We start from the raw sequence: 57,671 nt of genomic DNA, 5'->3' as shown, positions 1-57,671 counted from the left end.
CCAGCCTATGGTGCCGTCCCATTCGCCGGTTTGAGCGAGATTCATCGACTGATGCCATGGGAAATAACCTAGTGATACCGCGATGTCTGCCTCTTGCGCCGCCTGCATCACGATTTCAGTGATCGGGCCTCCATCAGGCACAGTCTGAGTAATAAAGGGCGCATATTCACCCGATGTCAGACGCAGTGTTTGAGCCTGTACGCTCATCGAAATGAAAAGAAGAGTGGTTAATAGACAGTACCATGCCCATCTCATATTGACGCTACACCGTTTTGCTTCCATGGCTTTGAGTGTAGTTCAATCATATAAAAAAAGGTGCACCTCAGCGTTTACCACCGAGTGTGCACCATTATTCTCAATGTTGAGACGCAGGCTGTGATGTCTGATCAGGCCTGTTCTTCTTCAGGGGTTGGTGTTGCCTGAGCTTGCTGAGCCTCCGCTTCAATCGGCAGAACGTGGCGAACATACTCGCCGGGCGCCGTATCAAGCACAGGATAGGTCTCAGATCCTATTGAGTATGGATCCACTTGTTCTTCTGGACTGTAGCTACGTAACCATTTTTCCCAGTGGGTCCACCAAGAGCCTGTGTGATGTGACGCATTATCGAGCCACTCATCGGCACTATCAGGCAAGCTATCGTTGGTCCAAAAACCGTATTTTTTCTTCACGGGGTGGTTCACGATACCGGCAATATGCCCTGACTCGCCCAGTACAAAGGTTTTATTCCCGCCAACATTCAGTGCACCACGATAGGTGCCTTGCCAAAGTGCGATGTGATCTTCTTTGGTTGAAATGAAATAGCTGGGCACTTTGATCTTATTGAGATCAATCCAGACGCCACCGACTTTGACCCCTTTGTCTTGCACCAATTTGTTTTCAAGATACAAATCGCGCAGGATAAAGTTATGTGTCTTCGCGGCGACATTGGTGCTGTCACTGTTCCAATACAGCAAATCAAAGTCGACAGGACTGTTACCTTTGAGGTAATTCTCAATATAGTAGTTCCAGTACAAGCTGTTTTCACGAAGTAGGCTGAAGGTGACGCTGAGTGAACGGCCATCCATATAACCACGCGCCGTGTTTTGCGCTTCAATGGCTCGAATCAAGCTGTCATTGATATAGGCACCAATTTCCCCCGGCTGCGAGAAGTCGAGTAAGGTGGTGAAGAAACTCGCCGATTTAATCCGTGCTTTCATGCGCTTCGCGGCATAGTAGGCGATAGTACAAGCCAGAACGGTACCACCGATACAGTAACCCACCCCGTTAATCTGCGATTGGCCGGTAATGTCTTCGATGGCACTGACCGCCTTGACGGTGCCTTGGGTCACGTAGTCTTCGAAACCAATTTCGGCTTGTTCGGCGGAGGGGTTACGCCAGGACATCAAGAATACCGTATGCCCTTGTTCAACCAACCAACGAACCAGTGAGTTTTTCTCTCGTAAGTCAAGAATATAGTATTTGTTGATGAACGGAGGCACGACCAAGATGGGGGTGGTATGCACTTTTTCCGTCATCGGACGATACTGAATGAGTTCGAATAACTCATTTTTATACACCACGTCGCCAGGTGTGTTGGCGACATCATCACCCACGCGAAACGCGTTATTATTGGTCATGCGCACTTTAAGAATATCCGCACTAGACTCCATATCCTGCTTAAGCTGTTCCATGCCGCGCAGTAGATTTTCGCCCTGAGACTCCAATGTCATTTTGAGCAGTTCAGGGTTAGTCGCAATATAATTACTCGGGGCCATGGCGTTAATCGCTTGGCGTGAGAAAAATGAGAGACGTTCACGGGTTTTATCATCAAGGCCTTCAATGGCATCGATGGTTTCCATATAGGTACGCCCAAACAGCAGATAGGACTGTTTGATAAAGTTGTAAAGGACATCTTCCTGCCAAGCCTTATCCTTAAAACGTTTATCGTCGCTGCCTTCGCTCACTACCTCTCCCGTGTTATCACGCGCGAGCATGGCGTTCTGCCAGATTTGCATCTGTTGTTCCCACCACTGCATTTGCACTTGTAGAAGTGCAGCGGGTTGTTGAGCCGCGCCTTCCAGCAACTGAGCAGTGTCTTGCAGGCTGACTTCCTGCATGGCTTGATTGAACGGTGTATTTACGGCTGCCTTGCCCTGCTCAAGATCCTGCCACCATTGCTGGTTTTGTTCTTGCAGCCTGGCAAGGTAGTCCGAAAAGAAGTGATGAAACATAGTCTTGCCCTCTTGATCGGATAAGCACTACAAAGGCCTGCCGTCAATGACAGCAGGCACTAGTGCAAAAACCCTGCCTTTATGCTGGGGTGCCGGCTTTCATATTCTCAGCCGTGAGTTTGTCGATATCTTCTTTAAACTCTTTGGCGATGTTTTGCAGCTTGGCGCTGTCATCCATCATTTGCTGAGACAGTTTGGTCAAAGCGGCCAGCTGTTGGCTGCTGAATGACGTCATACTTGAGACATCTTTCACTTCGCTGGCTGCTTTCATTTGCTCTAGACCGAGCTCGCTATAGGTGCGCATAGCATTCATTTGTAGCTCAGTCAGCGTCTCAACATTTTTGGCTACCAACTTGTTGAAATTAACATAGGGAGCCAGGGCTTTTTCAGATTGCTCAGAAAACGCTTTAAACATATCTGTGTACATGGTGTATCTCCTGATAGTGTTGTGTATGGGTTTCTAACCCAAGGTCGCAAGTGTCCGTTTATGCTTGTGTACGCTTAACAATTAAAGCTGTACCCATGCCGCCGCCAATACACAAAGAAGCCACCCCGTGGGTTTCGCCTCTTCGCGCGAGCTCGTGTAGCAAGGTCACCACAATGCGGTTACCTGATGCCCCGAGCGGATGACCGAGTGCAATGGCACCGCCGTTGACATTGGCACGCGCCAATATCGCATCAGGTGTTGTTTTGTGGTGCTCCGCCAATTGGTGTATGACCCCCAGTGCTTGTGCTGCAAATGCTTCATTAAGCTCAAATAAATCAATGGTGTCGAGAGTCAGGTTGGCTTTCTCCAATGCCGTATTGACAGCCCCCACTGGGCCTAAGCCCATGATGCTCGGATCGACACCGTGCTGAGCGTAGGCGGCAACTTCTGCGAGTGGTGTCAGCCCGTGTTCTTTGACTGCGGACTCAGACGCGAGGATCACCGCACTCGCGCCATCATTGATACCCGAGGCGTTACCGGCCGTTACTGAGCCTTCTTTATCAAATGCTGGGCGCAGCTTGCTGAGGCCCTCTAGCGTGGCGTCTGCTTTTGGGTACTCATCGGTATCAAAAGTTATGGTTTGCTTGCGCTGCTTAATCTCAATCGGGATGATTTCATCTTTAAACCGACCCGCTTCAATGGCTGAAACGGCTTTTTGTTGGCTGCTAAGCGCAAAGCTATCTTGTTGCTCACGGGTAATCCCGACTTCTTTGGCAACGTTTTCGGCGGTGACTCCCATGTGATATTGGTTGTACACATCGGTGAGCCCGTCATTAATGAGCAAATCTTTCATGGCGAAGTTGCCCATTTTTTGCCCAGTGCGGAGGTTACCCGCTGCCGCAAATGGGATTTGTGACATGTTTTCAACCCCAGCCGCGACGACAACCTGTGCATCGCCGGCTCGGATATGGGTGACAGCATCCATGATACTTTTCATGCCGCTACCACAGACCATATTGATTGAATACGCAGGGACATGGGTCGGGATATCCGCGTAAATCGCAGCTTGACGACCGATCCCCATCCCTTGTCCTGCGCTGACCACGTTACCCACGATGACTTCATCAATCGCGGTTGGGGCAAGTGATGTTTCACTTAGCGCGCCTTTAATGGCATAAGCGGCGAGTTGCCCCGTTGGGACGTCTTTGAGCGTGCCTGAGAAGGCACCGATGGCGGTGCGTTTTGCCGCCACAATAAAAATACGTTCCATCAATCTATCCTTGATTTATTGCATGTAGAGGCCGCCGTTTACCGACAGCGTCTCACCCGTAATGTAAGCGCCTGCGTCGCTGGCAAGGTAAGCCACCGATGCCGCAATTTCTTCTGGCTTGGCCAAGCGCTTCATCGGGATCTGGTTGGTGATTGACTCCAACACATCGTCGCGCATGGCGGTAACCATTGGTGTCGCGGTATAGCCTGGCGCCACGACGTTGACAGTGACACCGGCCCGCGCCCCTTCTGCCGCGAGTGACTTACTGAAGCCCATCATGCCGGCCTTGGCGGCGGCATAGTTGGCTTGGCCAAATTGGCCTTTTTGGCCATTGACGGATGAGATGTTGATGATGCGTCCTCCTCCTTTTTCGCACATGGCGGCGAACAAGGGCTGAGTGACGTTAAAGAGGCTGTTGAGGTTGGTATTAATGACATCATGCCATTGTGAAGCATTCATTTTCTTGAACACACTGTCGCGGGTAATACCAGCATTGTTTACCAGTACATCCACCGTGCCTTCTTCCTCGAGTAGCTTAGCAATCCGTGAGGCGCATTGTTCGGTATCGGTGACATCAAGCTCAAACAAACGAACTTGGTCGTGGTTAAATTTCTTTTCGTCAAACCACTCTTGGGCGCACTCCGCTCCCCCTGTAAAGTGGGTCGCGATGACGCGGTATCCATCTTCCACCAATTTCTCGGTAATTGCTGATCCTATCCCGCCTTTCGCGCCGGTTACTAATGCCAGTTTTTTCATTTATGACTCCATTCACTACAACAAGCAAACTAAACGAGATGCCTGAAGCCGCATCTGGAACCACTTCAAACCAGAATTACAGTCATCTTTTTCTCACAGCAGCAATAGTTGTGCCAAAAATCAACTTATCATTCTGCCGATATTGTTAGGCAGCCTAACGGATGGGTGTGACCCTTTTATGACTGCCTGCTTCTAAGCTAACGAATCTAGACAAATACGCAAAGTATAAAAACCCCATGTTCTGCATTCGAGATCTTGGTCATATTAATGAGGAAACACTGCAATCAATTGTTAAAATAATGTTTGTTTTGTGTTTGTTTTTGTTGATTTTAAATCGAATTGCCCACTGCTTGACTAAGTCCATGAAATGGATTGCATTAGTGGTGAGGTTGGTGGCTTTATGTTGAAGATTGCCTTTTTAAGTGGACAAGGTGGTCAGAAAATAATCACTATTTGTGCGTTGAGTGGAGAGCGGTGGCGACACGCCACCACGTGGATAAAGAACTAACGAGTGACCTGATGAATGTATTCAATGATAGCGTGCAAGCCATTGGTGCGTGACTCACTTAAATGGTGCGCCAGTCCCGCTTGCTGGAAAATGCGGTCTATATCGAGGGTATGAATGGCATTACCGTGTTGACCGTGAACACAGGCAAGCACGATCGCTAATAAGCCTTTAACAATTCTGGCGTTGGAGTCGGCGGCAAAGTAATGGGTGTCCCCCTCTGCCTGATGGAGAAACCAAACCGCGCTCTCACAGCCGTGTACTTGGCTTGCTGTTTGTTTTTGTGCATCAGTAAAGGTTGGTAGCCGTTTTCCCCACAAAATCAATTGTCGGTATTTATCTTCCCAGCTGGTGTGTTGCGCGAGCATCTCGGTGACCGTCGCTTGGTTAAGCTCGGTGCCAAAAGGGTGATGGGGTAACGCCATTGTCTATCCTGCCTTATGATTAAATGTCGAGTAGATCCAGGGTTTTATCTAATGCTGCAATAAACTGTGCGATATCCTGGTGTGTATTGTAGGCCGCTAGAGAGACTCTGATGGTGCCATCGACCCCAAGCGCCTTAATAAAAGGATGGGCACAATGATGGCCAGAGCGAACAGCAATACCTTGTTGGGCCAACAATTCAGCTACATCGGCATGATGCTCGTCACGCACGACAAAAGAGACCATAGAACTGGTCGCCTGTGGCGCGATCAAATGAATGCGCGGCCTCGTGCGTAAAGCTTCTATAAGTTGTTGGTAACAGCTTGCTATGTGTGCCTCCACTGCTTGGCTGTCTTGTTGTTGGAGCCAATGAATGGCAGCGGCAAGGCCAATTGCGCCGGCGGTGTTAGGCGTGCCTGCTTCAAAACGAGCGGGAACGGGGGCGAGAGTATGATGGTCAAACGAGACGTCTGTGATCATCTTCCCCCCCCCGTGGAAAGGCGAGAGCGCGCTCAGCGCTTCTGATTTTCCATACAAGACGCCAATTCCTGTGGGACCATAAAGTTTATGGCCAGAAAAAACATAATAGTCAGTGTCCAGTGTTTGCATACTGACAGGCTCATGGACGATGCCTTGTGCGCCATCAATGATCACGGTTGCACCAACTTTGTGCGCCAGTTGGGTCATTTCCTCGATAGGATGGCGGGTGCCGGTGACATTGCTGACATGACTGATCGCAACAATGCGTGTCCGTACGGTTAAGCGTTGCTGATATGCCTTCATATCTAAGTGCCCCGTGCGAGGGCAGCAGGGGATTTTTACCAATTGAGCGCCCGTGCGTTGTGCCATCAATTGCCAAGGGATCAGGTTGGCATGGTGCTCCATTTCGCTGACCAGGATCTCGTCTTGTGGGGTAAGCGAGTGACTTAGGCCATAGGCGATCAGATTAATGGCTTCTGTCGCGCCACGGGTCCAGACGATATTGTGTGGGTTGGCACCGATAAAATGTGCTACATCTCGTCGCGCTTGCTCAAACTGTTCGGTTGCGGAGAGGGACGCTTGGTGCTGGCCTCGATGGACGTTTGCAACCGGCATCATATAGCTGCGACTTATCGCATCAATCACTGACTGCGGCTTTTGGGCAGTAGCAGCACTGTCTAGATATACCCAGCCTGGCGCATTAAAAGCGGGAAACTGGGCGCGTAGGAAATGGGGATCAAAACCGTCGGTCATAGTTATCGTCCGAAATAAAATCCCGTCTATGATCGCTATCTCGTGGATGTAACTCAAGTCTGTTGTTGGTTCGCGCCTTATTACAGACAAAAAAAAGCACTGAGCGACGCTCAGTGCCAACAAATATGTAATGACAGACAATGTCAAAATACAGGAAGTTAAAAGTGGTAGATACGACTACCTGTCTAACCAGTGTTAGACAAATGCAAACACAACATCGCAACCACGGAAACAGTCTAAATAGAGAGACGTCACAAGTGGATGCGGGGAGCACTATAGGAGTTTGCTGGTATATCAGCAATCGACAATTTATAATGCCAACGATTAGAAAAATTAATGCATAGAGGTGTCAGCATATGGCGAGGCGTCTTCCCCCACTCAACGCGCTGCGTGTGTTTGAAGCAGCCGCACGACATTTGAGCTTTACGCGAGCGGCAGAAGAGCTGTTTGTGACTCAAGCGGCAGTCAGTCATCAAATCAAGGCATTAGAGGAGTTTCTTGGTTTGAAGCTTTTCCGCCGGCGTAACCGTTCGTTACTATTGACCGAAGAAGGACAAGGGTACTTTCTTGATATAAAAGATATTTTCTCTGAGCTTTCCTATGCGACGGATAAAGTGCTGGAACGCAGTGCTAAAGGGGCGCTGACGATTAGTTTGCCGCCCAGTTTTGCGATTCAATGGCTAGTACCTCGATTAGCTGATTTTAATACAGCGCATCCTGATATTGATGTTCGGATAAAGGCGGTTGATTTGGAAGAAGGGTCTCTGACCGATGATGTCGATGTTGCCATTTACTATGGCCGGGGACACTGGACGGGATTGCGCTGCGATCTTTTGTATCAAGAATGCTTGCTGCCTGTGTGTTCGCCACTGCTACTGGAGTCAGGGCAGCCTCTACAAACCCCAGATGATTTGGTTCATCATGTTTTATTGCATGACCGCTCGCGTAAAGAATGGAAAGCATTTGCGAAAGCCCATCAACTTAGTGAAGTGAATGTTGAGCATGGGCCGATTTTTAGTCACTCATCCATGGTGTTGCAGGCGGCGGCACATGGGCAAGGTGTCGCGCTAGGAAACAATGTGCTTTCTCAACCAGAGTTAGCATCTGGGCGCTTGGTTCAGCCTTTCGAGCAAGTACTAAAGAGCGATAATGGCTTCTACTTGGTCAGCCAGCAACGCGATGCTGATACCGGACGTATTACCGCATTCCGAGAATGGATGTTGGCGACGGCAGCGAAAGAACAAGAGAAAATGAATTTATGACAGGTTTAGAGGTTGACGGGCCGGAAACGGCAACAGACTGGGTGATTTTTGCCCATGGTGCGGGCGCTGGAAAGGATCACGAGTTCATGGCTGATATGGCCGCGCGGATAGGGAAACACTGCAAAGTGGTGCGATTTAACTTTCCCTATATGGAAAAGCGCGAGCAAGAGGGAAAAAAGCGCCCGCCCGATCGCGCTCCAAAATTACTTGCCCATTTTGAGTCTGTGATTGAGCACGTGGATGGTTTGCGCCCTGCTGGGAGCCGATTATGGTTAGCTGGTAAGTCGATGGGTGGGCGTATGGCGAGTCATTTGACTGATCATGCCTCTGTCAGTGGGGGGATTTGTTTGGGCTTTCCATTCCATCCTCCAGGGAAGCCGGAAAAGTATAAAGGAGCGCATCTGGCGACCGTTGAGCGTCCACTGCTGATTATACAAGGTGCACGCGATACGTTCGGCCGTGAAGACGAAGTGATGCATTATCCGCTGTCTCCCTCGGTTCAAGTGATTGTTGTCCCGGATGGCGATCATAGCTTTAAGCCTCGTAAAGCCTCAGGGTATACAGAGTCAGGCAATCGCCAGTGGGCGGTGGATAGCCTACACCGGTTTATTGAACAACAAGGTGAGCAAGGATGAAATTACATCATTGGGTGTGTGTAGCGACGATCGGCGCAGGGTTAGCCGTGGGGCTAGGCGCTTTTGCCGCGCATGGATTAAAAGCGGTGCTGTCAGATTATCAGTTAGCCATTTTTAAAACGGGCGTAGACTACCAAATGTGGCACAGTCTCGCCTTATTGGGGATTTGCGGTGTCGCCTCCCAGGTTTCTTCTCGCTGTTTTGCCATTGTGGCTTGGGCTTGGCTTATCGGTGTTGTGGCGTTTAGTGGTAGCTTATACCTCCTGGCGCTGACATCTTGGTATTGGCTTGGGCCCATTACCCCAATGGGAGGTGTGAGCTTTCTGATCGGCTGGGTGGGGCTAGCCATAGGAGCCTGGCGTTCTTATCAGCGCTGAGTCCGCTGACATGAATAAAAGCCTCGCGGGCATTTCTTTCTGGTCTGGATGGCAGATATAATGCGCAGCTTATTTTTACCGCCACACAGCGTGGTGATATGTTCGAGCCAGAGGGTGTTATGAATCAGGTTCTGCTTTATTGTCGTGCGGGGTTTGAGAAAGACTGTGCCGCAGAGATCCAACAAAAAACCACCGACATGGGGGTATATGGGTTCCCGCGCGTGGTCAATAACAGTGCGTATGTCCTGTTTGAGTGTTACCAAGAGGGCGATGCCGAGCGTGTTGTTCGTGATCTCCCGCTAGACTCACTGATTTTTGCCCGGCAAATGATCGCTATCACCGCGTCTCTTTCTGAGCTTGACCCTGACGATCGTATCTCACCGATTTTGGCAGTGGGCGAGCGCTTACCCAAAGGCGGCGACTTACGGGTGGAAACCCCAGATAATGATGAAGCGAAAGCCCTGTTGAAATTCTGTCGTAAGTTCACCGTGCCATTGCGTCAGGCGCTACGTAAGCAAGGCGTGATGCTGGCAAAGGATAACCCAAAAAAACCGGTGATCCACGTGTGCTTTACCGCCCCAGGCACCTGTTTGATCGGCTATTCACTGACAACCAATAACTCCCCGCATTATATGGGGTTACCACGCATGAAGTTTCCGGCTGATGCGCCGAGTCGCTCCACCTTAAAATTGGAAGAGGCATTTCATCACTTTATTCCCAAGCAAGAATGGGAGACGCGTTTAGCGCCCGGCATGTGGGCGGTCGATTTAGGTGCGTGTCCGGGAGGTTGGACCTATCAATTGGTCAAGCGCTCGATGTTTGTCCACGCGGTGGATAACGGGGCGATGGATGAACAGCTCATGGATACAGGGCAAGTGTTTCATCACGCCGAAGATGGATTTAAATTTGAGCCTACGCGAAAAAATGTCACTTGGCTGGTGTGCGATATGATTGAAAAGCCCTCTCGTGTGGCCCAATTGATGGGTGAGTGGCTGATTGAAGGGTGGGCAAAAGAGGCAATATTTAATTTGAAATTGCCCATGAGCCGCCGCTATGAGCAGGTGACGGAGAACCTCGACACTTTAGGTGCATTTCTTGATGACTACAAGGTGGCCTATGAAATGCGCGCGAAGCATCTGTACCATGATCGCGAGGAAATCACGGTGCACTTACGGCGGGTAAAACGTCAGCGCTAGGTGCAGCAGTGTGGGCCTATCTTAGCACTACATACCGGCTTTATACTTATTCATCACCACTGAACTTCATCACCACTGAATACGGTTACGAGGGTTGGCCCTCAGCGGCAGGTTCAAAACGGATATCTTGTAGGTTAAAGCCTAGTGGGATATCCGTTTTTAGTTGCGCGACCTTTTTGCAACGTTGAGCTAGCTCATAATGACCGTTGAGTTTTTTTTGCCACTTAGGTGCCAGATCCTCAGCAGCGAACACTGCATCGATAGTGGCATAGTCGCTCAGCAAGCTGGCGGCCGTTTTGGGACCGATCCCTGGCACGCCACTGATCTCACTACTGCTGATCCCTGCGAGCCCCCAAAAATCGCAAAGCTGCTCTGGGCGAACGCCGAATTGTGCTTGGACGAAGGCGAGATCTAACCAGCGCTGCTGAAAGTAATCGCGGATCCTGACTGTCGGTTGCAATAGCTGACAGTAGCCTTTGTCAGTCGATACGATTGTGACATCTTGCCGGCGCTCGGCCACTTTTAAAGCCAGGGTGGCAATCATGTCGTCAGCTTCATCGCCTTGAGAAAGCAACGAGTCGACGCCGTGCTGCCAAAATGCATCTTGAATCGCATCTAATCCTTGCTCGAGTACTGCAGGCATTGGTTTACGGTGTTGTTTGTATGCCGGCAAGATCTCTGCGCGCCAGCCACGATCATTACCCAGGTGATCAAAGACAGCAATAATATGGCTCGGCTGGCTATGATTGATGATTTTATTGAGGGTTTTGAGGCAGGCATTCACCGTGGTGTCGATGGCATCGCCTTCAGGCTGAGCCGCGTGGACACGGCGAATGAGGTTCATTGCATCGATAATGACAACATGGAGGTTAGACATAATAAAAAACCAGTAATAACGCGCAGCATGAGCCGCGCATTATACCTGTGTTAGTGGCATAACGCAGTGTGCGAGATGCAGGTTATCGACAGCTCGCCGGCTCAGTGCGCGTTCAGGCTAGGAAACAATCTCATAGCACGGCACATAGGCGGTGCCTGGCAGCTTCATCCGTTGTTGGTCGACGAAGCTTTGTAACAGTTTGTCCATTTTTGCCATCAAATACTTGTCCCCATCAATTTTAAATGGGCCGTGTTGCTCGATATTGCGCATCCCCTCGTCTTTAACATTCCCTGCCACAATGCCCGAGAATGCCTGACGTAACGCTGAAGCGAGTAACTCTGGGCGCTGATTCATGTGCAAGTTGAGGTTAGCCATGTTTTCGTGTGTTGGCGCAAAGGGATGTTGGAAGTCCGGCTCGATTTTCAATGACCAATTGTACGAGTAGGCATCGCCGGTGGCTTTGCGATGCTCTTTGACGGCAGGCATGGCATTTTTCATTAATCGTGCGGCTTTGGCTGGATCGTCAATCACGATTTCATAATATTGGGTGGCTTCCTCGCCCAATACATCACGAATAAAGGCATCGATATCGCGAAAGTAATCTTCACTTTCTTTCGGGCCGGTTAACACGATAGGCAAAGGCTGTGAGCGGTTATCAGGGTGCATCATGATGCCAAGAATATAAAGCAGCTCTTCCGCTGTCCCTGCGCCACCTGGGAAAATGACAATCCCATGCGCGATACGGACAAATGCCTCTAGGCGCTTTTCAATATCTGGCATGATCACCAGCTCGTTAACCATGGGGTTCGGCGGCTCAGCAGCGATAATAGAGGGCTCGGTTAAGCCAATAAATCGGCTGTCATACGTGCGCTGCTTGGCATGGCCGATGGCTGCGCCTTTCATTGGCCCCTCCATCGCACCAGGGCCACACCCCGTACAAATATCCAGTTCACGCAGACCAAGCTCATGACCCACTTCACGCGTGTATTGATATTCGATGTCGTTGATTGAATGCCCCCCCCAGCAAACCACTAAATTAGGATCGACTCGCGGACGGAGCGTTTTCGCATTACGCAAGATACCGAATATTAAGTTAGTGATATGCGGTGAGCTATCGAGGTTGAGGGCAGGACTATGCTCGAGCTGCACATTGACGTGAATAATGTCGCGTAGTACCGAGAACATATGCTCTTGAATGCCGCGAATGATCTTACCGTCGACAAAGGCATGATCCGGTGGATTAACCAGCTCGAGTTTGATGCCCCGCTCTCGGCGCAACACGCGAATTTCAAAGTTGGCGTGTTTTTCAAGAAGTGCTTTGGAGCTGTCTGTATGGCTGCCTGAATTTAAAACGGCCAATGAGCAGTTGCGGTATAAGCGGTACAGATCACTGCTGGCGCTGGCTTTTAAACGATCGACCTCGATTTGAGAAAGCAGATCCATCGTTCCAATCGGACTAATGTGTGTGATCATAGCGACAACCTCTTACACGCCGACATCCTGTTTAACGCAAGCCAGGCTGTCGAGCGGTGCTATAAAAATCAGTGTGTTAATTAAAAATACACACGCTAGCCACAATTGACCAGTAAAAATTAACACCAGATGATTTGGTTGCGACCACTGTTTTTCGCTTGATAGAGCGCTTGGTCAGCACGCTCTAGCACCGGCGTGGGGGTATCCTCACCTTGGAAGAGGGTGGCACCAATTGAGACGCTAATTGAAACGCGCTCGTTTTTAAACTTCAGCGGGAGTTTGCGAATGGTGTGGCTAATATTGGCCAAAATATCGGTCCGCGTTTCATCATCCGCATCAGGCAGTAAAATGACAAACTCTTCGCCACCAAAGCGGGCAATAAAGTCGGTGTCGCGCAGACATTGGTAGATGCTGCGCGCGATAATTTTCAACGCTTTATCACCGACTTCGTAGCCAAATTGTTGATTCACTTGTTTAAAGTGGTCAAGATCAATGACGGCAAGGCAAAACTCGCGCTGGTACTTTTTCCATAACCGGTACTCATGCTCCAAACGATCGTTAAGGGCGGCACGGTTGTAGACGCGGGTCAGCGGGTCTAACAGGCGTTTACGTTCTTGGTCGCCGACGCGACGATGTTGATCGAGGGTTTGCTCTGCTAAGGCGCTAAGTTGGTTCTGATTGTGTGCCAACTGCTCTTCCAAGGCTTGTTCGCGATTTTTGAGCGCTTTGTTTTCTTGCGCGATCACTTTCAGCTCTGCAAGCGCTTGGGTTAATGCGGCTTCTGGGTTGGCTTTTGCCGCGCCTTTCCGTTTGAGTTCGTGTTCAATATCGTTAATGGTGCGATCGAGGCGCTGATCGACACCTTGATGTGCCAGCCGTAGTTGTGTCGCATGATCATGCGCACGGGTATTTTGTTGGCTTATTGAGACGAGGTCATCATTGACTTGACTGAGAAATTGCTGCGAAGCCCGCCGCTCTGATTGGGTGGCTTCCAGAATCAGTTTGAGTGCCGCCAACGTCAAAGACACCACGGTAGCCGGTGATATATCGGTCAGCAGTTCACGGCGGATTTCAAGCAACTTATCGCCTGCTTGACCGTTGATATCGAGCTCTGTAATCAGGTTTTGTAGTTCATCAGCGACGCGACGTATCTGATCGTTGTCGATGTCTGGTGTTTGTTGGGTGCGGGGCCTAGCAACTTGCAAGGTCACGGCGCGTTCGTAAAGCTGAAGTAACTTAATGAGGTGTTGTGTGCGTTCGGTATCACCGTTCGCCGGTTGCGCTAATAGATCTCGCAAGTCACGTTTCAATTGAGCGGGGAGACCTGTCACTCGCTGTAGTGTTTCACCACTGGTGTGAAATTGCTCATCGAGGTGTGACTGTGCTTTTGCTTGTGTCATGTTTTGATGACCCACCATGCGTTCAATAACGGCTAAACGCGGAAGCAACGCGCTAACATCCTGCGTTGAATACAATACGTCACGGAACTCGGCCAGTTTTTGGTCGACCAAGTTATTTTTACCCGAGCACGTGGCGATAAAGCGCGAAACCAGCCGTTTAAGGCTATGGATTTCTCGACGCGACTTAAGCGCCAGCTCCCGATACGTTGAGGGCGACGCATTATTACCCGCCTGAGCGGGCTGGGCCGACAACGGTGATGGGGTGGACTTAGTCATTTTATCGAGGAAATACCTGATTATATTCGCGTTTTGGCGCCATTGGTAGCGAAAACAGTTTCACTAACTACCTGTAGCTATACCGACTTATTGCTCTGATCATCAATAACTGACGATGGCTTTTTATCAGATTCGTGATCCTTCTGCCAGTTCAATAAGTCGTTCGCTGAAGATTTAACCTTTACCAATCCAGAGTCAATCCCTTTCAAGCAAGCATGACGTAAGTTGGTGTTCACGAAGCTCGCGGCGGGCGCTGTGTTAATCGCGCTAAAGTGTACCCAATGACTTTCTCCGGTCTGTTGCGCGAGATCACTGGCTTGATGAGTAGCCGTTAATAAAATCTCGATTAACTCTTGGTCATTAATCGATGTGTACGCGCGCGGTAAAAAAGGGTATTCCGCGAGACCAATGGCGACTTGCGGCGTGAGCGCTGGAGGTTGGTGACCTGCATTCACCGTTTGTGCCTGACAGCTTTGGTAGTGGCTGACAAAGTCTGCGATCAAAGACTGCACAAAATGAGCAAGCGCATCAGGCTGGGTATCTTGATCCCAATTGGTCTCGATATAAATAAACAAGGTATCGGCGAAATGATATAAGCGGCCAGATTGAGTGACACGCTCGGACAAATAGTCGCCAAGCTGACGCTCGATATCTTGCGCCCTTTGATAGCCGAGACGCAAAAATAGCGCTTTTAGAAAGGCTACATCGAACATGGCAAAGCGTAGCCGATCACTGAGTGGCTGGTGGATCATGTCGTTCAGATACCATTGCTCAAAGTTGGCGTTACTTTTTTCCAACGAACGCGGTAACTTGGCATTCAGCATGCGTAAGTTCCTCAGCCCGGTGCGCGGGTGCGTATAAAAGTCATCACGCAGCTCTTCGAGTTCTCCCTGACGCATCAGCGCGGCACGATGACGAAGGTAAACAATGGCCACTAACACCCCAAGGCTGCCTAGTAGGAAATAGTTGACCTTTTGTAGGTGGAGCTGCTCTTGGTGTGCGCTATCTAGCTGGCGCTGCAATTCATCCATCTGTAGCTGTCGCTCGACCACACGCTGTTGTTGTTTAAAGGTATCGGCTTGTTGCTGTTGCTCTGATTGTGTTTGCTGTGCGCGCAGCTTTTCATAATCACGTTGCATCATCAGAGCCGCTTGATACTTGCCTTGCGATTCCAAGGCTTTGGAGAGGGCGTGATGCGCCATCGTCATGGTTTTGCGGTCTTTTTCTACCTCTGCTCGCTCCAGTGCGGTGCGAATTTCTTTCTCTGCTTGCTTTGGTTGAGACAGTGCAAGATGAATACGTCCTTGTAACAACATTGCCTGTGTGGTCAGCGGCGAGTTGGGTAGGCTACCGACCAGTCTTAACGCATCTTGAATGTATCTGTCACTGAGCGGGAAATGCTCTAGCTGATAATAAGTGCGAGCGATGGCTAGGTGGACTTGCGCAAGCGGTTGGAGGCGACCGAGTGCTTGCTCAATTTCAAGCGCATTAAAATAATGCACCAAGGCAAAATTATAACGGGCTTGCTGCTCATAAATGGTGGCCAAGAGGCGCTGTGACGCTGATAAACGCCGGCTTAATGAGAAGTGCTCAAAAAAGGCAGCGGCTTGGTTCGCGTGCTCAAGGGCTTGATTGAGCACGCCTTGCTGGTTATACAGCTTGGCCAGCTTCATATTGGCATCCGCAATCAATGCCGTGTATTCGTTCTCGCTTGCTATCCAGAAAGCACTGAGTAACTCGGTAAGGGCACTTTCATGTTGCTTTTGGTCGAGTAAAAAGCCGCCCAACGAGAGCTGAAACTCGACTTTATCCCGCAAGTCTTGGGGATCATTGCTAAGCTGGCTTCGCGCATTCTCATAGGCGACAAGCGCGGTTTCACTGTCTGCGGTTGCCGCGAGAATATTGGCACGCAGTAAAGCGCTTTTAAAGCGGCTTGCTTGGCCGTTTAAGCTGTTTTCCGGCAAGGCTTTAATCGCTTTTTGGGCGGCATCGAGTGTCGCTAAGGCGCGCGTCGAGTCGCGATCAAGGTGCCAGATAAGAGAGGCCTCGGTCAGTAAAACTTGCACTTGTACGTGTTTTAAGTCGTATTCATCGACCACTTGATACGCTTTTTGTAGCGCGGCTTTAGCCTCTATGGGTTGATCGAGATACGCATAGGCTCGGGCACTGATCAAATAGGCATACACGGTATGCAATGGCGTGCGAATCGAGCGATCCGTGTCGTTATTGACGTGTGAGCGGTTGGCACCTGTGGTTAGGCGGCGTTGGGCTAAAAACCGATTGCTGATTTCCAACGATTGCGCTGGAGAGGTCTCGAGAAGCTTTTCGGCATTGGTTAGCACAGGTGAGGAGTGGATAGCGGCAAACGCCGTTATCGACGTTAACCAAAAAAGCAGGCCTACGAGTAGTCGGCTGATGCGCATGCGCCATCCTCTAAATAAAGCGATGAGAGAAAGGCTGCCCGCAGGCAGCCTGTGGTGTTATTGTCTTGCCAAACGGTTGTTTTCGCTTGGTGTTTTACCCATGTTCGTACGGTATGGATTAATATCTAAACCACCGCGACGCGTGTAACGGGCATAAACGGTGAGCTTTTCTGGCTGGCAAAAACGCATGATATCCATAAAAATGCGCTCCACACATTGCTCATGAAACTCATTGTGCTCACGAAATGACACCAAGTAGCGAAGCAGCTTCTCACGGTTTATCTTGTTGCCTTTATAGGCGATTCTCACCGAGCCCCAGTCTGGCTGATTGGTAATCAGGCAATTTGATTTGAGTAAATGGCTGTGAAGGGTCTCAGACACAACCGCGCCTTGAGCGGCACCGTCGAGCCAGTCTGGGTTAAATGTGTAGTCATCGATGCTGATGTCTTGGTGATCGATGCATTCACCCGCTAGGCCAGCGATGGTTTCTCCCTCTAACTCACTGAGCGGTGATAAGGTGACATCCACCTCTTCGCCCGCACAGGCGGATAAATCGGTTTGCAATGCGTTAGCTACCTGTTGCCAGTTATCAAAGCGGGTTTGATTAAAGCTATTGAGGTACAGCTTAAATGATTTTGACTCGATCAAGTTGGGGCTAGAGGCCGGTAGACGGACTTCGCCAATCGCGACCTGGGGCAAACCATTTTTGTTGAGCCATGACAGCTCATACAAGGTCCAGGTGTCGTAACCGGTAAAGGGCATCGGCGCATTATCTAGTCCGATGGCCTGACGATTTAGCGCGCGAGGGACGGCACGCAGTTGTGACGGATCGTACTGGGTTGGATAATCTGTTTTTTCGCCAAGTGATAAATTGGCGAGGGCATCGGCATCTTGATAATTGCTCATACGGATCTGCTATTGATTCAAGTAGAATGGGTAAAGTTTACTGAATCTTGCTATAGGTTGCGAATGGAGAACACAGTACATCGTGCCCTTTGGGCGCTAACACAGAATTATATGGCGGTATGGCAGAGTCATTATCAACATTTACCCTGTACAGATGCCTACATTGGCTTGCCATCTCCATGTGTTGTGAGCGAAAACGATCACCAACTACAATGGCAACCGGTCAAGCGCGACGCTTTGGCCGATTTTTCCAATGTAGAACAAGCAATTGCGTTGCGTTTGCATAGCGATATTAAAGATTTTTACAACGCATTTTATTGTGCAGATTTATCGGTTCGTTATCAGGGGGAGTCGATAAGCTTGCTTCAGGTATGGAGTGATGATGACTTGGCGCGCTTACAAGAAAATATCTTGGGGCATCTGATGATGCAGCGTCAGCGCAAGCTTACGCCGAGTGTCTTTATTGCGACCACAGCCGATGAAATGGTGATCATTGCAATTGATAACATGAGCGGAGAAGTGATCAGAGAAACCCTTAATAAAGGGACGCGTGATGTGATTGCCCCCAACCTGGAAACATTTCTCGCGGCATTAGAGGTTGATGTGGCATGATTCTCACGGAACTGACCTTTGAGTGCTTTGATAATACCACCGTTAGTGCGGTCGACCGTACTATCAACGGCCTCATGGATGCATTACGTTATAATGGCCAGGTGCTTGGACGCGAGTTTCCGATCTTGATGCAAGAAGGCCAGTTTCAGCTTCGTGTTGTCTGCCCAGATGAAGACGCCTTGCACCCACGCTTTCACAGCCCACAAGTGAAACGGGCTTTACAGCAGCTAGCCGATGCGTGCTTAACCCAACCGAAAGTGCGTGTGCTGGGGCGCGATTTGAACTCAGAACAAGCCGCTCCAAGTGTCTCACCGGCCTGGCAAGTGCTTTACACCACCTTTGTTCACACGTGTTCGCCGCTGCGTTGTGGTGATACCCTGCTCCCCATCCCGCTTTATCGCTTACCCGCCACCTTTAACGGTGATCACAAAGCGGTCATCAAATGGCAAACAGAATGGCAAGCCTGTGATGAGTTACAAATGGCCGGTGCCAGCGATGCCGAATTTGCAGGCTTGAATGAAATTGGGTGTCCCAATACGCGCCTATTTCAACGCGGTTGGGATTTACGTGGGCGGATAGAGTACTTAACAGGCACGCCGACTTACTACTATCAATATCGTGTTGGCGGTAAAGATAAAGAGAGTGAGCTTCATCGTCCATGCCCTCAGTGTGGCGAGCCTTGGCGGCTTGAGGCCCCGTTACACGATATTTTTCTGTTTAAATGCGACCGTTGCCGGCTAGTATCCAACCTTTCTTGGGACTTTAAACTGGCTTAGCGGCTTGAATACTGGGCTTCTAGCGTCGCTAATCGCTCGCTTAACTCGGCCACGTGTTGTTCGAGCTGGCTGATACGCTCAGCATCAGATAGCTTGATGTCATCGACGGGTATCTCGGGTAGCGGTGTATTGGTCTTCGCGCTCTTCACCGCTTGAATAATCAAGGGGAGGGGGACTTGCGTTGTCAATTGGGCTTTCACCTTTGCCACGGTGACGGTTTGCCCTTTTGCGTCGAGCACCTTGAGTGCTCGCGCCAGCTCAGCTTGATAGCTCATCAGTTAATCCTAGCGACAGAACAGGAGAGAGAAAGATTAGGGCTTTCTCAGCAGCGCATCAAGCATATCAACCTGTTCCGCCCAATCCGCGTCTTCCTTTATGGCTTCATCAATAAACGCCCGTTGTGCCGCGTTCCAAAATGGGGCATCGACCAGTGTTTGCCCTTCAACCAAACAGTGGCTGGATAGGAAGTGCTCAATTGAGGCCTTATCGGTTGCTAAGCCCAGCTGCTCAAACAGGTGCTGTAAGTCGTGTTGAAAGGTTTCCATTGTCCCTCCCGGCTGCTCGATACGCGTCTATACTCACTATAGTAGCAGCCTCCGCCCCATGTTGTGATGAAGCGGTGCCTGTGAGCATAGGACAATGCATAGAAAAGGTCCCTGCTCCGTGTGAGATATCTCTTACAAGAGCGTGGGATAAAAGCAGAATCTTGCTACGAAAATTGACCCCCTTGTTTTTATTTTTTCTTCTATTACATGTGCTTACTGTTTATTCTTTGGTTTAAGATAAAAAATGAGAGATTGAGCAGGTGAGAATGGCTTGTACCAAACGCTCAGTCGCGTAATCTTATCGGTGTCGGAAGGGAACTGACACAGGGAACAGGAATCACCAAGGACTTGGTACCTCAGGATGAGGCAGTACTTCAGGAAGAAGCGCTGGCATGGATTGCAAAAAGGACAACGGATGGAGCCGTTCTCTACAAGCAGGAAGCTTGTACGTCAGGAAGACTTAGGACAACCCAGGATGGGGGCTTAAGGACTACTTCAGGACGAAGTCATGGACACCTCCAGGATGGAGAGCTTATCGAAAACGGGAATTTCGGTTTGTCAGGATGACGAAAGGACACCTCCAAGACGGAGAGACATGGAACGACGCTGAAGGATTTGGCGACTGATCAAGGAATGATGCAGGGAGCACCTTTTAGTAGCAGGATGGCTGCAAGTAAAACTCTAGGGCGCGGCGCAAGCTGCGCCCTTTCCTTTTTTCTGGCCGGTTAAACCGACACCGGTGACTCCCTGTCACGCACCGTTAGCACTAACCTTGCGTGTGCACCATACTTCTAATCTAGTACAGCTTTTCACGTCGCGCGAATAATTATCCCCGCCTTTTTAGTATCAACATGGTTGGCGTTGTCGGGTGACATCTAACCGTCGGTTTGGCCTGCTCTTGGCATCGCATGAACCGGTGTGTCTATAGCCTTTAATCTTAACCCTCGAAGCTGAGCGTGACCGATATAATGATCATCCCCGGTGGCAGAAAACTCGAACCAGTATTGAGTGAGCCATTGCCACCCTTGCTCAGTTCTCCGTATGGTGTGACGGCCTCGTGCGATAGACAATAATTGCAACTCCATCCGCTGGCAGTATTGGCGAATGTACTGGTGCGCTTGCTCGGATTGTCGCCGCTGTTGCCAGAACAGTAAAGCGACAACAACAACCAAGAGAATGGTCAATAGATCAGTGATCATGGTGGGTTTGCTTCACCGCTTGCTGCATGCGTGCCATTGCTTGAGTCAGAGCGGGTGATGTATGGCCATGTAAACGACCCAATAGCGCGCCACGAAGGGGAGGTAACATCACCAGATCCGCATAAACCTGTTGAAATAACGTCGCATCGTGCTGATCGGCGAGAGCAATCAAAAAGCGATCCAGAGCAGCATCATCGGTCAAGTGATGCCAGCAGCGACCGGCTATCGCGACAAAAATCTCGCGATGGTGTAATTCAGCGCGATCAAGTACCGCATCAATCAGTTGATGCCGAGTGGCTGATGGGGCGCCCGCATGTGCGCGGATTAATGCGCTGACCAAAAAAATATCAACCTCTTGCGTCTGACACATTTGCTGAAACATATCGCGCAAGCTTGCCGCGAGTTTGTCATTGATTTGGCAGTGCTCCAAGCACCCGAGAAGGGCGTACAGTGGCGTGGTCGGTAGATGATTGAGCGCTTTGCGGACGCGAGTGGCATTGTTTTGCTCGGCCATGCGTACACAGGTATCAGCGAGCCCTTGTAGGCCCACCCCTTGCCAATTATCCCAGCCAAGCTCGCCATTTAAATAATGCTGTGCATGATCATAATACTGGCTAGCTGGCCGGCCCAGTTGATAGGTCAATGTGGCATGAAACATCGCCATTTTGTCGTCGGTGGGCGTAAACGTATAAGGGTTATTGGCCAGTTTCTCACGCTGCTCTTTATTCGGTGTCGCGGTTAAGCGCTCTCCCATGGCCGCACTGACATACTGTAAAAAGTCTCCCATCGCGGTGTGATTGAGGAGGCCGCGTTCATCGAGAGGCATTTTTAAGAACCATACCCAAGGAGCGCCGCCTGGCGGCCAAAAGGCGATAGCCATATGCGCGTGTTGACGCAAGGGGTAAGGGTAAGGTTGTTGATTGGCCTCAACCGCACGAAAGGCCGTTTCATCCAGTTGACAAACACGACGGCCTAGGTCGTAAATACTGAATTGACAACCGGCGTGGTCGAATAGGGCGCTGAGGGCGTGAACCGTTTCCATGATGTCCGCTCTTAGTTATCGCTTGATGCGCGCGAGTATATCAGTTTTTCCTGGCTAGATGCTTGTCTTGTTGATGTTGTCTTTGTCGGGATCATGCTATGCTTCGCGGTTTCTAATTTGAGTAATGATGGGATTGTCAATGACACTTTACCAACAGTGTGAGCAACTTCTGGATGAGCTTGAGCAAGTGTTAGATGCGTGTGACCTACTCCAGTCCGAGCCACCATCACCTAAACGACTGGCCAGCCGCGAGCCTTTTGCGGTGGATACGCTTGATTGCCATGAGTGGTTACAGTGGATATTTATACCCAAAATGCGTGCCTTGGTGGTTGCTCGCCAGCCGTTGCCAAGAAATTTTGAAATCGCCCCCTATGTGGAAGAAGCGATGAAAGAGCAGCAAGGGGCGACGGCGGTGGTCAAAGTAACTTATCGTATTGATGCGCTTTTAACCCAATGATGAGTGAACAACCATTATCCATTTTATACCGCGATGAGTCATTGGTTGTGGTGAAAAAGCCTGCAGGGATGCTGGTCCATCGTTCGTGGCTGGATAAAGGGGAAACGCGTTTTGTTATGCAGACACTAAGGGATCAGATTGGTCAGCATGTTTACCCTTTACACCGACTCGATAAACCGACGTCTGGTGTGTTGGTGTTTGCGCTGTCGAGCGAGGTGGCGTCCTTGATGATGCCTCAGTTTGCGCAAGGGCAGATTAAAAAAGCCTACTATGCGGTGGTCAGAGGCTGGATCACAGAGGCCAGTCGACTCGATTACCCACTGGTGGAAGAACAAGACAAAATAGCAGATAAAAAGGCGAGCCAGCCGCCCACGGCCAAACCGGCCGTGACGGATTATCAACCGCTGGCGTCGGTGGAGCTGCCTATCGCAACAGGACGGTATGCGACCAGCCGTTATAGCCTCGTGGCGATGCAGCCGCAAACGGGAAGAAAACACCAATTGCGTCGCCACATGCATCACCTCAGTCATCCGATTATTGGCGATACTACGCATGGCGACGGAAGGCACAATCGTGTTTTCCGCGAGCATTTTCACTGCCATCAGCTTTTACTTCATGCCAATGAGATGCAGTTTATCCATCCCGTTAGCGCTGAGACGGTCAAGGTACAGGCGCCGCTCGATACCACGTGGCAGCGTGTCCTGTCGGCATTGGAGTGGGATGTGCCTTGCACAACCTCCTTGGCGTAAACAGCCCGCTGCAGGCCGCACCTTGCAGGCCGCACCTTGCAGGCCGCACCAATATACGTGTTAGAGCTTATCTAGCTCGGCTTCGATTTCGGCAATCTTACTGGCGACCACTTTTTCCAGATGACGGAGATCGGTGAGTACTTTTTGCTTCACGTCTTGTTCGGTGTGCTCGTGCTGAACGATACGATCCAGTTCATCGATCACCAGAGACAAGCTGCGGTTGATCTCAGTGACCTCTCGAGAGCGTCCGGTGCCACTGTCGACAACCACATTCTTCCGCTGGCGTGGATACTTAAATTTCATGCTTCGCGCAAAAAGGTCGCCCTTTTGCTTGCTGAAGTACACTTTGAGCGTGTCATAACTGGCTTCTTGACGCAGAGAATAACGCTCAATCTTTTCCGGATGTTCAATACCGATATTTTTCAACTGCTGATACATAGCCACCTCATGGTTGAATGTTTTCTCGATTAAGCGACGAACTCACCGTCGCTTAGCATAGTTGATGGGGGTTGCTTGTTACTTGGCGCGAGCGAGCGCTTTCTCCAGTGCCGCTTTTAACTGTTCCTGATGCTCGGAAGTTAATGCTTGGTTCTGTGCGTCGGTGACGATAAAAAAGTCTTCGGCGCGCTCGCCAATGGTGGTGATTTTAGCGGCATGGACACTGACATTTTGGCGTGCAAAGACGGCCCCGACCCGAGCCAGTAGTCCAGGTGTGTCGAGTGCTACTAGCTCCATCAATGTGCGACGACCGTTTTTCGTGGGTAAGAAAAGTACCTGGGTTTTAACCGAAAAATGCTGAAGTTTTTGCGGTGCTCGCCGTTTGGGGATAGTCATTGTCCCGGTTTCTCCCAGCGCCTTGCTGACCCCTTTGATAATGCTCGGGTGACGGTCAAGAGGAATGGCATCGTCATTTTGGTCTAGCACCATAAAGGTATCGAGGGCGTGACCATCTTTACTGGTCATCACTTGTGCATCATGGACGCTCAGGTTTTTCTTATCGAGAGCCGCTACCACGCGCGCAAACAAACTGGGCCGGTCTTGGCAGTAAACAAAAATCTCGGTCCCGCCACGGGTTGCTTTTTTACTTACCAGCACCAGTGGGGCGTCGCCGGTGTGATGAAGGAGATGCTCACTGTGCCAAGCAATTTGTTTATGGGTATGGCGCAGAAAGTAGTCCGCCTTGAAACGCTGCCATAACACTTCTATATCCCTCGGGCTATGGCCTTGCTTACGTAACATGGCAGCCGCTAAATGTTTGTTATGACGAATGCGTTCACGCACATCTGGCGGGTTTTCTAAGCCTCGGCGGAGCGCTTTTTGTGTAGAGTAATACAGCTCTGCGATCAGTGTGCGCTTCCAACTGTTCCATAAGTCTGGGTTGGTGGCATTAATGTCTGCGACGGTGAGACAAAGGAGGAGATCCAGTCGTTCTTCGTCGCGCACTTCTTTGGCAAAATCGGTGATAACATCAGGATCGTATATATCGCGGCGCTGTGCGGTGACGGACATCAATAAGTGATTACGGACGAGCCAGCTAACAATATTCGCTTCTGGTTTTGACAAGCCATGCTCTAAACAAAAATCATGCGATTCAATGGCGCCAATTTCGCTATGATCCCCCCCACGTCCCTTGCCAATGTCATGGAAAATGGCTGCAATCAACAAAAGCTCGCGGCGTGCTAAACGGGGGAAGACATCACAACAGATCGGATGGCGGTCTCGGTTGGCCTCGTCATCAAATAAGCGCATATGTTTGAGCAGTCGGATCGTGTGCTCATCAACCGTGTAGACATGGAACAAGTCAAACTGCATCTGCCCAACAATTTGACTCCACTGTGGTAAGTAGGCTGACATCACCCCGTGGCGATGCATTAAGCCAAAGGCCTTGTGCAGCGCATTGGGGTGACGAACCAAGGCCATGAATTTTTCGCGCGCGTCTTCTTGCTGACACAAAAAGTGATTGAGTCGACGTCTTGCTGTACGCAACTGCCGCAGGGTAGGCGCTGCAATCGCTTCAATCGACGTGTCATTGGCAATATGCAGCATCATGTCGAGAATGGTTTCCGGTCGCGCTTGAAATAGCGCGGGTTTGCGCGCTTCGATGGTGCGTCCGCAGCGCTGAAAATCATCACTTAAGACGTCGATTTCTCCAGCGCGACCATTATCGATGATCACTTGATCAAAGATTTGTAGCAGCATTTTGTTGAGCTCACCGACCCGCCCAAGCGTGCGGAAGAAGTCTTTCATCATGGTTTCGACCGCACGATTCCCTTCACCGCGGTAACCGAGTAGTTCCGCGACCGATGTTTGATGCGCGAAGGTGAGGCGATTCTCGTAACGGCGCAGCTCAAGGTGAAGCGCAAAGCGAATTCGCCACAATACATTTTGACACTCATTGAGCTCGCGATATTCCGCGTCGGTTAAAAAGCCAAAATCACTCATCTCTCGTAAGCTGGTGGCACCAAAGTGACGGCGCGCAATCCACGATAAGGTGTGAATATCGCGCAGGCTGCCAGGACTGAGTTTCAAATCAGGCTCAAGCTTGTAGGCGGTGTCATGATAGCGGCGGTGGCGGGCTTTTTGTTCTTCAACTTTGGCTTGATAAAACCGTTCGCTGGGCCAAAAGCTGTCATCATGCACGCGCGTTTCAAGCGCATCAAAAAGCTGCGCGTCACCACATAATAAGCGAGATTCTTGTAAGTTGGTGGCGACAGTCAAATCGTCCAGCCCAACCCGAATGCACTCGTCGACGGTGCGTACACTGTGGCCGACTTCGAGCTTTAAATCCCATAAAAGAGTAAGCAGATCGCTTAAACTTTGTTGCTGGCGAGCATCTAATGGGGCCTGGCAGAGCAGGAGTAAATCGATATCCGACAGAGGGTGCAGTTCGCGCCGACCATATCCCCCCACCGCGACTAAGGCAAGTGAGGTGTGTGCGAACCCAAAGTGATGCCACAAGCGTGCCAGTAAGGCATCCATATAATCGGTGCGCTGGTACACCAATTCCGCCACAGGAACATTGGCCAAAAAGTCCTGTTTTTGCTGTTCAAGCAATTGCTGAAATTGGGCTTTGAGGGTGATGGGGTCGAGCTGATCATCCTCAAGGTGTTGTGGCGTAATCACTGTGTCTGTCATGGCGATCCTTTGCGCAAAAAAAAGCCGGAGCGAAGCCGGCTTTTAAGGGTTGGATTAGTGGTTGATGTAACGCGGGAGGTTTTCTTCCTCTCTCAACGTTAATACCTCGACGCCCGTCTCGGTGACCAGCAGGGTGTGCTCCCACTGGGCCGATTTCTTACCGTCGATGGTGTATACCGTCCAGCCGTCGTCTTCATCAAGCACGGTACCGTATTTACCTGCATTAATCATAGGCTCAATGGTGAAGCACATGCCAGGTTTGAGTACAGTGCGATCATTATTTTTGTAGTGCACCACTTGAGGGTCTTCATGGAAGCTCGCACCAATGCCATGCCCACAGTACTCTTTCACGATAGAGTAGCGTGTATTGCTATTTTTAATGAATTTTTGAATGGCGGTCCCGAGCTCACCCACGGTAGCCCCCGGCTTTACCTTTTTGATCGCGTGATAGAGACTTTCTTGTGTCACACGACAAAGACGTTTGTCTTCCAAAGAGGCCTCTCCGACTAAAAACATCTTTGAGGTATCGCCATGGTAGCCATCTTTAATCACGGTCACATCGATGTTGACAATATCGCCATCCTGCAACACATCATTATCATTCGGAATGCCGTGACAAACCACGTGGTTAATCGAGGTGCACATTGACTTTGGAAAACCGTGGTAGTCCAAGGTAGCCGGCGTGGTGCCTTGCACTTCAGTCATGTATTGGTGGGCAATGTCATCCAGCTCACGCGTGGTGATACCGGGTTTTACATGGTCGCCAAGCATGACGAGCACGTCGGACGCCAAGCGGCCAGCGACGCGCATTTTTTCAATTTCTTCTTCTGTTTTAATCGGGATTGTCATTTTGCTTTCTCACTTTAATTTGGGTCGCTCAATGATGACGATAAGAACGAGAGCCGGATCTTTTCACGCTCGGTATCATCGAGCACAGCCGCCCAGACCTGCTACGCTTGCCGCAGTGACTGAGGTGATCAGCCGTATGATGTGGCGCTATGGTACCAAGCCATCTGCATTCTGGAAACCAAAAGGGGCAGGATCCCGATGAGATGCAGTGGCAACCACGCTTGACCGAATGCGCAATATTGCTGGATTTTGCTGGTGTTTTTGTGGTATAAAGCGCGCCGAAAACCGTCATTGTGATCAATCTAGCCGAGCTGGGTTTCAGTTTGATGGTCTTCACTCAATACTTTTTATTTTAAATCACACACATATCGACACATTAACCGGGGTGCCCTCAAGCGGGTCGGTGAATGGGATATGTGGAGGCCTAACCCCAAGAGGAAATTATAATGGCTACTGTTTCAATGCGCGACATGCTCAAGGCGGGCGTACACTTCGGTCACCAAACTCGTTACTGGAACCCAAAAATGAAGCCTTTCATCTTTGGTTCACGTAACAAGGTGCACATCATCAACCTTGAGAAAACTGTACCAATGTTTAACGATGCTTTGGCTGAACTGTCAAAAATCGGTGAGCGTAAAGGTAAAGTCCTGTTCGTTGGTACTAAGCGCGCAGCAAGCGAAGCGGTAAAAGCGGCAGCAGAAAACTGCGAGCAGTTTTATGTAAGCAACCGTTGGTTGGGCGGCATGCTCACTAACTGGAAAACCGTTCGTACATCTATCAAGCGTCTGAAAGACCTGGAAACTCAGTCTACTGACGGTACGTTTGAGAAGCTGACCAAGAAAGAAGCACTGATGTACACCCGTGAGATGGAAAAGCTCGACAAATCACTGGGTGGTATCAAGAACATGAACGGCCTGCCTGATGCAATGTTCGTTATCGATGCGGATCACGAGCACATTGCCATCAAAGAAGCGAACAACCTGGGTATCCCAGTATTTGCAGTGGTAGATACTAACTCTAACCCAGACGGCGTTGACCACGTCATTCCAGGTAACGATGACGCAATCCGCGCTATCCAGCTTTACCTGAATGCCGCGTCTGACGCTTACAAAGAAGGCCGTAGCCAAGACATCGTTGCGCAAGCAGAAGACGAGCTGGTTGAAGTCGCTGAATAAGACGACAGCTCCTTGTGAGCGTTCTTAGCCATCAGCGTGTCATCTTTCATGCTGTAAGCTAAGTATGGTTAGCAGGGGCCGATTTCGGGCCCCTGTTTTTTACCCAAATAGTTTCGAATCGAGGATTGAACAATGGCAACTGTTACCGCTGCCCTGGTTAAAGAACTTCGCGAGCGCACTGGCGCTGGCATGATGGAATGTAAAAAAGCACTGGTTGAAGCGAACGCAGATATCGAAGTGGCAATCGAGAACATGCGTAAGAGCGGTGCGGCAAAAGCAGCGAAAAAAGCTGGCCGTGTTGCTGCTGAAGGTGTGATCCTAGTGAAAGAAAACGAAGGCAAAGCAGCGATCGTTGAGATCAACTGTGAAACTGACTTCGTTGCAAAAGACGCAAACTTCGCGGAATTTGCTGATCAAGTTGCTGAAACTGCACTGGCTGAAGGCCTTGAAATCGACGCGCTGAAAGAAAAATTTGAACAGCAGCGTGCTGATCTCGTCGCGAAAATTGGTGAAAACATGGATATCCGTCGTGTTTCATTCATCGAAGGCGAGAAAGTGGGTTCTTACCGTCACGGCGGTCGCATCGGTGTTATCGTTGCGGCAAAAGCGGACGAAGAAACCATCAAGCACGTGGCTATGCACATTGCAGCGTCTAAGCCTGACTATGTTAACCCTGAAGATGTACCTGCCGACGTGGTAGAGAAAGAGAAGCAAATTCAGGTTGATATCGCAATGGAATCAGGCAAGCCTGCTGACATCGCAGAGAAAATGGTTGCTGGCCGCATGAAGAAATTCACCGGTGAAATTTCTCTGACGGGTCAAGCATTCGTCATGGACCCATCACAAACTGTGGGCCAAATGCTGAAAGAGAAAGGTGCCGAAGTGACCGACTTCATCCGCTTTGAAGTGGGCGAAGGCATCGAGAAAGAAGAAGTAGACTTTGCTGCAGAAGTTGCTGCGGCACAACAAAGCTAATTTTTCTGACTCAGACCGCGGTGCTCGCCGCGGTCTTCCATAACCTTCTTCCCTAACTAGTGCCTAATAGAAAGGTAGTGAAATGACTACAAATCCTAAGCCAGCTTATCAACGAATTTTACTTAAACTTAGCGGTGAAGCCCTGCAGGGCGATGATGGATTCGGGATTGATCCCGCCGTGCTAGATCGCATGGCACAAGAAATCAAAGAACTGGTCGAGCTGGGTGTTCAAGTGGGTTTGGTTATCGGCGGCGGTAATCTATTCCGTGGTGCTGGTCTTGCTGAGGCGGGAATGAACCGTGTTGTGGGCGATCACATGGGTATGTTAGCCACCGTGATGAACGGATTGGCAATGCGTGACGCACTTCATCGTGCCTATGTGAACGCGCGAGTGATGTCAGCCATTCCCTTGAATGGTGTGTGTGATAGCTACAATTGGGCAGAAGCGATTAGCCAGCTTCGCAATGGTCGCGTGGTGATATTCTCCGCCGGGACAGGTAACCCTTTCTTCACCACGGATTCGGCGGCGTGCTTACGCGGTATCGAAATTGAATCTGATATCGTGATTAAGGCAACCAAGGTTGATGGTGTTTACAGTGATGACCCAACCAAAAACCCGGATGCAACGCTTTATGACTCGCTGACATATCAAGATGTTTTAGAAAAAGAGTTGAAAGTGATGGATTTGGCCGCATTTACGTTAGCACGCGATCATAAGTTGCCACTTCGTGTCTTTAATATGAACAAGCCAGGTGCATTGCGCCGTGTCGTGATGGGCGAGGCAGAAGGCACTTTGATCACTAACAGCTAAGCCGGTATTGGTGGCATAATCTTACAAACTAATTCAATCGCAAGGATACTCCCGTGATTAATGACATAAAAGACGACGCGAAAGCGCGTATGGATAAAAGTGTAGAGGCGCTAAAACACACGCTAGGTAAATTGCGCACAGGCCGTGCTCACCCCAGTTTACTGGAGGGGATCACTGTCGAGTATTATGGGGCTCCAACGCCACTTAATCAGCTCGCCTCTATCGTGGCTGAAGATGCGCGTACGTTGGCGATCAGCGTATACGACAAGCAAGTGACTCAAGCGGTTGAAAAAGCAATCATGACCTCAGACTTGGGTCTCAACCCAGCCTCTGCCGGCACAGTGATCCGTGTCCCTTTGCCGCCGCTGACCGAAGAGCGTCGTAAAGACATGGTGAAAGTAGTGCGTGCCGAAGGCGAGCAAGGCCGTGTGGCCATTCGTAACATTCGCCGTGACGCTAACAATGAGCTTAAAGCGCTGCTTAAAGACAAAGAAATCTCTGAAGATGATGAACGTCGTGCGCAAGATGATATTCAAAAGTTGACTGACGAAGCGGTCAAGAATGTTGATGCACTTCTTGATGCAAAAGAAAAAGAGTTGATGGAAGTCTAAATCTCATTAGACTTTACCGCCGATGCTAAAGCGCTGTGCGTGCAGTACAGCGCTTTTTATTTGCCAAGGAGAAACATGAGTTCCCAGTCTCTTGATGCGCAGCTCGAATCTGCCGCTTTACCGCAGCACATTGCCGTAATCATGGACGGTAATGGACGCTGGGCCAAGGCACGAGGCAAAGCCCGTGTGTTTGGACATAAAGCGGGTGTGAAAGCGGTGCGTAAAACGGTGAAAGCAGCGTCTGAAATCGGGGTAAAAGCCCTCACCTTGTTTGCATTTAGCAGCGAGAACTGGCGTCGCCCTGAAGACGAAGTGAGTGTATTGATGGAGCTGTTTATCAATGTGCTTTCTCGTGAAGTTAAACGACTCGACAGTCATGGGGTGCAACTACGCATCATCGGTGATACCTCTCGCTTTAGCCCGTCACTGCAAGCCAAAATAGCCGAAGCCGAAGCCCTAACGGCTGACAATGACCGTTTAGTGCTCAATATTGCTGCCAATTATGGTGGGCAGTGGGACATCACTCAGGCCACACGCCGTGTGGCTGAAGAAGTCGCGGCAGGACAGTTGCAGCCCAATGATATTGGCGAACAAGATATTGCGCGCCATCTCATGTTGGCCGACTTGCCGGATGTGGACTTGATGATCCGCACCAGCGGGGAGTGTCGCATTAGTAACTTTATTTTATGGCAAGCCGCTTATGCCGAGCTGTGTTTCACCGAGCAATATTGGCCGGACTTCAACGAACAGAGTTTGTATGATGCTGTGGCTTGGTACGTCAACCGGGAGCGACGGTTTGGTTGCACGGGCGAGCAAATCAAAGCCATGATAACAACGGACAAGTAACCACGAGGAATCAGTTTGCTCAAACAACGAGTTTTAACCGCGGCTTTATTAGTCCCGTTAGTGGTCGCGGGCGTCTTCTACTTACCCTTTCCTGCCTTTGTGGCAGCGATAGCGGTCGTCACGCTTATTGGGCTATGGGAGTGGACGCAATTTGTTTCAGCGTCTTCACGCCTGCTGACTTTTATCATTCCCGCTGCTGCGTTGGCATTGTCTCTGTTTGCTCTCCCTTTTGATGCCATGGCATTGGGGCACGTACGTTTTCCGCCTTTTGCGGTTGCTGCTGCGGGGGCGGCGTGGTGGCTGTTTGCCACCGTTTTAGTGCTCGCGTTCCCGCGCTCGGGTAACTATTGGACTCACAGCAAGCTACTCCGTCTTGTCTTTGGCCTGCTTACTATGCTGCCGTTTATGTGGAGTGTGTTGTTATTGCGGGCGGCGGACTATCAGTTTTCGACCTATTACGGTGCGAAGCTAGTCTTACTGGTCTTTGTATTGGTGTGGTGCGCCGATAGTGGCGCTTACTTTGCCGGAAAGAAATTTGGCAAACACAAAATGGCGCCGGCGGTAAGCCCTAATAAAACCCTCGAAGGGTTGCTGGGTGGACTTTCCGCAGCGGTCGGTGTGACCTGGCTTGGCGCCCATGTCCTCGAGCTTCATTTTGCCAACCTCGGTATCTTGTTGGCGATTGCAATGGTGACGGCCCTTGCGTCGGTATTGGGGGATCTCGCGGAAAGCATGTTTAAGCGTGTGGCAGGGATTAAAGACAGCGGGAACCTGCTGCCCGGTCACGGCGGCATTCTCGATCGTATTGATAGTCTGACGGCGGCATTCCCTGTTTTTACCGTGTTGTACTTCGCGTTTGCGAATTAAGTGAAACGAGTCGTTGAAATGCAAAAAATCACCGTGTTAGGCGCGACAGGTTCGATTGGTTCAAGCACATTGAAAGTGGTTGAAGCGAACCCTGAGCAGTATAAGGTAGTGGCACTGGCTGCCCATACCAATGTGGAAAAAATGACCGCTTTGTGTCTTTGTTGGCAGCCCGCTTATGCGGCGATGGCCGACCACGATGCTGCTCAGCAGCTCAGGAAAAGACTCGCGAGCAAAGGCCTAGCTACCGAGGTGCTTGCTGGAGAGGAGGGGCTGTGTCAACTGGCTTCGCTACCTGAGGTAGATATGGTGATGGCTGCCGTGGTTGGGGCGGCAGGGTTATCCTCGACCATGGCGGCGGTGAAGGCGGGCAAACGTGTTCTGCTTGCCAATAAAGAAGCCTTAGTGATGTCTGGACAGTTCTTTATTGACGCCGTTTATCAATATGGCGCCGAGCTGCTCCCTATCGACAGTGAACACAATGCCATTTTTCAATGCTTGCCGCAGGCGGTTCAACACACACCTGGGCGTTGCGATCTTCATGCCGCGGGGGTCAGCAAAATCCTGTTAACCGGCTCTGGTGGCCCGTTCCGTTATCGCGATCCGCAAAGTCTTGCCAGTGTGAGCGTCGAAGAGGCAGTCGCACATCCGAACTGGTCGATGGGCCCTAAAATCTCAGTCGACTCAGCCACCATGATGAATAAAGGCTTGGAATACATAGAAGCGCGTTGGTTATTCAACGCCAAGCCTGAACAGCTGGAGGTGGTGATCCATCCTCAGTCAGTGATCCACTCCATGGTGCAAATGTGTGACGGCTCGGTGTTAGCACAATTAGGGACGCCAGATATGTGTACCCCTATTGCTCATGCGATGGGGTACCCTGAGCGTGTTCATGCCTCCGTTGCGCCGCTGGATTTTACCCAAATTGGCGAATTTACCTTTATGGCACCGGATGCTCGACGTTATCCCTGCTTATCGCTCGCGATCGCGGCCTGCGAGCAAGGACAAGCGGCGACGACGAGCTTGAATGCGGCCAACGAACAGGCGGTAGCAGCCTTTTTGGCAGGAAAAATCGGGTTTATGGATATTGCGCGTATCAATGAACAGGTTTTGACCCAGTCCTCGCTTCCTACGCCAACAAGCTTGGATTGCTTATTTGAGCTGGATAGAATAGCGCGCATCACTGCAAATGAGCAGATTGCTAAGGTGACACCATGAGCGGATTTCTATGGAATGCAGCGGCGTTTATCGTCGCGTTGGGCATACTGGTTGCGATTCACGAGTTCGGCCATTTTTGGGTGGCTCGCCGTTGTGGCGTGAAAGTGGAGCGCTTTTCCATTGGTTTTGGTCGCGCATTGTGGCGAAAATTTGGTAAGGATGGTACCGAATATGTGATTGCCGCGATCCCCCTTGGCGGCTATGTCAAAATGCTGGACGAGCGCATCGAAGCGGTGCCGGATGCTGATAAACCGCGCGCATTTAACAACCAGCCTTTGTGGCAGCGCAGTGCTATTGTTGCCGCTGGCCCCATCGCTAATTTCGTATTTGCCGTTTTTGCATACTGGCTGGTGATGATGATAGGTGTTCCTGCCGTCAAACCTGTGATTGGTGAAATTGCACCCAATTCGATCGCGGCAGAAGCGGGAATTGAACCAGGTATGGAACTAACCCAGGTTTCAGGCGTCGAAACCGCTGATTGGCAAGCTGTTAATTTTGCGTTGATTGGTCACATTGGTGATGAGAGCATGACCCTCACCGCCAAACCGAGCCCAACGTCTAGTTATGGCAGAGACTATCAACTGGATTTACGCCAATGGCAGTTTGACCCAGAGCACCAATCACCTCTGACGACGCTGGGGATCACCCCCTATCGCCCTGCGATTACTTTATCGATCGCGCAAGTGGTAGAAGGAAGCGCGGCAGAGCAAGCGGGTCTCAAGCAAGGCGACAAAATTATTGCAGTGGCTGATACCGAGCTGTCGTCATGGCAGCGCTTGGTCGAGGTGATTAAAGCGAGCCCAGACCAAGCCCTGTCGCTGACAATATTGCGACAGGGACAGCGTCAATCTGTGGTATTAACGCCGGATGCGCGTCGCAGTCATGGTGAGGTCACAGGCTATGCTGGCATTGCGCCGCAAATGGACGAGTGGCCCGAGTCATATCGATTCACCCAACAGTATGGACCATTCGCAGCGATACCGGAGGCAGTGGGGAAAACAGGCCAAGTGATCAGTATGACGGTCAATATGATCAAAAAACTGATTACCGGCGATGTTGGGGTGAATAATTTGAGTGGCCCAATATCGATAGCAAAAGGCGCGGGGATGACCGCGGAGATCGGGCTGATCTCATTTTTAGGGTTTATGGCACTGATTAGTGTGAACCTAGGCATTATCAATTTACTCCCTCTGCCCGTATTGGATGGCGGCCATTTGCTGTTCTTTGGGATTGAGGCTGTCACACGGCGACCGGTATCGGAGCGTGTGCAGGACTTTGGGTATCGAATCGGCGCTGCCGTGTTGATGATGGTAATGGCAGTGGCATTGTTTAACGACTTCGCCCGACTTTAAACGGTTAGTATTCAAGGATAAGTCAGATAGCAGATGGCGATGAAAAAACTATTAATAGCGTCTCTTTTAGTAAGCAGTAGTATGGCGCATGCTGACACATTTCAAGTCAGCGATATCCGCTTTGAGGGACTGCAACGAGTCAGTCTAGGGGCCGCTTTGTTGTCAATGCCAGTGCGTGTCGGCGACAAAGTGGACGACGACGATGTGGCTGACATTATCAATGCACTTTTTGCCTCTGGTAACTTTGAGGATGTGCGAGTATACCGCGATGACGAAGCACTGCTGGTCAAAGTGGTAGAGCGTCCGACCATTGCCAGTATTTCCTTTTCAGGGAATAAGGCGATTAAGGAAGAGCAGCTAAAAGAGAACCTGACATCGTCAGGCCTTCGTGTCGGTGAAGCGCTCGATCGCACCCAACTGAGCAAAATCGAAAAAGGTCTTGAAGACTTTTACTACAGCGTCGGTAAGTACAGTGCGTCGGTGAAAGCGGTGGTTACTCCCTTGCCGCGTAATCGTGCCGATTTGAAATTTGTTTTCACTGAGGGCGTATCGGCCAAAATTGAGCAAATTAACTTTGTCGGCAATGACGTGTTCAGTGATGAGCAGCTGCGTGATAATTTTGATTTGCGTGCCGACGTGCCGTGGTGGAACTTCCTCGCCAACGAAAAGTACCAAAAACAGGTTCTTGCAGGCGATCTTGAAAAACTACGCAGTTTTTATCTCAATCGCGGTTACCTTAAGTTCCGTGTTGAGTCGACACAAGTGGCTATCTCACCTGACAAAAAAGGGGTCTACATCACCTTGAATGTCAACGAAGGCAAGCCTTATCAGGTCGCTGATTTGGACTTTCGTGGTGATCCACAGAATGAAGAGATTTACCGTTCATTAGTCACCTTCACCCGTGGTGATACCTATAACGGTGATAAAGTGACTGCACTTGAAGAGGCGATCAAACGCCACTTAGGCGAGACAGGCTTTGCCTACCCCAAAGTGAACACCTTACCCAGCTTTGATGATGACAATCAGCAAGTGTCGTTAACGGTCAATGTCGAGCCAGGTAAGCGTATTTACGTGCGCAATGTCCGTTTTTCAGGCAATACCACCACCAAAGATGAAGTGTTACGCCGTGAAATGCGACAGCTTGAAGGCACTTGGCTTAACTCAAAAGCGGTCACCCGCGGTAAAGAGCGTCTCAGTCGAACCGGCTTTTTCCAGAATGTTGAAGTGGACACTCAGCGCGTACCAGGCACTGATGATCAAGTCGACGTTAACTACAAAGTTAAAGAAGCCAACTCAGGTAGTATCAACTTTGGTATCGGTTATGGCACTGAGTCAGGCGCGAGCTTACAGCTCGGCTTACAGCAAGATAACTTTGCGGGCACTGGGAACCGGTTCGGTATCAACGCCATGGTCAACGACTATCGCAAAAACCTGACGCTTGAGTACCGTGATCCTTACTTTACGCTCGACGGTGTGAGCCTGGGCGGTAAGGTATTCTATAACGAGTTTGAAGCCCGTGACGCTAACATCGTTGAGTATACCAACCAAAGTTACGGTACCAACCTCACCTGGGGTTTTTGGACTGATGAGCTGAACTCGATTGATTTCTCGCTAGGTTACACGCACAACAAGATTGAGAACCTCGGCAGTTATTATCAAATTGATAAGTTCTTAGACCTTCACCAAGATAATCTTAATCACAATGAAGGCTTGGAAGTTGACGACTTTGATATTTCAGTATCCTGGACGCGCAACAACCTCAACCGCGGCTATTTTCCAACCGCAGGTAACTACCAACGTGCCTCGTATCGGATGACGGTACCCGGCTCGGATGTACAGTACTTTAAAATGCAGTATGACATCCGCCAATACGTGCCGCTGACACAAGAGCACGAGTTTACGCTGTTGATGCGTGGCCGACTTGCGTATGGTAACGGTTATGGGCAAACCAATGGCCAAGATCACATGCTGCCGTTTTATGAGAACTATTACGCGGGGGGCTTCTCGTCACTGCGCGGCTTCCGCTCGAACTCGGTGGGACCGAAAGCGGTGTATGAGAACGGTGGTTCCACGCAGCCTGGTAGTGACGATGTTGAGAAAAATGAAGGGGATTACGGCTCTTCAGACTCCGTCGGTGGTAACGCTATGGCACGCGCCAGTGCTGAGCTGATTGTGCCAACGCCGTTCGCCTCAGAGGAAGCGCGCGAACAAATCCGTACCAGTGTGTTTATTGATGCCGCCTCAGTGTGGGATACCGAGTATGACGTATCCGCTGCTGCTAATTACAGTGGCCGAGATAACATTAAGGATTATTCAGATCCATCCAATATCAGTGCCTCTTATGGTATGGCACTGCAGTGGATGTCCCCGATGGCACCTTTGGTATTTTCCATCGCAAAACCTATTACAAGCCAGCCTGGCGACGATGAAGAGTTCTTTACCTTCACGATCGGGCGCACATTCTGATGATCAGAAAGGAGACTATTGTGAAATCATTTTTGAAAGCAGCGGGACTGAGTGTCGCGGTATTGACGACGTCCATGTACGCATCAGCGGCTGATGCTGCACAGAAGGTGGGCTATGTATCAACCGGGGCCGTGATGTCGCAATTGGCGAAGAAAAACAACCTCAATGAGAAGCTACGCGGTGAGTTTAAAGACCGAGTGGCCGAAATTGAGCGCTTGAAAGAGAAGCTCTCTGAAGGCGTGGAAAAGCTCAAGCGTAATGGTGAGTTGATGAGTGAAGACGAGCGCGTAACGCTTCAGCGTAAACTCCAATCAATGGAGTCCGATTACAAGCTGAAAGTGAAAGCGTTACAAGAAGATCAACGCAAGCGTGGTGGTCAAGAAGAGTCTAAACTGGTCAAAAAGCTGAAGACAGCGGTCGATCAAGTGGCTGAGCAAGAAGGCTACGACATGGTGATTGACGCCAATGCCGTTTTATACGCCAACCCAAGTGATGACTTGTCTGAAAAAGTGATCAACGCAGTTAAATAACAGTCGAGGAGCCCATGGTTTCGATTACTCTCGCTGAATTAGCGGATAAACTGGATGCACAGCTCCACGGAGATGGCGCTGTAACGATAACCTCGCTTGCAGGGATGAATTCAGCGGGAGAAGGGCAAATCACCTTCTTATCCAGCCCTAAATACCGTAAAAATTTGGCACTCTGCCGCGCCAGCGCTGTGATGCTAAAAGAGGGCGATCTATCGTACTGCCAAGGCAACGCCTTGGTGGTGTCAGACCCCTACTTGGCTTATGCCCACGTCGCGCAAATTCTCGACTCGACGCCAGCTTGCGCCACCGACATTGCCCCATCCGCGGTGGTGGCCGATGATGCAGTGTTGGGAGAAGGTGTGGCGATTGGACCGAATGCGGTGATTGAATCCGGCGCGCTCATTGGTGATGGTGTGCAAATCGGTGCGGGTTGCTTTGTCGGCAAAGGGACAAAGGTGGGCGCTCGGACCAAGCTTTGGGCGAATGTCACCCTTTATCATGAGGTAGTGATAGGGCAAGACTGCTTGATTCAAGCGGGTACCGTGATCGGTGCGGACGGCTTTGGCTATGCCAATGACAAAGGCAAGTGGGTTAAAATCCCTCAGCTTGGCCGCGTTGTGATTGGGGATCGGGTCGAAATTGGTGCGTGCACCACCATTGACCGGGGCGCACTGGATGATACCGAAATTGCCGATGGGGTGATTATCGACAACCAGTGTCAGATTGCGCATAATGTGTCGATCGGTGAGAACACGGCAATCGCCGGCGCGACTGTCATGGCAGGCAGCCTCAAGGTAGGTAAACACTGCATCATTGGTGGCGCCAGCGTGTTTAATGGCCATATGGAAATCACAGATAACGTGACCATCACGGGAATGGCGATGGTGATGCGGCCAATCACTGAGCCGGGCATGTATTCGTCCGGCATTCCGTTGCAGCCCAACCGCGAGTGGCGGAAGACTGCCGCGCGTGTACTCAAGATTGATGAGATGCACAAGCGGCTCAAAGAGCTGGAAAATCAGCTCGAAAAACAAGATTAACGCCGAGATGACAGGCCCGCCTTAGCAACGCGGGCCGTTTTGCGTTAATGAAGTCAGTATTGGATTTGAACGGGAATACTACCTTGACTCGCGAAAACAAAGTTCTACATATCAACGAAATCAAAGAGCTGTTACCACACCGCTATCCTTTTTTGTTGATTGATCGCGTTATCGATTTTGAAGAAGGGCAATACCTTCACGCGATTAAAAACATCACTGTCAATGAGCCTCAATTTACGGGTCATTTCCCGCAATTGCCTGTTTTCCCAGGCGTACTCATTTTAGAGGCCATGGCGCAAGCAACAGGCTTGTTGGCGTTTAAGACCTTCGGTAAGCCGAAAGACAACGAGCTATACTACTTTGCAAGCATTGATAATGCGAAATTCCGCCGTCCGGTCTCACCGGGTGACCAATTGGTGCTTGAGGTGGAATTTATTAAAGAGCGTCGAGGTATTGCGGCCTTTAATGGGGTGGCGAAAGTAGACGGCGAGGTTGTCTGCTCGGCGGAACTGAAGTGCGCAAGAAGAGAGATCTAATTGTGATCCACGAAACGGCTTACATTCACCCCACTGCGGTTGTCGAAGACGGCGTCGTATTGGGCGAAAACGTAAAAATCGGCGCTTTTTCTTATATTGGCGAAGGGGTTGAAATCGGTACAGGTACCGAGGTGATGACACATGTTGTGATCAAAGGCCCGACCCGTATCGGCGCAGACAATCGCATTTATCAATTCGCTTCCATTGGTGAAGCGTGCCAAGATCTTAAATATGCTGGGGAGCCAACCACGCTAGAAATCGGTGATCGTAACACCATTCGTGAAAGCGTGACGATGCACCGTGGTACGGTCCAAGATAAAGGCGAAACCAAAGTTGGCAGCGACAACCTGTTTATGATTAATGCCCACGTCGCCCATGATTGTGTGGTCGGTAATCATTGTATTTTTGCCAACAACGCTACCTTAGCGGGCCACGTTCATGTCGATGATTATGCGATTGTCGGTGGCATGTCAGCCATTCACCAGTTCTGTGTGATTGGCAGCCACGCCATGCTCGGCGGTGGCTCGATTGTGGTTCAAGACGTCCCCCCTTATGTGATGGCACAGGGCAATCATTGCGCGCCATTTGGTATTAATGTGGAAGGCCTGAAGCGACGCGGGTTTGAAAAATCAGCGATTCGCGCCATTCGGGCGGTATATAAAAATATGTACCGCTCCGGTAAAACGTTGGAAGAAGTGAAAAAAGAGCTTGCAGAGCAAGCCGAGAGCGAGCCGGCGCTGGCTCTTTTCATTGACTTCTTTGAGCGTTCGACGCGAGGCGTTATTCGTTAATGTTACCGAGTGAACGTCCATTACGCGTTGGAATCGTCGCCGGAGAAATCTCCGGCGATGTTTTAGGTGAAGGCCTGATCAAAGCGATGCGAGCTCAACACCCTAATGTTGAGTTTGTCGGTATCGGTGGCCCAAGAATGATGGCTCAAGGCTGTCACAGCTTGTTCGATATGGAAGAGCTTTCTGTGATGGGGCTGGTGGAAGTGCTAGGACGACTGCCACGTTTGCTGAAAGTAAAAACGGCGTTGGTCAAGCATTTTACCGTCAATCCGCCGGATGTGTTCATTGGTATCGATGCCCCAGATTTTAATTTACGTCTCGAGGCATCATTAAAAAAAGCGGGGATCAAAACCGTTCACTATGTCAGCCCATCAGTGTGGGCATGGCGGCAAAAGCGGATTTTTAAGATTGCTGCAGCCACTGATCTGGTTCTGGCTTTTTTGCCCTTCGAGAAAGCGTTTTACGATAGGTTTAATGTGCCTTGTGCGTTTGTTGGCCATACCATGGCCGATAGCATTCCGATGCAGGTGGACAAACTCGCCGCGCAGCGTGCTCTTGGGTTAGATAGCCAAAAACGTTGGTTAGCAGTGCTGCCTGGCAGCCGTGGCAGTGAAATGTCGATGTTAGCTCCGCCGTTTTTACAAGCGTGTCAGCAACTAGCGGCGCGATATCCGGACTTGGGGTTTGTGGTCGCGCTCGTTAATGAAACCCGGCGACAGCAATTTGAGCAGGCTTGGCAAGCGATCGCGCCAGAGCTTTCATTTACCCTGGTTGATGATACGGCGCGCCAAGTGATTAGCGCCGCCGACTCGGTGCTGCTCGCTTCTGGCACCGTAGCGTTAGAGTGCATGTTACTTAAACGCCCGATGGTGGTGGGATACAAGGTCAAGCCGGTCACGGCATGGCTTGCCAAACGCCTGCTTAAAACGCAGTATGTTTCCTTACCCAATATTCTCGCTGACGCGCCTTTAGTGCCGGAACTGCTGCAAGAAGAGTGTGAGCCAGGCGCACTGGCTGACGCGGTCAGTGCGCAATTAGACAGTGATAACCAGGCATTGTTGACCACCTTTACTGAGTTGCATCACACCATCCGCAAAGATGCGGATACGTCTGCAGCCAATGCCGTATTAAATTTATTAGATAGCCATGACTGAACACCCTTTTCACTACCCTGACGCACAGCTTATCGCGGGGGTCGACGAAGTCGGACGTGGGCCCTTGGTCGGTGCCGTGGTTACTGCCGCGGTGATTCTCGATCCGGCTCAGCCTATTGCGGGTCTAACGGACTCGAAAAAGTTGAGCGAGAAAAAACGGCTCGCGCTCTATGATCAAATCAGACAAAAAGCATTGGCTTGGTCAGTGGGGCGCGCAGAGCCTGATGAAATCGATTCGCTGAATATCTTAAATGCGACCATGCTGGCGATGCAGCGTGCGATTGATGGCTTATCGGTCACCCCTGATTACGCATTAATTGATGGCAACCGGGTACCATCCTTGCCGATGCCGGCACAAGCCGTGGTAAAAGGGGATCTGCGGGTAGCAGAAATTAGCGCTGCCTCGATCTTGGCGAAAGTCGATCGCGATCATGAAATGGCCATGTTGGATGCCGCTTACCCGAACTATGGGTTTGCTCAACACAAAGGCTATCCCACTAAGGTCCACATGGCGGCGTTGGCCGAGCATGGCGCTCTGCCAATGCATCGCAAAAGTTTTAAACCTGTTAAGCGCGCACTGGGCATTGACTAGTGCGTGTGGTGAATTCCAGCCCTATTACCGTTAAGTAACGAGCCGTATGTCTGAGCCACGTTTTGTCCATTTACGCATCCACAGTGACTTTTCCATGGTAGATGGGTTGTCCAAAGTGCCGCCACTGGTAAAAAAAGTGGCGGAAATGGGCATGCCCGCCATGGCGCTGACCGATTTCAGTAACCTTTGTGGGTTGGTCAAATTCTACAACACGGCCAATAACGTTGGTGTTAAGCCGATTATCGGCGCTGACTTTCTGGTCCAGTCTGACGCCTTTGGCGAGGATCTTTGCCAGCTTACCTTGTTGGCGACCGATAAAGCCGGCTACAAGAACTTGACCTTGCTGATCTCCAAGGCCTACCTCCGAGGCCATATTCAGCACCGCCCAGTGATCGATCAGCAGTGGTTGGTTGAGCATGCACAAGGATTGATTGTGTTGTCTGGTGGCTGCCGTGGTGACTTGGGTAAAGCCTTGCTTAAAGGCAATCAAGCGCTGGCAAAAGAGTGTGCTCACTTTTACCAGACCTATTTCCCGGATGCGTATTACATGGAGCTGGTGCGCACTGGGCGGCAAGATGAAGAAGTCTATCTACATTTTGCAGTTGATTTCGCGACCGAGCATGACTTGCCTGTGGTGGCGACCAATGAAGTCTGCTTCATTTCATCTGAGGAGTTTGATGCGCATGAGATCCGAGTTGCGATTCATGATGGTTTCACGCTCGATGATCCTCGTCGCCCCAAGAAATACAGCGCCGAACAGTATTTGCGTACCGAGCAAGAGATGTGTGAGCTCTTCGCGGATATTCCCGAGGCACTGACCAATAGCGTAGAAATCGCCAAGCGATGTAACGTCCCGGTGCGGCTGAATGAGTACTTTTTGCCTAACTTCCCGACTGAGGGAATGGAAATTGATCAATACTTGGTCAAGCGCTCACAAGAAGGCTTGGAAGAGCGTCTTGCCTTTCTCTTTCCTGATGAAGTGGAAAGAGCGCGCCGACGCCCCGACTATGATGCACGACTAGAGCGCGAGCTTGGGGTCATCAACCAAATGGGGTTTCCCGGCTACTTTTTGATCGTCATGGAGTTTATCCAATGGTCAAAAGACAATGATATCCCTGTGGGCCCAGGGCGAGGCTCAGGAGCCGGCTCTTTGGTGGCTTATGCGCTAAAAATTACCGACCTCGATCCACTCCAGTTTGATCTTCTCTTCGAGCGCTTTTTGAATCCCGAACGGGTTTCCATGCCCGACTTCGATGTCGACTTTTGCATGGATAAGCGTGATCTAGTGATCGATCACGTCGCTGAAATGTACGGCCGTGATGCGGTATCTCAGATCATTACTTTCGGTACCATGGCTGCGAAAGCCGTGATCCGCGATGTGGGCCGTGTGTTAGGGCACCCTTATGGTTTTGTGGACAGGATTTCCAAGCTGGTGCCACCAGACCCAGGCATGACCCTCGAGAAAGCCTTCGACGCCGAACCTCAGCTGGTCGAGGTTTATAACAACGATGAGGAAGTCAAAGCGCTGATTGACATGGCGCGGATGCTTGAAGGGGTAACCCGAAATGCGGGTAAGCACGCGGGCGGGGTGGTGATATCACCCACCACGATCACCGATTTCGCCCCCCTTTATTGCGACAGTGAAGGGCATCATCCGGTCACGCAGTTTGATAAAAACGACGTTGAAACCGCCGGTCTCGTGAAGTTTGACTTCTTGGGTCTGCGGACGCTGACCATCATCGACTGGGCGCTGGGGATGATAAATCCGCGCTTACAGCGTCAAGGGAAAGATCCTATTGATATCGCCGCGATTCCCATGGCGGACCAAGCGTCATTCGAGATGCTGCGTAAGGCAGAGACGACTGCGGTATTCCAGCTTGAATCGCGGGGCATGAAGGAGCTGATTAAGCGCCTTCAGCCGGATTGCTTTGAAGATATGATCGCTTTGGTGGCTTTGTTCCGGCCTGGGCCATTGCAATCTGGGATGGTGGATAACTTTATCGACCGTAAGCATGGCCGTGAAGTCGTGTCTTACCCGGATGAAAAATGGCAACACGACTCGTTGAAAGAAACGCTTGAGCCGACCTATGGCATCATTCTCTATCAAGAGCAGGTGATGCAGATTGCTCAGACACTCGCAGGCTACACCTTGGGTGGGGCGGACTTGTTGCGCCGGGCAATGGGTAAGAAAAAGCCAGAAGAAATGGCCAAGCAGCGAGACATCTTTGAAAAAGGGGCGATTGCCAACGGCATTGATGGCGAGCTGGCAATGCGGATCTTTGACTTGGTAGAAAAGTTCGCCGGCTATGGCTTTAACAAGTCGCACTCAGCCGCATACGCGCTGGTCTCTTACCAAACCTTGTGGTTGAAAGCTCACTACCCGGCGGAGTTCATGGCGGCGGTAATGACCGCGGATATGGATAACACCGATAAAGTGGTTGGCTTGGTCGAGGAGTGTCGGCGAATGAAGTTGACGGTGTTACCGCCGGATGTGAATGCGGGACTGCACCATTTCACCGTCAATGAGCAAGGGGAAATTGTTTACGGTATTGGGGCGATAAAAGGGGTCGGTGAAGGCCCTATCGACACCATTGTCGCCGCGCGAGAGCAAGACGGTTATTTCCGCGACTTGTTTGATTTTTGCGCCCGCATTGATACCAAAAAAGTCAATAAGCGCGTGATAGAGCGCCTGATCCGCGCTGGTGCCATGGACAAACTCGGCCCTCATCGTGCGGCGATGATGGCCTCGGTCGATGAAGCTATTCGTGCTGCGAGCCAACATCACCAAGCGGAAGCCTACGGGCAAACCGATATGTTTGGGGTGTTGACCGATGCCCCCGAAGAAGTCGAGCATGCCTATGCGCATGCCAACCCGTGGCCAGATAAAGTATGGTTAGAAGGGGAGCGGGAAACACTGGGCTTGTATCTGACCGGTCATCCGATCAACAGTTACCGCAAAGAGCTAAAAAACTATATCACGTGGCGGCTCGAGGATGCTCATGCAACGAAACGCGATGTGGTGTCGACGGTGGCAGGATTAGTGATCGCAGCTCGGGTGATGACCACTAAACGAGGGTCTCGATTAGGGATCCTCACACTAGACGATCGCTCAGGGCGTATGGAAGTGATGCTTTTCTCTGATGTGCTCGACAAATATCTCGATTTAGTGGAGAAAGATCGAATTTTAGTGGTCTCAGGACAGGTCAGCTTTGATGACTTCAACGGGGGGCTTAAAATGACCGCCCGTGAAGTGATGGACATTAGTCAGGCGCGGGAAAAATATGCGCGTTGTTTAGGGATATCGATGACATCTGAGCAGGTCGATGCGCCCTTTTTTGAACGGTTTCATGATGCACTGGCACCCTACCGATCCGGTACCGTTCCTGTGAATCTTTACTATCAGCGCGACGATGCGCGCGCGCGGTTACGCTTAGGCGCAGAGTGGCGCGTAACGCCAACCGATGAATTAATCGACACCTTGAAAGGCTTGCTCGGTAACGAGCAGGTCGAATTAGAGTTTAACTAAGCCAGGCTGGTGACGTAACGCGTACACTGGCGGTGACCAATAGGATTCTCTTGGTATGAGTCTTAATTTTTTAGAGTTTGAACAACCTATCGCAGAACTAGAAGCCAAAATTGAGGCCCTTCGCGCTGTCTCTAAGCGGGGTGGAGAAGACGCGGTTAACTTAGATAAAGAAATTGAGCAACTGGAAACAAAAAGCCTTGAGCTGACGCGAAAGATTTTTGGTGATTTAGGCGCATGGCAGGTGGCACAACTGGCGCGTCATCCTCAACGTCCTTATACCTACGACTATCTGGATCGCATTTTCCATGAATTTGATGAATTGGCTGGCGACCGCGCCTATGCTGACGATAAAGCATTGGTGGGAGGAATGGCGCGATTAGAAGGGCGTCCAGTGATGGTGATTGGTCATCAAAAAGGACGAGACACCAATGAAAAGGTTAAGCGTAACTTTGGTATGCCCAAGCCTGAGGGCTATCGAAAAGCGCTGCGTCTGATGAAAATGGCCGAGCGTTTTAATATGCCGGTGATTACCTTTATCGATACCGCAGGCGCTTACCCAGGTGTCGGTGCCGAGGAGCGAGGCCAATCAGAGGCGATTGCACGTAACCTCAAAGAAATGGCGGGCCTAACCGTGCCGGTAATTTGTAATGTGGTCGGTGAAGGTGGTTCAGGTGGCGCGTTGGCGATTGGCGTGGGTGACTATGTCAATATGCTGCAGTACTCCACCTACTCGGTGATCTCCCCCGAGGGTTGTGCATCTATTTTGTGGCGTGATGCTGCAAAAGCGCCGCAAGCGGCTGATGCGATGGGGATAACCGCCCCACGCCTCAAAGAGCTTGGCTTGATTGACAGTGTGATCACTGAGCCACTGGGGGGCGCACACCGCGACATTAACGCGATGGCTGAGAGCATTAAGCAAACACTGCTTACCCAGCTAAGCGATTTAGACAGTCTTGATATCGAAAGCTTGCGGGATCGCCGCTATCAGCGCTTGCTCAATTACGGTTACTGCTAATCGTGATGGAATGAACTGCGATAAAGGGCCTGCGGGCCCTTTTCTTTTACGTAAAGGGCAGTAACAATGACACATTATATCAATGATGAATGGCTATGCTTTACCATCAACTGAGTGACACATTAGCCCCGCTGACATCGGCACCGCGACAGGTGGTGCTAGCGCTCAGTGGCGGGTTAGACTCTCGCGTGTTGCTTGAATTATTGACGCAGTATCGCGACCAGCACCCCCAACATGATTACCTTGTGGTTCATGTTCATCACGGTTTGCATCCCGACGCAGATAGATGGGCGGAACAGTGCCAAATGTGGGCGGACAACGCCGGATTTCGCTGTTGCGTGGAAAGGGTAAGATTGGATACGTCGCTCAGTGTGGAACATGCGGCAAGACAAGCAAGGTATCAGGCAATCGCGCACCTGATTGAGCCCAATGGACTGGTGTTAACCGCTCAGCATAGCGATGATCAGGTTGAAACCTTTTTCCTCGCGCTAAAACGCGGCAGTGGTTTGGAAGGATTAGCAGGAATGCCAGCGGTGCGAGCTTTGGGGCAAGGCTATCTGGTGCGTCCTTTTTTGACGCAATCACGGGCGAGCCTCGAGGCGTATGCGCGCCAACATCAACTCGATTGGGTAGACGATCCGAGCAACCAAGACACGCGATTTGATCGCAATTTTTTGCGTCAGCACTGGTTACCGCAAGCGGATACGCGCTGGCCAGGGTTTCGTAAAGCGGTACAACGGACCCAACTTCTGTGTGCCGAACAAGCTTCGTTATTGGCACGTTTGATTGAGCCTATGGTGACACAGGCGGAGACAGAAGCAGGTAGCCTGCCTATTACCGCATTACCACAAGACGATTTAGCACTCACGCAGGCCATGCTGCGCCATTGGCTAAAGCGTCACAGTATTACCTTAACGCAAGCACAGTTACAGGCATTGCTCTTTGATGTCATCAACGCTAAACCGGATGCCAACCCAAGCTTGAGCGTGGGAACGGTGAGCATTCGCCGCTTCCAGCAACAGCTTTATATCGTGATGCCTGATGCAGATTTATCTCAATGGCAGGGCACATTGACGTCAGAATCGCCGTTAGTGCTGCCAGATGGACTGGGTACCTTATACTTACTGCCTTATTCGTCGACAGCGAAAGGACTCGCGCTGGGAGATCTCGCGTCGCGGGCACTGCATGTACACTTTAACCCTCGTGGCTTATCGATTCATCCTGCTGGCCGACAAGGGCGTCGAAAGCTGAAAAAACTTTACCAAGAAGCGGGGATCCCCAGCTGGTTGCGCCGACGCCAACCGATTATTTGCGATGGCGAGACAGTGGTGGCCATTGCCGATAGGTATGTTAGCCAGACCGCGAGCGGTAAACAATGGCGGCTTGTTTGGCAGCATGAGTCTTAGTCTCCTTGTCACCTGCGCGATTTGCTCACTGAATATCGCTCGCTCACAAGGTGCCAGAGCAAACGTCGGGCGAGCTGGATGAGATCAGAACACTGAACTGGTGATGATTAATTGAGCAGTTAGGCTATCTTGTCTTGCTTAATCGTGACGAATTACTTAATGTACTAGTCTAATGATACATAAGGTAAGCAGTAATGGCATCAAGTCGCGAATTATTCGGTACTAGGATTGGCTTTGTTCTTGCTGCAGCAGGTGCTGCAGTTGGACTGGGTAATATTTGGGGATTTCCCACTCAAGCGGCCAGTAATGGCGGAGGCGCCTTTTTACTCGTCTACTTGTTGATGATTTTGCTGGTTGCATTTCCCATGCTGGTGGTGGAAATGGCGATTGGCCGTCATGGGCGTGCGAATCCACTGGATAGCATGCGTGCACTGAGTGATAATCCTTTGATGAAGCGCTTAGGAAGCGGTGTGGGTTTAGTGGGACTGGCCGTTCCTTGTATGGTGCTGGCGTTCTATAGCATTGTTGGAGGCTGGTTAGTGTCATTCCTCCTCGCGGCGGTTGCAGAGATCTTGCACTTTACCGACGTGGCAGCATGGTTAAAAGGCTTCTCGGCTTCACGTAACTTGTTTGGCGCCATCCTCTTTTATGTGTTGACTATCTTTATTGTGCAAGCAGGTGTGAAACAAGGTATTGAGCGTTGGTCAACCCGTTTGATGCCAGCGTTATTCGTGTTGTTTGCCGCGATGTTCGTCTACATCATGACGTTACCTGGGGCAACAGAGGGTTTAAAGCACTACCTTATTCCTGACTTCTCCAAGATCATGGACAGAGATCTGCTCTTGGCAGCGATGGGGCAAGGCTTCTTCTCGTTGACCATTGGTGGATGTTCGATGCTGATCTACGGCTCTTACCTGAGTCAGAAAGAAAACCTACCTAAGATGGCATTGAGTGTCACGCTGGTAGATACCGCGGTGGCAGTCATTGCCGGTCTGGTGGTTCTGCCCGCGATGTTCGTGGCGATGAATCAGGGCGTCGAAATCTATGCTCAAGATGGCAGCTTGCTGAGTGCCGATACACTGGTATTTACCGTGTTACCTTTGTTGTTTGAAAGCTTGGGCGCTGCAGGGCCTTATGTCTCTTTGGTCTTTTTCTTGTTGATGACCATTGCGGCGCTGACTTCTTCTATCTCGATGCTCGAGTGCCCGGTCGCGCTCGCCAGTGAACGGTTAGGCTCAAGCCGTAAAATCACCAGTTGGGTACTGGGTGGACTGATTGCTGCATTCAGTGCCGTTATCGTGTTTCATTTTGGCACTTTATTTGGACTTGTCGCGAAAGTGGCAACACAGTACTTCCAGCCTTTTGCTGCCTTGCTATTCTGCTTGTTTGGTGGGTGGATTTGGTCGCGTGACCGCAAATTGTCAGCCTTGCGTGAAGGATACGAGGAGATTGAGCAGAGCCTGTTTTGGAAAATATGGCCTGTCTACGTCAAGTTCGTTTGTCCTGTCTTAGTGGCAACCGTCCTTTGGGTTTCGTTGGGTTAACAAGCGTACTGGGAAAGTCAACGCAGACAAAAAGCGGACCATGTGTCCGCTTTTTCCGTAGGTATGGGCTTAGCGAAATTGGTTGGCGTCTTCGATATACGTAAAGCCTGCTTCTTCGAGCCGCGTGCACAACACGGCTTTGTCGATATCATAATAACGAACCAGATCCTCTAAGCTGTCAAACTCGTCACGTAGCTTCATATTGACGATGCTCATCAGCATGACAGGGTCCATGGTGGCGTAATTGTTTAAATCCATCTTAGTCCTCGTGATCGCTGATCAACAAGTTGGCTGCGGCAAATGCGGCTTGCTCTCGACGCGCTTGCTGGATCTCAGTGTCTTGTGCAATATCGTTGAGGGCTTTTAATGCGCAATGGATCGCCGCCGGTATATAGCCTTGTTCGCCACTGCCAATTTCCGCATAGCGTTGGCGAATTAAGTCACAGCAGTCTGCTATTTTCATGGTGTTCTCCTCAAGTAATGATGAGGATCACTATACCCAATCTCGTTGGGGAGAGGAAAGCGCTAACGTGCGCGTTTTTGCCGGTACATACTTTGGTCGGCGCGCTCATAGAGCGACAAGTTATTATCACCTTGTCGATAGACAGAGAAACCCACTGACGCGCTGATCTGGTGACTTGATAACAAATGATCTTGGCTAACTAAGCTCTTCACTCGTGAGGTCACGTGTTTCACTGAGCTCTTACTGGCAGGTTGCAAGATAACGGCAAACTCATCGCCACCGAGTCGATAACAACGATCGCTGCCACGCACGGCTTCTTTGACCAGCAATGAAAAACGACGTAGTACCTTATCACCATCCAAATGGCCATAGGTATCATTGACTTGTTTGAAATTGTCCATATCGAACATCACCATGACCAGACCAATATTTTCCCGTTCACAGACTGCGACGGCATGCTGAAGGTCTTGTTCAAAGCTGGTGCGGTTATGTAGGCCAGTGAGGCCATCGAGCAATGCCATGTTTTTCACTCGCGTATATTCAACGGCATTATTCAGCGGGCCGGCGAGCAGCTTGTGATAGGTATGGAGCAAGCTGATTTCATCTGGGTCGAGCTTGTAAGGGGTAGAGTATTGCAACACACCCAATGGCTGCTTATTGAACTTGATGGAAAACGTCTGACGAAATGTGTGTTGTGCGCCACGACGAATGATGTTGGAGATATCATCATGCTCCCAAATAATTCGCCCAATATCGATCTGCTTTTCTAGTTCACGCGCATACACTTCAAACAACACTTTGATATCAAGGTGGCCTTGCAGCTTTTGTAACAACAACAAACGTTGATCGGCACCGAGCGGGACAATCCGCGGGGCGCGATCAGAGTTTGTATATTGTTTGATGTGCGAGGCATTCATGCGTGATCAACTACTCAGTAACAACGTCGGTTTCAATCTATGAAGCAGGTATCGTGCCAGTCTATATATTTTTGCGAATGGCGATGGGTGGATGCGAGTGAGGATACTGTTTTAAAGTAACTAATCTGTCAATAAAGAAAGGATCTCAGACTGATGATTGTGTGCATCACGGTAACCAATGTCAATCAACTGGCGAAGGTATGCCGGCTCAAATAATAGATAACTGGCAAAGGTGGCATCTTGACTGGCATTAATCCCCAAAAGTTTAAGCAAGCTGCGCAATGCGAGTGGCATATGGCTGTAGTAGCGGTTCGCCATGGGTTCAAATGGCTCTGAAGGCCGAAGGTGGAGAACATCAATGTGGCGCAGCCCTAGACGCTCTTTTTGGTCGGGAGATAAAGCGCTGGCAACATGATTAAGCCGTTGTAAATGCTCTAAGTCTGCCGAGAGCGTATCGGCAAAGATCGCATTCATTAAATGACCGCCGAGCATCGCTAAACCTGGCGCGGTGTGTTTAATTTGTTCAGGCCGCCGTATCCCTGTGGTCAGATCCAGAATTAAAATCCGCTCCGCGTCCATTTTAACAGCGGGACGCAACGGGGAAATTTGGTGAATGGCGCCATCACCATAAAATTCGTGACCAATCCTGGAGGCGGGAAAAATGAAAGGAATGGCAGAAGAGGCCAGTAAGTGTTCGGTGGAAATTTGACTTCGTTTTCCCACTGCACGGGCTCTTTCCCATGGTTTGATATGTGATGCGCCTTGAAAGAAGCTCACCGATTGCCCCGTTTGGTAGTTTGAGGCCGTGACAGACAAGCCATTCAAATGACCAGCCAGTAATTGATAGTTAAGCTTGTTAAAGCTGATCGTTTGATTCAGTAATTCTCTTAATGGCCGGTTATTGAGCAACCCGAAAGGCTGAGTGGGCTGGTAGTGAGATTGAAAGCGTTGCCCGGTTTGCGACAAAAGATGGCCGATAAGTGCACTGGGCTGACTGGCGAGCACCCGAGAGGTGTTCAACCGATGCCATAGCCAAGACAATTTTTTGACGCCTAGTCGAAAACATGACGCATAGCTTGCCAAAGATACCGCGTTGATAGCACCGGCGGATGTGCCGCAATAAATGGTAAATGGACTCGTGTGCACACGCGGATACCAGTGAGCGATGGCCGATAAGACACCCACTTGATAAGCCGCTCGTGCGCCGCCGCCGGTGAGTACCAAGGCAATTTTAGGTTTGTTTTTTGACATAGGGCTACCATTATTACCGCGCTAACAGTTTGATTATAGATGCTCTTTTATCTCACGCGCGGCGGTATATCACAGACCCTAAATATCATTAATGATAATGAGGTTGAAAATTGTTATCAATTCGATCTAGGCTGGTGGTGTCTTAATCATCAATGGAGTGACACTATGACTTATCCTTTTCCGGATCTTCCTTATGCCTACGATGCGCTAGCGCCCCACATTGATGAGGCGACGATGCGCATTCATCATCAGCGTCACCACAAAACCTATTACGATAAATTTGTTGCGGCGATCGAAGAGACGGCGCGTAATGGTGAATCGCTTGAGGCTTTGTTTGCTGAGATTTCAACGCTGCCTGCTGCCATCCGTAATAATGGCGGTGGTTATTACAATCATTTGGTGTACTGGCAATCAATGACACCTAACCCTAAGGGGGCACCAGAAGGGCCGCTCTACGATGCCATTGTAGCGACGTACGGCTCACTTGATGCGTTTAAAGAGGCCTTTAGTCAGGCGGCCATTGGTCAGTTTGGTTCCGGCTTTGCGTGGCTGGTGGTGAAAGAAGATGGACAGCTTGCGATTACATCGACACCTAATCAAGACAATCCATTGATGGATGTTGCTGAGGTGAAAGGGGAGCCTCTGCTAGGTTGCGATGTGTGGGAGCATGCTTATTATCTTAGTTATCAGAATAAGCGGCCAGATTATGTCAATGCTTGGTGGCAAGTAGTCAACTGGGATTTTGCTGAAAAGGTATACCAAAAAGCGCTTGAGACGATTAGCTGATGCAACATTAGCTGATATAAAATGCCCCGCAGAGCGGGGCATTAAAATGGTACTGTCAGTTCCGACTTAGCTAAGCTTGGATTGAATAAACGTCAGTGCATCGTCGATAGCAAAAGGCACTTTTTCGCCCTCTCGACGGTGTTTATATTCGAATACACCGTTGTCCATGCTGCGTTCACCAATCACTACCGTGTGAGGCACGCCGACAAGCTCAATATCAGAGAACATTACACCTGGACGCTCTTTACGGTCGTCAAAGAGTACATCGATACCTGCCGCTGAGAGATCGGCGTATAGCTTTTCAGCCGCTTCACGCACACGTTCAGATTTGTGCATGTTCATGGGGACAATGGCCACCTTGAAAGGCGCGATAGCGTCAGGCCATATAATTCCGTTTTGGTCATGGTTTTGCTCAATGGCTGCAGCCACAACACGCGTAATACCAATACCGTAACAGCCCATTTCTAACAAGGCGTTCTTACCGTCTTGGCCTAGCACGCCTGCATTCATCTTTTGTGAGTAATTATTGCCCAGCTGGAAGATATGGCCCACTTCGATGCCACGCTTAAACATCAATGTGCCGTTACCACAAGGGCTAGGATCGCCTTCAATGACATTGCGCAGGTCGGCGACTTGACCCAGCTGTACATCGCGTTCCCAATTTATTCCGAAGTAGTGTTTGTCGTCGGTATTTGCACCGGCACCAAAGTCACTCATCACTGCAACACTGCGATCAACGATGAAAGGTGCGGGTAGGTTTACCGGGCCCAAAGAGCCAGGACCGGCACCGACAAGTGCACGTATCTCTTCTTCGGTGGCGAAAGTCAGCGGGGCGGCAACCTCTGGTAGGTTTTCTGCTTTCACTTCGTTGAGTTCATGATCACCACGGATGATTAGCGCGATAAGATCAGACTCGACCTGTTCAGACGCTTTGACGAAAAGCGTCTTCACCGTTTTTTCAATGGGAAGATCAAACTGCTCAACCAGTTCAGCGATGGTTTTTGCATTTGGCGTATCGACCAATTCCATCGCTTGGGTTGGCGCATCAGCCTGATCTTTGGGCGCGAGCGCTTCAGCTTTTTCGAGATTCGCTGCGTATTCAGACTCAGTCGAGAAAGCAATCAGGTCTTCACCACTGTCTGCCAAAACATGGAACTCGTGTGAGGCGGAACCACCAATTGCGCCGGTATCAGCCAGCACCGCGCGATAGTCTAATCCCATACGGTCAAAGATGGCGCAGTAAGCGGCACGCATCTTTTCGTAGCTCTGCTCCATGCCTGCTTTATCAATATCGAAACTGTAGGCATCCTTCATGGTAAATTCGCGAGAGCGCATGACGCCAAAACGTGGGCGTACTTCGTCACGGAATTTGGTTTGGATTTGATACAGGTTGAGCGGCAGTTGCTTGTAAGAATTAATTTCGTTACGCGCCAAGTGTGTAATCACTTCTTCATGCGTAGGACCCAAGACAAAATCGCGTTGATGGCGGTCAGCGATACGCAGTAACTCAGGGCCAAATTTTTCCCAACGTCCCGTTTCTTGCCATAAATCTGCTGGTTGCACGACAGGCATCATGGTTTCGACGGCACCGGCACGGTTCATCTCTTCGCGGACAATACGCTCAACATGTTGAAGGACGCGAACACCTGTGGGGAGCCAAGTATAAAGGCCTGAAGCGAGTTTTCGAATCATACCCGCGCGCAGCATCAGCTGATGGCTGACAATTTCTGCGTCGCTAGGGGTTTCTTTCAAAGTAGAAAGCAGATATTGACTGGTACGCATGTAAAGTTATCCGTTGATATTGGCGATCAATAAGTCCAAGCATATTAACAGCGTGGGGGAGTTTCGACAAAAGCTTCTATGGAAGCCACTTCGATTTGCTCGTTTTGAACGTAAAACGTGACGTTAAAGTCGAACAGGTGAACCGCATAGCGGCGATTATCCGGTTGACCTTTTCTGTATGCCGGGCGTGGATCTTGCGCTAAGACTTCAGCAATCACGCTTTGATAGTATGCTTGCTGAGGATATGGAGATAATGCCAATAAGGCGCGGTCAGAGAAATGAACATCGAGCGGAGTAGGTTTGGTTTGAGCAAATCCGCCTTGGGCGTCGGCAATACTGTCAGAGTAAGGAATATATGGCTTAATATCGACAATTGGAGTTTGGTCAACAAGATCACACCCTCGTAATACCAAGATGACTTGCCCGCTATCTTGAGTGACATCAACCAGCTCTACGGCTGACATACCAATGCCATTAGGACGAAATGTAGCCCGGCTAGCAAACACACCCATTCTCTCATTCCCCCCCAGTCGAGGTGGACGGACGGTTGGGCGCCATCCCCTATCGAGGTTCTTATCAAAAAGAAAAAGTAACCAAAGGTGGGAGTATTGTTCAATGCCTCGCACGGCGTCGATCTGATTGGCATCCCCCTGTAAGTAGAGATAAGCGAGTGCGTTAGGCGCTAACCCAGGTTGACGAGGTACCGCAAATTTCTCTTTAAAAGGAGAGTGAAGTGTGCCAATCGGCGTGATAGAAAACTGGGAACACATAACCAAATAAACCGAAAACAAAGTGGGTATACTTTAGCATGTGATAGAAGAGGGGAGTATGGATGCAAGTCAGTCTTGGGCGTGACATAATCCCAACATTATTTACCGAGGGGAACAACGCGTGAGTCTTCCAGCCGTTTTTATCGATCGTGATGGTGTCGTTAATGTCGATCACGGTTATGTGTCTAGTATCGATAGCTTTGAATATATTGAGGGCGTGTTCGACGCATGTAGGGCGCTGAAAGAAAGAGGCTATTTACTCGTCCTCGTGACCAACCAAGCCGGTATCGCGAGAGGTTACTACACTGAGCAAGACTTTTTGCAATTGACTGAATGGATGGACTGGAACTTTGCTGACAAAGGTGTCGATTTTGATGGGATATACTACTGCCCCCATCATCCCAGCGAAGGAAGCGGGGAATACCGCATCGAGTGTGAGTGTCGCAAGCCCAAGCCTGGAATGCTTCTAGATGCAGCGAAAGAGCTCAATATCGACCTCGTCCACTCTGTCATGGTGGGAGATAAAGCGGATGACATGATAGCGGCAGAGGCTGCGGGCATTACTACGCGTTTTCTTGTTCGCTCTGGTAAACCTATCACCGAGCAGGGCGTCGCATTAGCCACTGAGGTGGTTAATTCGATCGCGGATATACCCACGTTACTCGCTCGCCGCTAAAAAGCTGTCTTTATAGAGTGAGTTGGCGATTATTTGCTCGGTTAGATTTTTTTGAACAAAAACGCTTGCATCCAAAAATCTACCCTCTATAATTCGCTTCTCGTTGGCACGGCAAGCCGCGCTAACAACGGCAAAACAAACAAGCAAAACAAAACGCTTGACTCATTGCCGAGGTGGCGTAAAATGCCACTCCCGCTCAAGATTGAGCGGCGCTCTTTAACAATTTGACCTATGCAATCTGTGTGGGCACTCGTTGAGAATAGACAAAAAGATTTATTCGATGAACTGAGTGACCAAACGACAACTTTTACAGTTGTTCGGCACAGTCAATTCGTTTTTCTCTTCGGAGAGAAACAGTAATCAGTATTCATTGAGCTGAAACTTCGGTTTCGAAAAAACTTAAATTGAAGAGTTTGATCATGGCTCAGATTGAACGCTGGCGGCAGGCCTAACACATGCAAGTCGAGCGGAAACGGCAGTATTGAAGCTTCGGTGGATTTACTGGACGTCGAGCGGCGGACGGGTGAGTAACGGCTGGGAACCTGCCCTGACGAGGGGGATAACCGTTGGAAACGACGGCTAATACCGCATAATGTCTTAGTTCATTACGAGCTGGGACCAAAGGTGGCCTCTACATGTAAGCTATCGCGTTGGGATGGGCCCAGTTAGGATTAGCTAGTTGGTAAGGTAATGGCTTACCAAGGCGACGATCCTTAGCTGGTTTGAGAGGATGATCAGCCACACTGGGACTGAGACACGGCCCAGACTCCTACGGGAGGCAGCAGTGGGGAATATTGCACAATGGGGGAGACCCTGATGCAGCCATGCCGCGTGTGTGAAGAAGGCCTTCGGGTTGTAAAGCACTTTCAGCAGTGAGGAAGGTGGTGTACTTAATAAGTGCATGGCTTGACGTTAGCTGCAGAAGAAGCACCGGCTAACTCCGTGCCAGCAGCCGCGGTAATACGGAGGGTGCGAGCGTTAATCGGAATTACTGGGCGTAAAGCGCATGCAGGCGGTTTGTTAAGTCAGATGTGAAAGCCCGGGGCTCAACCTCGGAACCGCATTTGAAACTGGCAGGCTAGAGTCTTGTAGAGGGGGGTAGAATTTCAGGTGTAGCGGTGAAATGCGTAGAGATCTGAAGGAATACCAGTGGCGAAGGCGGCCCCCTGGACAAAGACTGACGCTCAGATGCGAAAGCGTGGGTAGCAAACAGGATTAGATACCCTGGTAGTCCACGCCGTAAACGCTGTCTACTTGGAGGTTGAGGTTTAGACTTTGGCTTTCGGCGCTAACGCATTAAGTAGACCGCCTGGGGAGTACGGCCGCAAGGTTAAAACTCAAATGAATTGACGGGGGCCCGCACAAGCGGTGGAGCATGTGGTTTAATTCGATGCAACGCGAAGAACCTTACCTACTCTTGACATCCAGAGAACTTTCCAGAGATGGATTGGTGCCTTCGGGAGCTCTGAGACAGGTGCTGCATGGCTGTCGTCAGCTCGTGTTGTGAAATGTTGGGTTAAGTCCCGCAACGAGCGCAACCCTTATCCTTGTTTGCCAGCAC

54 protein-coding genes and 1 rRNA gene (1 of these 55 running past the window's edge) are annotated in these 57,671 nt (G+C 50.4%); 30 read left to right on the top strand and 25 right to left on the bottom strand.

The annotated features are described in order from the left end of the window. The 7 genes from EHW56_RS07720 to EHW56_RS07690 all read right to left on the bottom strand — a co-directional run. Window positions 1–207 carry the 5' portion of an ABC transporter substrate-binding protein gene (locus EHW56_RS07720; protein ID WP_172969997.1) on the bottom strand. 510 nt of this gene lie to the left of the window's left edge, so 207 of the gene's 717 nt are visible here — the first part of the coding sequence; its start codon is at window positions 205–207; its stop codon lies off the left edge, out of view. 179 nt (window positions 208–386) lie between these two features. Beyond that, entirely contained in the window at window positions 387–2,210 is a 1,824-nt protein-coding gene (gene phaC, locus EHW56_RS07715; RefSeq protein ID WP_152799464.1) for a class I poly(R)-hydroxyalkanoic acid synthase, read from the bottom strand. Window positions 2,211–2,289: 79 nt separating this feature from the next. Next, on the bottom strand, window positions 2,290–2,637 hold the full coding sequence (locus EHW56_RS07710) for a phasin family protein (RefSeq protein WP_046074153.1): 348 nt from the start codon (window positions 2,635–2,637) through the stop codon (window positions 2,290–2,292). A gap of 58 nt (window positions 2,638–2,695) precedes the next feature. After that, complete coding sequence (locus tag EHW56_RS07705; protein WP_046074154.1) at window positions 2,696–3,907, bottom strand: acetyl-CoA C-acetyltransferase; 1,212 nt, start codon at window positions 3,905–3,907, stop codon at window positions 2,696–2,698. 15 nt (window positions 3,908–3,922) lie between these two features. After that, window positions 3,923–4,663 (bottom strand): SDR family oxidoreductase, encoded by a 741-nt coding sequence (locus EHW56_RS07700; RefSeq protein WP_046074155.1) that lies wholly within the window; start codon window positions 4,661–4,663, stop codon window positions 3,923–3,925. 504 nt (window positions 4,664–5,167) lie between these two features. Then, window positions 5,168–5,593 carry a cysteine desulfurase sulfur acceptor subunit CsdE gene (gene csdE / locus EHW56_RS07695; protein WP_046074156.1) on the bottom strand — a complete coding sequence of 142 codons (426 nt, stop codon included), beginning with the start codon at window positions 5,591–5,593 and terminating at the stop codon, window positions 5,168–5,170. Window positions 5,594–5,612: 19 nt separating this feature from the next. Beyond that, window positions 5,613–6,824, bottom strand: coding sequence for an aminotransferase class V-fold PLP-dependent enzyme (locus EHW56_RS07690; protein WP_152799462.1), 1,212 nt, complete (start codon window positions 6,822–6,824; stop codon window positions 5,613–5,615). 356 nt (window positions 6,825–7,180) lie between these two features. On the opposite strand from EHW56_RS07690, the gene EHW56_RS07685 reads away from it, so the two are divergent. From EHW56_RS07685 to rlmM, 4 genes are all read left to right on the top strand, one after another. Beyond that, entirely contained in the window at window positions 7,181–8,086 is a 906-nt protein-coding gene (locus EHW56_RS07685) for a transcriptional regulator GcvA (protein ID WP_046074158.1), read from the top strand. Next, window positions 8,083–8,721 carry an alpha/beta family hydrolase gene (locus tag EHW56_RS07680; RefSeq protein ID WP_152799460.1) on the top strand — a complete coding sequence of 213 codons (639 nt, stop codon included), beginning with the start codon at window positions 8,083–8,085 and terminating at the stop codon, window positions 8,719–8,721. Before EHW56_RS07685 ends, EHW56_RS07680 begins: the two co-directional genes overlap by 4 nt. Then, window positions 8,718–9,098, top strand: a complete 381-nt coding sequence (locus tag EHW56_RS07675) for a DUF423 domain-containing protein (RefSeq protein ID WP_152799458.1) — start codon at window positions 8,718–8,720, stop codon at window positions 9,096–9,098. Before EHW56_RS07680 ends, EHW56_RS07675 begins: the two co-directional genes overlap by 4 nt. Before the next feature lie 119 nt (window positions 9,099–9,217). Continuing rightward, window positions 9,218–10,294 carry a 23S rRNA (cytidine(2498)-2'-O)-methyltransferase RlmM gene (rlmM, locus tag EHW56_RS07670; protein WP_046074221.1) on the top strand — a complete coding sequence of 359 codons (1,077 nt, stop codon included), beginning with the start codon at window positions 9,218–9,220 and terminating at the stop codon, window positions 10,292–10,294. An 85-nt stretch (window positions 10,295–10,379) separates the two neighbouring features. Here rlmM and xni read toward each other — a convergent pair whose 3' ends face one another. The 5 genes from xni to queF form a co-directional block, all read right to left on the bottom strand. Next, complete coding sequence (gene xni / locus EHW56_RS07665; protein ID WP_152797192.1) at window positions 10,380–11,171, bottom strand: flap endonuclease Xni; 792 nt, start codon at window positions 11,169–11,171, stop codon at window positions 10,380–10,382. Between the two features lie 117 nt (window positions 11,172–11,288). Then, window positions 11,289–12,644: a nucleotide 5'-monophosphate nucleosidase PpnN gene (gene ppnN / locus EHW56_RS07660; protein WP_077607288.1), complete on the bottom strand. Its 1,356-nt coding sequence runs from the start codon at window positions 12,642–12,644 to the stop codon at window positions 11,289–11,291. 119 nt (window positions 12,645–12,763) lie between these two features. After that, a complete protein-coding gene (locus tag EHW56_RS07655; RefSeq protein WP_052708027.1) occupies window positions 12,764–14,320 on the bottom strand; it encodes a diguanylate cyclase in 1,557 nt (518 codons plus the stop codon). Between the two features lie 77 nt (window positions 14,321–14,397). Then, window positions 14,398–16,743: a GGDEF domain-containing protein gene (locus EHW56_RS07650; RefSeq protein ID WP_152800404.1), complete on the bottom strand. Its 2,346-nt coding sequence runs from the start codon at window positions 16,741–16,743 to the stop codon at window positions 14,398–14,400. 57 nt (window positions 16,744–16,800) lie between these two features. Next, a complete protein-coding gene (gene queF / locus EHW56_RS07645) occupies window positions 16,801–17,649 on the bottom strand; it encodes an NADPH-dependent 7-cyano-7-deazaguanine reductase QueF (RefSeq protein WP_046074164.1) in 849 nt (282 codons plus the stop codon). A 63-nt stretch (window positions 17,650–17,712) separates the two neighbouring features. Between queF and syd the strand changes: the two genes are divergently transcribed. Both syd and EHW56_RS07635 read left to right on the top strand, forming a co-directional pair. Beyond that, a complete protein-coding gene (gene syd, locus EHW56_RS07640) occupies window positions 17,713–18,261 on the top strand; it encodes a SecY-interacting protein (protein WP_152797189.1) in 549 nt (182 codons plus the stop codon). Then, entirely contained in the window at window positions 18,258–19,037 is a 780-nt protein-coding gene (locus EHW56_RS07635) for a Zn-ribbon-containing protein (RefSeq protein WP_152797187.1), read from the top strand. The genes syd and EHW56_RS07635 overlap by 4 nt, the downstream gene beginning before the upstream one ends. Here the strand turns inward: EHW56_RS07635 and EHW56_RS07630 are convergent. From EHW56_RS07630 to EHW56_RS07615, 4 genes are all read right to left on the bottom strand, one after another. Beyond that, entirely contained in the window at window positions 19,034–19,312 is a 279-nt protein-coding gene (locus EHW56_RS07630; RefSeq protein WP_077578881.1) for a hypothetical protein, read from the bottom strand. The two genes, EHW56_RS07635 and EHW56_RS07630, sit on opposite strands and share 4 nt — an antisense overlap. A gap of 36 nt (window positions 19,313–19,348) precedes the next feature. After that, entirely contained in the window at window positions 19,349–19,582 is a 234-nt protein-coding gene (locus EHW56_RS07625; RefSeq protein ID WP_046074168.1) for a DUF2789 domain-containing protein, read from the bottom strand. A gap of 875 nt (window positions 19,583–20,457) precedes the next feature. After that, window positions 20,458–20,781 carry a DUF3301 domain-containing protein gene (locus EHW56_RS07620; RefSeq protein WP_152797185.1) on the bottom strand — a complete coding sequence of 108 codons (324 nt, stop codon included), beginning with the start codon at window positions 20,779–20,781 and terminating at the stop codon, window positions 20,458–20,460. Then, entirely contained in the window at window positions 20,771–21,823 is a 1,053-nt protein-coding gene (locus EHW56_RS07615; RefSeq protein WP_046074170.1) for a DUF3549 family protein, read from the bottom strand. Before EHW56_RS07615 ends, EHW56_RS07620 begins: the two co-directional genes overlap by 11 nt. Window positions 21,824–21,962: 139 nt before the next feature. On the opposite strand from EHW56_RS07615, the gene EHW56_RS07610 reads away from it, so the two are divergent. Both EHW56_RS07610 and truC read left to right on the top strand, forming a co-directional pair. Continuing rightward, window positions 21,963–22,280: a YqcC family protein gene (locus EHW56_RS07610; RefSeq protein ID WP_046074171.1), complete on the top strand. Its 318-nt coding sequence runs from the start codon at window positions 21,963–21,965 to the stop codon at window positions 22,278–22,280. Continuing rightward, window positions 22,277–23,029, top strand: coding sequence for a tRNA pseudouridine(65) synthase TruC (truC, locus tag EHW56_RS07605; RefSeq protein ID WP_227486503.1), 753 nt, complete (start codon window positions 22,277–22,279; stop codon window positions 23,027–23,029). Before EHW56_RS07610 ends, truC begins: the two co-directional genes overlap by 4 nt. Window positions 23,030–23,089: 60 nt before the next feature. On the opposite strand, the gene EHW56_RS07600 is transcribed toward truC, so the two are convergent. The 3 genes from EHW56_RS07600 to map all read right to left on the bottom strand — a co-directional run bounded on the left by EHW56_RS07600 (window position 23,090) and on the right by map (window position 27,013). Continuing rightward, the gene (locus tag EHW56_RS07600) at window positions 23,090–23,467 is read right to left on the bottom strand and encodes a DUF3461 family protein (RefSeq protein ID WP_046074172.1); all 378 of its coding nucleotides are present in this window, start codon (window positions 23,465–23,467) and stop codon (window positions 23,090–23,092) included. Between the two features lie 78 nt (window positions 23,468–23,545). Further along, window positions 23,546–26,164, bottom strand: coding sequence for a bifunctional uridylyltransferase/uridylyl-removing protein GlnD (gene glnD / locus EHW56_RS07595; protein WP_152800403.1), 2,619 nt, complete (start codon window positions 26,162–26,164; stop codon window positions 23,546–23,548). 54 nt (window positions 26,165–26,218) lie between these two features. Further along, the gene (map, locus tag EHW56_RS07590) at window positions 26,219–27,013 is read right to left on the bottom strand and encodes a type I methionyl aminopeptidase (protein ID WP_152797181.1); all 795 of its coding nucleotides are present in this window, start codon (window positions 27,011–27,013) and stop codon (window positions 26,219–26,221) included. 446 nt (window positions 27,014–27,459) lie between these two features. Between map and rpsB the strand changes: the two genes are divergently transcribed. The 19 genes from rpsB to EHW56_RS07495 all read left to right on the top strand — a co-directional run bounded on the left by rpsB (window position 27,460) and on the right by EHW56_RS07495 (window position 49,465). Continuing rightward, window positions 27,460–28,188 carry a 30S ribosomal protein S2 gene (gene rpsB, locus EHW56_RS07585; protein WP_046074175.1) on the top strand — a complete coding sequence of 243 codons (729 nt, stop codon included), beginning with the start codon at window positions 27,460–27,462 and terminating at the stop codon, window positions 28,186–28,188. 132 nt (window positions 28,189–28,320) lie between these two features. Continuing rightward, on the top strand, window positions 28,321–29,163 hold the full coding sequence (gene tsf / locus EHW56_RS07580) for a translation elongation factor Ts (RefSeq protein ID WP_046074176.1): 843 nt from the start codon (window positions 28,321–28,323) through the stop codon (window positions 29,161–29,163). A gap of 82 nt (window positions 29,164–29,245) precedes the next feature. Beyond that, on the top strand, window positions 29,246–29,974 hold the full coding sequence (gene pyrH, locus EHW56_RS07575) for a UMP kinase (protein ID WP_046074177.1): 729 nt from the start codon (window positions 29,246–29,248) through the stop codon (window positions 29,972–29,974). A 53-nt stretch (window positions 29,975–30,027) separates the two neighbouring features. Beyond that, complete coding sequence (gene frr, locus EHW56_RS07570) at window positions 30,028–30,585, top strand: ribosome recycling factor (protein ID WP_046074178.1); 558 nt, start codon at window positions 30,028–30,030, stop codon at window positions 30,583–30,585. 75 nt (window positions 30,586–30,660) lie between these two features. Beyond that, window positions 30,661–31,431 carry an isoprenyl transferase gene (locus tag EHW56_RS07565; RefSeq protein WP_046074179.1) on the top strand — a complete coding sequence of 257 codons (771 nt, stop codon included), beginning with the start codon at window positions 30,661–30,663 and terminating at the stop codon, window positions 31,429–31,431. Window positions 31,432–31,446: 15 nt separating this feature from the next. Further along, window positions 31,447–32,298, top strand: coding sequence for a phosphatidate cytidylyltransferase (locus tag EHW56_RS07560; RefSeq protein WP_046074180.1), 852 nt, complete (start codon window positions 31,447–31,449; stop codon window positions 32,296–32,298). Between the two features lie 18 nt (window positions 32,299–32,316). Beyond that, window positions 32,317–33,513 carry a 1-deoxy-D-xylulose-5-phosphate reductoisomerase gene (gene ispC, locus EHW56_RS07555; protein WP_152797179.1) on the top strand — a complete coding sequence of 399 codons (1,197 nt, stop codon included), beginning with the start codon at window positions 32,317–32,319 and terminating at the stop codon, window positions 33,511–33,513. Then, window positions 33,510–34,865, top strand: coding sequence for a sigma E protease regulator RseP (gene rseP / locus EHW56_RS07550; protein WP_046074182.1), 1,356 nt, complete (start codon window positions 33,510–33,512; stop codon window positions 34,863–34,865). Before ispC ends, rseP begins: the two co-directional genes overlap by 4 nt. Window positions 34,866–34,898: 33 nt before the next feature. Next, entirely contained in the window at window positions 34,899–37,331 is a 2,433-nt protein-coding gene (bamA, locus tag EHW56_RS07545; RefSeq protein ID WP_152797177.1) for an outer membrane protein assembly factor BamA, read from the top strand. Window positions 37,332–37,351: 20 nt separating this feature from the next. Then, on the top strand, window positions 37,352–37,861 hold the full coding sequence (locus EHW56_RS07540) for an OmpH family outer membrane protein (protein WP_046074184.1): 510 nt from the start codon (window positions 37,352–37,354) through the stop codon (window positions 37,859–37,861). A gap of 14 nt (window positions 37,862–37,875) precedes the next feature. After that, window positions 37,876–38,901: a UDP-3-O-(3-hydroxymyristoyl)glucosamine N-acyltransferase gene (lpxD, locus tag EHW56_RS07535; RefSeq protein ID WP_046074185.1), complete on the top strand. Its 1,026-nt coding sequence runs from the start codon at window positions 37,876–37,878 to the stop codon at window positions 38,899–38,901. A gap of 83 nt (window positions 38,902–38,984) precedes the next feature. Further along, window positions 38,985–39,437: a 3-hydroxyacyl-ACP dehydratase FabZ gene (fabZ, locus tag EHW56_RS07530; protein WP_046074224.1), complete on the top strand. Its 453-nt coding sequence runs from the start codon at window positions 38,985–38,987 to the stop codon at window positions 39,435–39,437. A gap of 2 nt (window positions 39,438–39,439) precedes the next feature. Beyond that, window positions 39,440–40,228, top strand: a complete 789-nt coding sequence (gene lpxA, locus EHW56_RS07525) for an acyl-ACP--UDP-N-acetylglucosamine O-acyltransferase (RefSeq protein ID WP_046074186.1) — start codon at window positions 39,440–39,442, stop codon at window positions 40,226–40,228. Then, window positions 40,228–41,382, top strand: a complete 1,155-nt coding sequence (gene lpxB, locus EHW56_RS07520) for a lipid-A-disaccharide synthase (RefSeq protein ID WP_152797171.1) — start codon at window positions 40,228–40,230, stop codon at window positions 41,380–41,382. Before lpxA ends, lpxB begins: the two co-directional genes overlap by 1 nt. Then, window positions 41,375–41,974, top strand: coding sequence for a ribonuclease HII (gene rnhB, locus EHW56_RS07515; RefSeq protein ID WP_152797169.1), 600 nt, complete (start codon window positions 41,375–41,377; stop codon window positions 41,972–41,974). The genes lpxB and rnhB overlap by 8 nt, the downstream gene beginning before the upstream one ends. Window positions 41,975–42,020: 46 nt before the next feature. After that, the gene (gene dnaE / locus EHW56_RS07510; RefSeq protein WP_152797167.1) at window positions 42,021–45,500 is read left to right on the top strand and encodes a DNA polymerase III subunit alpha; all 3,480 of its coding nucleotides are present in this window, start codon (window positions 42,021–42,023) and stop codon (window positions 45,498–45,500) included. A 55-nt stretch (window positions 45,501–45,555) separates the two neighbouring features. Continuing rightward, entirely contained in the window at window positions 45,556–46,515 is a 960-nt protein-coding gene (gene accA, locus EHW56_RS07505; protein ID WP_077578861.1) for an acetyl-CoA carboxylase carboxyl transferase subunit alpha, read from the top strand. Between the two features lie 95 nt (window positions 46,516–46,610). Then, the gene (gene tilS / locus EHW56_RS07500; RefSeq protein WP_152797165.1) at window positions 46,611–47,921 is read left to right on the top strand and encodes a tRNA lysidine(34) synthetase TilS; all 1,311 of its coding nucleotides are present in this window, start codon (window positions 46,611–46,613) and stop codon (window positions 47,919–47,921) included. Window positions 47,922–48,115: 194 nt separating this feature from the next. Then, on the top strand, window positions 48,116–49,465 hold the full coding sequence (locus EHW56_RS07495) for a sodium-dependent transporter (protein ID WP_152797163.1): 1,350 nt from the start codon (window positions 48,116–48,118) through the stop codon (window positions 49,463–49,465). Window positions 49,466–49,534: 69 nt separating this feature from the next. On the opposite strand, the gene EHW56_RS07490 is transcribed toward EHW56_RS07495, so the two are convergent. The 4 genes from EHW56_RS07490 to EHW56_RS07475 all read right to left on the bottom strand — a co-directional run bounded on the left by EHW56_RS07490 (window position 49,535) and on the right by EHW56_RS07475 (window position 52,096). Next, window positions 49,535–49,723: a DUF4250 domain-containing protein gene (locus tag EHW56_RS07490; RefSeq protein ID WP_046074193.1), complete on the bottom strand. Its 189-nt coding sequence runs from the start codon at window positions 49,721–49,723 to the stop codon at window positions 49,535–49,537. A 1-nt stretch (window position 49,724) separates the two neighbouring features. Continuing rightward, window positions 49,725–49,928, bottom strand: coding sequence for a YaeP family protein (locus EHW56_RS07485; RefSeq protein WP_046074194.1), 204 nt, complete (start codon window positions 49,926–49,928; stop codon window positions 49,725–49,727). Between the two features lie 62 nt (window positions 49,929–49,990). Beyond that, window positions 49,991–50,845 carry a GGDEF domain-containing protein gene (locus tag EHW56_RS07480; protein ID WP_077578858.1) on the bottom strand — a complete coding sequence of 285 codons (855 nt, stop codon included), beginning with the start codon at window positions 50,843–50,845 and terminating at the stop codon, window positions 49,991–49,993. A 120-nt stretch (window positions 50,846–50,965) separates the two neighbouring features. Further along, window positions 50,966–52,096 carry a patatin-like phospholipase family protein gene (locus tag EHW56_RS07475; protein WP_077578856.1) on the bottom strand — a complete coding sequence of 377 codons (1,131 nt, stop codon included), beginning with the start codon at window positions 52,094–52,096 and terminating at the stop codon, window positions 50,966–50,968. A 165-nt stretch (window positions 52,097–52,261) separates the two neighbouring features. On the opposite strand from EHW56_RS07475, the gene EHW56_RS07470 reads away from it, so the two are divergent. Continuing rightward, window positions 52,262–52,882, top strand: coding sequence for a superoxide dismutase (locus EHW56_RS07470; protein ID WP_152797161.1), 621 nt, complete (start codon window positions 52,262–52,264; stop codon window positions 52,880–52,882). Window positions 52,883–52,948: 66 nt separating this feature from the next. On the opposite strand, the gene EHW56_RS07465 is transcribed toward EHW56_RS07470, so the two are convergent. Beyond that, window positions 52,949–54,664, bottom strand: a complete 1,716-nt coding sequence (locus tag EHW56_RS07465) for a proline--tRNA ligase (protein WP_077578853.1) — start codon at window positions 54,662–54,664, stop codon at window positions 52,949–52,951. Between the two features lie 44 nt (window positions 54,665–54,708). Further along, complete coding sequence (gene tsaA, locus EHW56_RS07460; protein WP_152797159.1) at window positions 54,709–55,434, bottom strand: tRNA (N6-threonylcarbamoyladenosine(37)-N6)-methyltransferase TrmO; 726 nt, start codon at window positions 55,432–55,434, stop codon at window positions 54,709–54,711. 121 nt (window positions 55,435–55,555) lie between these two features. Between tsaA and gmhB the strand changes: the two genes are divergently transcribed. Together gmhB and EHW56_RS07450 are read left to right on the top strand one after the other, a co-directional pair. After that, window positions 55,556–56,110, top strand: coding sequence for a D-glycero-beta-D-manno-heptose 1,7-bisphosphate 7-phosphatase (gene gmhB, locus EHW56_RS07455; RefSeq protein WP_077607274.1), 555 nt, complete (start codon window positions 55,556–55,558; stop codon window positions 56,108–56,110). A gap of 401 nt (window positions 56,111–56,511) precedes the next feature. Then, window positions 56,512–57,671, top strand: a 16S ribosomal RNA gene (locus EHW56_RS07450); the annotation flags it as partial.

It is taken from the genome of Salinivibrio sp. VGrn1, assembly GCF_009377995.1.
Taxonomy (GTDB): Bacteria; Pseudomonadota; Gammaproteobacteria; order Enterobacterales; family Vibrionaceae; genus Salinivibrio; species Salinivibrio siamensis.
The sequence above is the reverse complement of the archived record's forward strand: the minus strand, read 5'-3'. Positions and strand labels throughout refer to the sequence as shown.

Excerpts from the sequence above, each read along its gene's own strand:
- glnD (WP_152800403.1), bottom strand. The coding sequence starts at position 26,164 with ATGACAGACACAGTGATTACGCCACAACACCTTGAGGATGATCAGCTC.
- EHW56_RS07615 (WP_046074170.1), bottom strand. The coding sequence starts at position 21,823 with ATGGAAACGGTTCACGCCCTCAGCGCCCTATTCGACCACGCCGGTTGT.
- rseP (WP_046074182.1), top strand. The coding sequence starts at position 33,510 with ATGAGCGGATTTCTATGGAATGCAGCGGCGTTTATCGTCGCGTTGGGC.
- EHW56_RS07565 (WP_046074179.1), top strand. The coding sequence starts at position 30,661 with ATGAGTTCCCAGTCTCTTGATGCGCAGCTCGAATCTGCCGCTTTACCG.
- EHW56_RS07470 (WP_152797161.1), top strand. The coding sequence starts at position 52,262 with ATGACTTATCCTTTTCCGGATCTTCCTTATGCCTACGATGCGCTAGCG.
- EHW56_RS07475 (WP_077578856.1), bottom strand. The coding sequence starts at position 52,096 with ATGTCAAAAAACAAACCTAAAATTGCCTTGGTACTCACCGGCGGCGGC.
- EHW56_RS07680 (WP_152799460.1), top strand. The coding sequence starts at position 8,083 with ATGACAGGTTTAGAGGTTGACGGGCCGGAAACGGCAACAGACTGGGTG.
- EHW56_RS07495 (WP_152797163.1), top strand. The coding sequence starts at position 48,116 with ATGGCATCAAGTCGCGAATTATTCGGTACTAGGATTGGCTTTGTTCTT.
- lpxB (WP_152797171.1), top strand. The coding sequence starts at position 40,228 with ATGTTACCGAGTGAACGTCCATTACGCGTTGGAATCGTCGCCGGAGAA.
- EHW56_RS07635 (WP_152797187.1), top strand. The coding sequence starts at position 18,258 with ATGATTCTCACGGAACTGACCTTTGAGTGCTTTGATAATACCACCGTT.
- EHW56_RS07485 (WP_046074194.1), bottom strand. The coding sequence starts at position 49,928 with ATGAAAATAGCAGACTGCTGTGACTTAATTCGCCAACGCTATGCGGAA.
- accA (WP_077578861.1), top strand. The coding sequence starts at position 45,556 with ATGAGTCTTAATTTTTTAGAGTTTGAACAACCTATCGCAGAACTAGAA.
- EHW56_RS07490 (WP_046074193.1), bottom strand. The coding sequence starts at position 49,723 with ATGGATTTAAACAATTACGCCACCATGGACCCTGTCATGCTGATGAGC.
- ppnN (WP_077607288.1), bottom strand. The coding sequence starts at position 12,644 with ATGATCACACACATTAGTCCGATTGGAACGATGGATCTGCTTTCTCAA.
- dnaE (WP_152797167.1), top strand. The coding sequence starts at position 42,021 with ATGTCTGAGCCACGTTTTGTCCATTTACGCATCCACAGTGACTTTTCC.
- EHW56_RS07630 (WP_077578881.1), bottom strand. The coding sequence starts at position 19,312 with ATGAGCTATCAAGCTGAGCTGGCGCGAGCACTCAAGGTGCTCGACGCA.
- EHW56_RS07705 (WP_046074154.1), bottom strand. The coding sequence starts at position 3,907 with ATGGAACGTATTTTTATTGTGGCGGCAAAACGCACCGCCATCGGTGCC.
- phaC (WP_152799464.1), bottom strand. The coding sequence starts at position 2,210 with ATGTTTCATCACTTCTTTTCGGACTACCTTGCCAGGCTGCAAGAACAA.
- syd (WP_152797189.1), top strand. The coding sequence starts at position 17,713 with ATGGAGAACACAGTACATCGTGCCCTTTGGGCGCTAACACAGAATTAT.
- rlmM (WP_046074221.1), top strand. The coding sequence starts at position 9,218 with ATGAATCAGGTTCTGCTTTATTGTCGTGCGGGGTTTGAGAAAGACTGT.
- EHW56_RS07625 (WP_046074168.1), bottom strand. The coding sequence starts at position 19,582 with ATGGAAACCTTTCAACACGACTTACAGCACCTGTTTGAGCAGCTGGGC.
- xni (WP_152797192.1), bottom strand. The coding sequence starts at position 11,171 with ATGTCTAACCTCCATGTTGTCATTATCGATGCAATGAACCTCATTCGC.
- EHW56_RS07600 (WP_046074172.1), bottom strand. The coding sequence starts at position 23,467 with ATGTATCAGCAGTTGAAAAATATCGGTATTGAACATCCGGAAAAGATT.
- tilS (WP_152797165.1), top strand. The coding sequence starts at position 46,611 with ATGCTTTACCATCAACTGAGTGACACATTAGCCCCGCTGACATCGGCA.
- EHW56_RS07675 (WP_152799458.1), top strand. The coding sequence starts at position 8,718 with ATGAAATTACATCATTGGGTGTGTGTAGCGACGATCGGCGCAGGGTTA.
- EHW56_RS07690 (WP_152799462.1), bottom strand. The coding sequence starts at position 6,824 with ATGACCGACGGTTTTGATCCCCATTTCCTACGCGCCCAGTTTCCCGCT.
- EHW56_RS07480 (WP_077578858.1), bottom strand. The coding sequence starts at position 50,845 with ATGAATGCCTCGCACATCAAACAATATACAAACTCTGATCGCGCCCCG.
- EHW56_RS07465 (WP_077578853.1), bottom strand. The coding sequence starts at position 54,664 with ATGCGTACCAGTCAATATCTGCTTTCTACTTTGAAAGAAACCCCTAGC.
- EHW56_RS07685 (WP_046074158.1), top strand. The coding sequence starts at position 7,181 with ATGGCGAGGCGTCTTCCCCCACTCAACGCGCTGCGTGTGTTTGAAGCA.
- truC (WP_227486503.1), top strand. The coding sequence starts at position 22,277 with ATGATGAGTGAACAACCATTATCCATTTTATACCGCGATGAGTCATTG.
- EHW56_RS07620 (WP_152797185.1), bottom strand. The coding sequence starts at position 20,781 with ATGATCACTGATCTATTGACCATTCTCTTGGTTGTTGTTGTCGCTTTA.
- rnhB (WP_152797169.1), top strand. The coding sequence starts at position 41,375 with ATGACTGAACACCCTTTTCACTACCCTGACGCACAGCTTATCGCGGGG.
- csdE (WP_046074156.1), bottom strand. The coding sequence starts at position 5,593 with ATGGCGTTACCCCATCACCCTTTTGGCACCGAGCTTAACCAAGCGACG.
- tsf (WP_046074176.1), top strand. The coding sequence starts at position 28,321 with ATGGCAACTGTTACCGCTGCCCTGGTTAAAGAACTTCGCGAGCGCACT.
- lpxD (WP_046074185.1), top strand. The coding sequence starts at position 37,876 with ATGGTTTCGATTACTCTCGCTGAATTAGCGGATAAACTGGATGCACAG.
- tsaA (WP_152797159.1), bottom strand. The coding sequence starts at position 55,434 with ATGTGTTCCCAGTTTTCTATCACGCCGATTGGCACACTTCACTCTCCT.
- rpsB (WP_046074175.1), top strand. The coding sequence starts at position 27,460 with ATGGCTACTGTTTCAATGCGCGACATGCTCAAGGCGGGCGTACACTTC.
- pyrH (WP_046074177.1), top strand. The coding sequence starts at position 29,246 with ATGACTACAAATCCTAAGCCAGCTTATCAACGAATTTTACTTAAACTT.
- EHW56_RS07655 (WP_052708027.1), bottom strand. The coding sequence starts at position 14,320 with ATGACTAAGTCCACCCCATCACCGTTGTCGGCCCAGCCCGCTCAGGCG.
- EHW56_RS07700 (WP_046074155.1), bottom strand. The coding sequence starts at position 4,663 with ATGAAAAAACTGGCATTAGTAACCGGCGCGAAAGGCGGGATAGGATCA.
- EHW56_RS07710 (WP_046074153.1), bottom strand. The coding sequence starts at position 2,637 with ATGTACACAGATATGTTTAAAGCGTTTTCTGAGCAATCTGAAAAAGCC.
- bamA (WP_152797177.1), top strand. The coding sequence starts at position 34,899 with ATGGCGATGAAAAAACTATTAATAGCGTCTCTTTTAGTAAGCAGTAGT.
- map (WP_152797181.1), bottom strand. The coding sequence starts at position 27,013 with ATGACAATCCCGATTAAAACAGAAGAAGAAATTGAAAAAATGCGCGTC.
- EHW56_RS07650 (WP_152800404.1), bottom strand. The coding sequence starts at position 16,743 with ATGCGCATCAGCCGACTACTCGTAGGCCTGCTTTTTTGGTTAACGTCG.
- ispC (WP_152797179.1), top strand. The coding sequence starts at position 32,317 with ATGCAAAAAATCACCGTGTTAGGCGCGACAGGTTCGATTGGTTCAAGC.
- EHW56_RS07610 (WP_046074171.1), top strand. The coding sequence starts at position 21,963 with ATGACACTTTACCAACAGTGTGAGCAACTTCTGGATGAGCTTGAGCAA.
- queF (WP_046074164.1), bottom strand. The coding sequence starts at position 17,649 with ATGAGCAATTATCAAGATGCCGATGCCCTCGCCAATTTATCACTTGGC.